The sequence below is a fragment of the Mycobacterium sp. MAC_080597_8934 genome (assembly GCF_000523975.1).
GTDB classification, from domain to species: domain Bacteria; phylum Actinomycetota; class Actinomycetes; order Mycobacteriales; family Mycobacteriaceae; genus Mycobacterium; species Mycobacterium avium.
Window position 1 is genome coordinate 57,672 of sequence record NZ_JAOS01000042.1, and the last position, 57,199, is coordinate 114,870.

Here is a 57,199-nt window from a genome sequence, read left to right on the forward strand (position 1 = left end):
GCGCCGGGTAGGCACGGCCGTAGTGCGTTGGCCGGCACCGGTTTTGGCGGTCAGCGCCGCGGTGGTGCTGGTCGGCATGATCGCCCTGCCGAGCTTTCACACCAGCTACAACGACCGGCACTACCTGCCGCTGTCGGCCCCGTCCAATCAGGGACAGGAGGCCGCGAATCGACATTTCTCCGAGGCGCGGATGAACCCGGACCTGTTGATGATCGAATCCGACCACGACATGCGCAACCCGGCCGACATGCTGGTGCTGGACCGGGTGGCCAAGAACGAGATGCGCACGCTGGGCATCGCCATGGTGCAGGACATCACCCGCCCCCTGGGAATCCCGATCCAGCACAGCTCGATTCCGTTCCAGAACAGCGTGCAAAGTCAGACGACGATGCAGAACATGGGCTTCCTCAAGGAGCGCATGAACGACATCCTCAAGATGGCCGACGACCTGCAGACCCAGATCGACACCACGCAGCGCCAATACGAGGTGTCGATGGATTTGGCCAACGCCGCCGACGACAGCGCGAAAACCACGGCGGTGACGTCACAGATCACCGACAGCCTGCGCGACCACATCGCCGACTTCGACGACACCTTCCGGCCGATCCGCACCTACTTCTACTGGGAGAAGCACTGCTACGACATTCCGGTGTGCATCGGGCTGCGGTCGCTGTTCGACACATTCGACGGGTTCGACCAATTGGCCGAGCAGTTCCACTATTTGACGACCGACATCGCGCACACCGCGAAGGCCTCGCGCGACCTGACCGCGCTGTTCCCCACCCTGATCACCACGCTGAAGACGACGCGCGGCATCACCCTGACGCTGTATCAGACGTTCAAGGCGATGATCGACCAGATGGAGGCGATGAGCAACACCGCCGTCGTGATGGGTCAGAGCTTCGACGCGTCGAAGAACGACGACTTCTTCTACCTGCCGCCCGAGGCGTTCGACAACCCCGACTTCCAGACGGGCCTGCGGATGTTCCTGTCGCCCGACGGTAAGTCGGCGCGGTTCTTCATCACCCATCAGGGCGATCCGATGTCGCCGGAGGGGATCAAGCGGGTCGACGCCGAACGCACCGCCGCGCAGGAGGGGCTGAAACAGTCCTCGCTGTCGGATGCCCGGGTGTATCTCGGCGGTACCGCCGCGACGTTCAAGGACATGGCCGACGGCGAGAAGTACGACCTGATGATCGCCGTGGTGTCGGCGCTGACGCTGATCTTCATGATCATGCTGCTGCTGACCCGAAGCGTGGTGGCCGCGCTGGTGATCGTCGGCACCGCGGCCAGCTCGATCGCGGCGTCTTTCGGTCTGTCCGTGCTGATTTGGCAGGACCTGTTCGGCATCCGGATCCACTGGATCGTGGCGGCGCTGTCGGTGATCATCCTGCTGGCCGTCGGATCGGACTACAACCTGCTGCTGGTCTCCCGGTTCCGCGAGGAGATACACGGCGGGCTCAAGACCGGCATCATCCGGTCGATGGCCGGCACCGGCGGGGTGGTGACGGCCGCCGGCCTGGTGTTCGCCTTCACCATGGCGGCCATGCTGGGCAGCGAGCTGCGGGTGCTCGGCCAATTCGGGTCCACGGTGTGCATCGGTCTGCTGCTGGACACGCTGATCGTGCGCACGCTGTTGATGCCGTCGATCGCCACCCTGTTGGGCCGCTGGTTCTGGTGGCCGATGGTGGTGCACCCGCGGGTGACAACGCGCGGCGGCCGGTGCCGGCGGCGTCGTAGCGCGCGGGCCTAGGACCCCGGCTGCTGCACGACGACCGCGACGGCGCCCGCCCGACGTGCAGCGCCAGCACCGGGCCCAGCTCGGTGATGATCGCCGGGTCGCACGCCGGCAACCGCTCGCCCAGCGCGGCGGCCACCTCGGCGGCACCGCCCGGGTTGTCGACGTGGTGCACCGCCAGCGCGGCGGCGCCGTCGCCGACCACCTGACAGACCCGATCGATCATCGCCTCGGTCGCGTGACCGGCGGTGCGGACACGTTGGGCCAGAACGAGTTTCCCGTCGTCGATGCGCAGCAGCGGCTTGAGCGCCAGCGCGGTGCCCAGCCAGGCCGCCGGGCCGCCGATGCGCCCGCTGCGGCGCAGGTTGTCCAGCCGGTGCACCACGATGAAGCCGTGCCCGCGGGACACGGCGGCGCGGGCGGCGTCGGCGACGGCGTCCAGCTGCGCGCCGGCGGCCGCCGCCCGCGCGGCGGCCAACGCGACGAAGCCGGTGCCCATCGCGGCCGACTTGGAGTCGACGACGCGCAGGTTGGGGTCCAGGTCGGCCGCGGTACGTTCGGCGGCCCGGCAGGTTCCGGACAGCGCCGACGAGATGTGCACCGCCACCACGCCGTCGCCGCCGCTGTCGGCCAGCGCCTGCTGGTAGGCGTCGGCGAGTTCGGCCGGGGTGGCCGCCGCGGTCGTCGCCGCGCGCTGGTGAATGTCGGCGGGCACCTCGTCCACACCGTCGCGCAGATCGGTGCCGTCGAGCAGGATGTGCAGCGGGACGACGCGTATCCCCCACTGCCCGAGCAGGTCGGCCGGCAGACGCGCCGACGAGTCGGTGACCACCACGACAGCCACGAGCGCCGCTACCGTTTCTCGGTGGGCGGCACGGTGTTCGGCAGGGCCTCGGCCAGCGCCTTGAGCATCAACTCCGCCACCGCCTGGTGGGCCTCGAAGTTCCAGTGAATGCCGTCGGGGTTTCCCCGCCCGCTCATGATGTGCTCTGCCACAGCAGCTTTCAGATCCACCAGCGGGATGTCGTGGCTTTGCGCCCATTCGGTGATCGCGGCCGCGGTGGCGGCGCGGCCGTGGTGGGCCCTGCCGTAGGTGTCGGCGATGTGCACCGAGGGCAGCGACGCCACGATCGGGATGCCGGGACGGTTGAAATCGATTGCGCCGCGGGTCTGTTCGAGGTAGTCGACGCTCAGGTGCGGAGGCAGGGCGGAGCGGGCCACCGGGGAGAGCCTGGGCTGCAGCCACCCGTAGCCGTCGCGGACCCAGCGCCGCAGCCGCGGCGGACGCACGTAGCGGATCAGCTCGCGCAGCGCGGTGGGCAGCACCGACGGCAGCGAGTCCATGCCGCCGGTGGCGAAGATGACCGCACCCGCCCGGGGCAGCGCCGCCCACGCCCGCGGGTCCTGGGTCGCCGCCCACCACACGTCGCGGCACGTCCAGCCGATGCGGCCGATCAGTTCCACATCCCAATCGAGTTGGGCGGCAACGATGTTCGGCCAGATCCGGGGATCGTCGGCGGGCAGCCCCCCGGTGGGCCCGTAGTAGGCCAGCGAGTCGGCGAAGATCAGCAGGGTGGGCCGCGGCCGCTGTTCAGAGGACATCGTTGGCAACCTGCGCCGAGGCGTTCCACACGTCCAAACGCCAACGGATGTCGTCGAATTCGTCGGCGGCATCATCGGAATGGCCGGACAGCTGCACCCAGCTGGCGTTGCCCATGCCGCCCAGCATCGGCCAGTTGGGCACCGGAAGCTTCAGCAGCGCCGCCGACAGGGCGGCGATCAGACCGCCGTGGGCCACCAGCACCACCGGCCGATCCGGGCCGTCGGGATCGCCCCATTCCGGTTCGCCGGCCACCAGTTCGGCCACCACCGGCACGCTGCGGGCGGCGACGTCGACCCGGCTTTCCCCGCCGTGCGGCGCCCAGGTGGCGTCTTCGCGCCAGGCCAGGCGGGCGCCGGGGGCTTGGGTGTCCACCTGGGTGTGGGTCAGGCCCTGCCAGTCGCCGAGGTGGGTTTCCCGCAGCCGCCGATCCACCCGGATGGGCAGGCCGGTCCGCTCCCCCAGCCGGACCGCCGTGTCGTAGGCGCGGTGCAGGTCCGACGACACGATCAGCAGGGGCTGCGCCTTGCCGAGCACCTCGGCGGCCGCGACCGCCTGCGCCCGCCCGAGTTCACTGAGCTCGGAATCCAATTGGCCCTGCATGCGGCTGCCGGCGTTGAACTCGGTTTGCCCGTGCCGCAACATGATCAGCCGACGAATCTTCATGGCGTGCCCGCGTCGCCGGGGTCGTGCCGATCCTGGTCCAGGTTCACCGGCACCACCGGGCAGTCACTCCACAGCCGGTCCAGGGCGTAGAAGTCGCGGTCGTCCTGGTGCTGGATGTGGACGACGATGTCGCGATAGTCCAGCAGCGTCCAGCGTCCCTCCCGAGCGCCCTCGCGGCGGGCGGGCTTGTAGCCGGCCTTGCGCATCTTCTCCTCGACCTCGTCGACGATCGCGTTGACCTGTCGCTCGTTGGACGCCGAGGCGATCACGAAGCAGTCGGTGATGGCCAGCTGGGCCGAGACGTCGATGACGACGACGTCGTCGGCGAGCTTGGCGGCGGCGGCGCCGGCGGCCACCGTGGCCATGTCGATGGCTTCCTGCGTGGCGCTCATGGGTGATCCCCTGTGCTCAGCCTGGTTTCGGTGACGGCCACCGCGGGCCCCGGCTCGGAGCGGTAGAGCCGGCGCTTGGACACGTACTGCACCACGCCGTCGGGCATCAGGTACCACAGCGGGCGGCGCTGCGCGGCGCGCTGACGGCAATCGGTGGACGAGATGGCCAGCGCGGGGATCTCGACCAGGGTCAGCGCGTCGTCGGGCAGCTCACCCAGCACACCGGTGATGTGTTCGCGGCGCAGCTCGTAGCCGGGGCGGCTGACCCCGACGAAGTGGGCGAGCTCGAACAGCGTCTCCCAGCCCTGCCAGGACAGGATCGAGGCCAGCGCGTCGGCGCCGGTAATGAAGAACAGTTCGGAGTCCGGGTTGAGCGCGTGCAGGTCGCGCAGGGTGTCCCGGGTGTAGGTGGGGCCGGCGCGGTCGATGTCGACCCGGCTCACCGAGAACCGGGGATTGGACGCGGTCGCGATCACCGTCATCAGATAGCGGTCCTCGGCCGCCGAGACGTGCCGATCCTTCTGCCAGGGCTGCCCGCTGGGCACGAATACCACTTGGTCGAGGCCGAACAGGTCGGCGACCTCGCTGGCGGCAACCAGGTGGCCGTAATGGATGGGATCGAACGTCCCACCCATCACTCCCAACCTGCGAAGCTGCTTTTGCACGATGTGCCAGCTTACTTGAGCCGGTGACCTGGCCCGATTTTCCAGCCCGCCGCCCTGGGCTGCCGAGCGTCACGCTGGCGTGACCGGCGCCGCCGAGCGTCACGCCAGCGTGACGCCGGGCGGGAACGGCGCCTCACACCGGCAGCAGCTGGTCGATCACCGCGGCGAGCTGCTTGGCGGACCGGCATTCGTGCATCGGGATGACCTCTTGGTAGCGCGGCACGGCCGAGTCGCCGCTGCCCCACAGATGCTTGGGCTCGGGATTGAGCCAGTGCGCGTGCCGGCTGGCGGTCACCATGTGGCTCAGCAGCTCGACCTCCGGGTTGCGGTAGTTGGTGCGGCCATCGCCGAGTACGAGCAGCGAGGTGCGCGGGGACAGCACGTTGGGGAACTTCTGCTCGAACGACGCGAACGCGTTGCCGTAGTCGGAATGGCCGTCGCGGCTGTAGACGCCGGCCTCCCGGGTGATGCGCTGGATGGCCACGGCCAGGTCGGCCTCCGGGCCGAACATGTGGGTGACCTCGTCGGTGGTGTCGATGAACGCGAACACCCGCACCCGGGAGAACTGTTGGCGCAGGGCGTGCACCAGCAGCAGGGTGAAGTGGCTGAACCCGGCGACCGAGCCGGACACATCGCACAGCACCACCAGCTCCGGGCGGGCCGGGCGGGGCTTGGCCAGCACCACGTCGATCGGCACCCCGCCGGTGGACATCGACTTGCGCAGCGTCTTGCGCAGGTCGATCGTTCCTGCGCGGCTGCGCCGGCGGCGGGCCGCCAGCCGGGTGGCCAGGGTGCGGGCCAGCGGGGCGACGACCCGTTGCATCTGGCGCAGCTGCTCACCGGAGGCGCGCAGGAACTCGACGTTCTCGGAAAGCTGTGGGATGCCGTACATCTGGACGTGATCGCGGCCCAGCTGCTCGGCGGTGCGCCGCTTGGTTTCCGCGTCGACCAGCTTGCGCAGCTGGGTGATCCGCTGCGCGGCAAGGGCTTTGGCGATCTCCTCCTGGGTGGGGGTGGGTTCGTCGCCGTACGGGGCGAGCAGCCCGGCCAACAGCTTGCCCTCGAGTTCGTCCAGCGCCATCGCCTTGAGCGCCTGGTACGACGAGAACGACGGGCCGCGGCTGGAGCTGTATTTGCCGTAGGCCTCCACGATCCGGGCGATCATCGCGACCAGGCGCTCGTCCATGTCGGCCAGATCCGGGTTCTCGGTCAGCAGGTCGAGCAGCATCTGGCGCATCGCCTCGACGTCGTCGGGCGGCAACGCGTCCTCGCCGGAGCCCGGCCCGGCGTCCTCGTCGGTGACCACCGCGCGGGCGCCCAGCGCCGCCGGGAACCACAGGTCGAACATGGCGTCATAGGTTTCGCGGTGATCCGGCCGGCGCAGGACCGCGCACGCCAGGCCCTCGCGCAGCACCTCGCGGTTGCCCAGGCCGAGCGTGGCCATCACCCGGCCGGCGTCCACCGTCTCCGACGGGCCGACCGAAATCCCCGCTCCGCGAAGGGCTTCCACGAACCCGACCAGGTGGCCGGGCAGCCCGTGCGGGGCGAGCGGCCGGGATGGTCGGATGCGGCGGGTGGCCATGGCGGTGTTCCTAATTCAGCCGCAGCTCGCCGGTTGCGCGCTGCTGGTCGGATTGATGCTTGAGGACCACGCCCAGCGTGGCGGCGACGACGGCGTCGTCGATGGTGTCCAATCCCAGCGCCAGCAGCGTGCGTCCCCAGTCGATGGTCTCGGCGATGGACGGCACCTTCTTGAGCTGCATGCCGCGCAGCACCCCGATGATCCGGACGAGCTCGTCGGCCAGATGCGCGGGCAGCTCGGGGACCCGGGACAGCAGGATGCGGCGTTCCAGGTCGGGACTGGGAAAGTCGATGTGCAGGAACAGGCAGCGCCGCTTGAGCGCCTCCGAGAGTTCGCGGGTGGCATTCGAGGTCAGCACCACGAACGGGGGCCGCTCGGCGGTCAACGTGCCCAATTCCGGGACGGTGACGGCGAAATCGGAGAGCACCTCGAGCAGCAGGCCCTCGATCTCGATGTCGGCCTTGTCGGTCTCGTCGATGAGCAGCACGGTGGGCTCGGTGCGGCGGATGGCGGTCAGCAACGGGCGCTGCAGCAGGAATTCCTCGCTGAACACGTCGGTCTTGGTTTGGTCCCAGTCCCCGGAGCCGGCCTGAATACGAAGTATCTGCTTGGCGTGGTTCCACTCGTAGAGCGCGCGCGCCTCGTCCACCCCCTCGTAGCACTGCAGGCGCACCAGACCCGAGCCGGTGGCCTGGGCCACCGCGCGGGCCAACTCGGTCTTGCCCACCCCGGCCGGGCCCTCGACCAACAACGGCTTGCCGAGCCTGTCGGCCAGGAACACCGCCGTCGCGGTGGCGGTATCGGGCAGGTAGCCGGTCTCGGCCAACCGCCGCGAGACGTCGTCGATGTCGGCGAACAGCGGCCTGGGCCTGGCGGGCACACTCACAATCGGTTCTCCTCAAGCACGTTCGGATGCGGGTCAGGCCGGACGGGTCTGTCCGTCTCCCCACGCAATCCATTTGGTCGACGTCAATTCGGGCAGCCCCATGGGACCGCGGGCGTGCAATTTCTGGGTGGAGATGCCGATCTCGGCGCCGAACCCGAACTGCTCGCCGTCGGTGAACGCGGTGGACGCGTTCACCATCACCGCGGCGGCATCGACACCGTCGGTAAACCGTTGCGCCGCAGCCATATTCGTCGTGACGATGGCCTCGGTGTGCCCGGTGCCGTACTCGTTGATGTGGGCGATCGCGGCGTCGACGCCGTCGACCACCGCCACCGCGATGTCCATCGACAGGTACTCGCGCCGCAGGTCGTCCTCGGTGGCGTCGCGGGCGAAGCCGCCGTGCACGGTCACCCCGGCGTCCTGAAGCGCGGTCACCAGCCGGGGCAACGCCTCCTCGGCGATGGCGGCGTCCACCAGCAGCGTCTCGGCCGCATTGCAGACGCTGGGCCGGCGCGTCTTGGAATTCAGCAGCACGCGCTCCGCCACCTCCAGGTCGGCGCCTTCGTGCACGTACACGTGGCAGTTGCCCACCCCGGTCTCGATGGTGGGCACCTGGGCGTCGCGCACCACCGCGTTGATCAGGTTCGCCCCGCCGCGCGGAATCACCACGTCCACCAAGCCGCGGGCCTGGATCAGGTGCGTCACCGTGACGCGGTCGTCGGCCGACAGCAGCTGCACCGCGTCGGCGGGCAGGTCCTCGCTGACCAGCGAGGCCCGCAACACCTGGACCAGCGCCTGGTTGGACCGCGTCGCCGAGGAGCTGCCCCGCAACAGCACCGCGTTGCCGGACTTGAGCGCCAAACCGAACGCGTCCACGGTGACGTTGGGCCGGCCCTCGTAGATCATTCCGACCACACCGAGCGGAACCCGCTGCTGGCGCAGCTGCAGCCCGTTCGGCAACGTGTAGCCGCGCAGCACCTCCCCGACCGGGTCGGGCAGCCCGGCCACCTGGCGCAGCCCGGCGGCGATGCCCTCGACCCGCTTGGTGTCCAACGCCAATCGGTCCAGCATGGCGCTGGGCGTGCCGGCAGCCCGGGCCGTCTCGAGGTCCTCGGCGTTGGCCGACAGGATCAATTCGGCGTGGCCGGCGATCGCGTCCGCGGCCGAGCGCAGCGCCTGGTCCTTGGCGACGGTGGGCAACAGCGCCAGCACCCGGGAAGCCACCCGGGCGCGCCGCGCCGCGTCGTGCACCTCGCGGCGCAGGTCGACCGCGCGGGGTGCGGCCCGGCCCTGCGGGCGCGAGGTGCCGCCACCGCTGCGGAATGGTGCTTGCAGACCCATTGAACCAGGGTATCGGGCCGCAAACGCCCGGGTGAGGCGGCCCGCTGCCGGGCCCGGCCGGCCCCTAGCCGACCCGCTCGCCGCGCCGGGCGCCGCGCACCTTGCTGCGGCGCTCCTCGAGGATGCGGCCGAAGTTCTGCAGCAGCGCCGGGGCCCGCGTCACCAGATGCTCGATGTGTTCCCGGTCGATCTCCAGGGCGGTGACCTCCTCCAGCGCGTACGCGCTGGCCAGGTTGGGTTGCCGGGTCAGCGCGGTCAGCCCCAGGAACTCGCCTTCGGCCAGGGTGCTGACCGGAACGACGGTCCCGTCCTCGGCCGTCGCGGTCAGCTGCACCCGGCCCGACACCAGAAACGTCATCGCCGACGGCACCTGACCGGCGTCCTCCACGATCTCGTCGGCGCCGTACCGCACGATCCTGGCCGCCGACCGCAGCGACCGCTGCTCCTCGGCGCTGAGCCGCAAGGCCGCCGCGACGACCGTGTCCAACGCGTGCTCCACGCGTTGCACCGTGGAGAAATCGTCGTCGGCGCCGTCGAGGTGCAGCTCCTCGCGCCGGGCGGCGTACCAGGCCCAGCGCAGGAAGGTGGCCTTCGCGGCGCCGGCGTCGGCGGGTGAGTCCAGCCAGATGACGGTGCGGTACCCGGCGGCGCCGACGGGCACCGTGCGGGCGACCGTGCCGGGTTTGACTTGCGGCAACGCGCGGGCGACCCGGGACAGCGTCGCGCACACCCGGTCGGGCGCGTCCGCGGTGGAGAACGTGGTGTCGATCGCCACCTTGTGCGGTCCGGGCGGCCGGCTGAGGTTGATGAACGACGTGGTCGCCAGCATCGAGTTCGGCATGATGCGGATCCCGGCGCCGGTGTCGATGTGCACCGAACGCCAGTTCACCTCGACGACGCGCCCGCTGGTGGTTCCGGTGTCCAGCCAGTCGTCGATCCGGAACGGCTGCTCGAACAACATGAACAAGCCCGAGACGATTTGGCCGATGGAGTTCTGCAGCATCAGGCCGATGACGACCGAGGTGATGCCCAGCGCGGTGAACAGCCCGCCGATCCGCACTCCCCAGATGTAGGACGACATCACCGCCAGCCCGACGCAGATCAGGGCCAGCCGGGCGACGTCGATGAAGATGGTGGGAAGCCTTTTGCGCCAACTCTTTTCGGGTGCACGCTCGAACACGGTCGCGTTGAGCCCGGACAGCAGCAGCACCAACACCAGCAGGCCGAAGGCCGTGGTGAGGATCCGCACCGGGATGTGGCCGGCCGGAATCCCGGACGCCTGAACCAAAAACAGCAGCAGCGCACCCAGCGGCAGCAGGTAGTTGCGCAGCAGGCCCACCTGCCGGGCCAGCGGGCTCTGCCTGCGCAGCAGGGCGTCGTGGATCTCGGTGATCGCGATCATCCCGATCGGCAATCCGATCGCGATTCCGATCGCCCAGTAGAACCACGACGAGCCGAAGGCGTTCATCAGCGCTCCAGCAACCGGTAGATGGCCTGGTCAGTCCCGCCGACCGAGATGGTGCCCGCCGGGGCGAACTGCCGAACGTCGCGCATCGCCTCGTACACCTGCGAGCTGACGTAGATCCCGGGTTGCGGTGAGCCGCTGTGCATTTGGTAGGCCAGGCTGACCGCACCGCCCCACATGTCGTAGACCAGGCCGGAGCGGCCCACCAGACCGCTGACGACGTTGCCGGTGTTGACGCCGATCCGCAGGCCCAGCTGGTGGCCGGTCTGGCTGTTGAACCGGTCGATGATGCGGCCGATCTCCAGCGCGAAGTCGACGGCGCGGTGAATGCTGTCCAGTCGCGGTGTGACCACCCCGCAGCTGGCCAGATAGCCGTTGTGGAAGGTGCGAATGCGTTCCACGCCAAGGGTTTCCGCCGCCGAGTCGAACTGGCGGAAGAGTTCGTCGACGGTGCCGACCAGCTGGGCCTCCGGCATCTCGGTGAACAGCTCGTCCAGGCCCACGATGTCGGCGTAGATGATGGCGACGTCCTGGTGCTTCTGGGCGATGGTCTCCTCGCCCTCCCGATAGCGTTGCAGCACCGACTCGGGCATCAGCGCCAGCAGCAGGCGGTCGTTCTCCCGGCGCTGCTCGTTGAGCAGCTCTTCCTTGATCGCGAGGTTTCGGCTCATCTCGTTGAAAGCCGCTGTCAGATCACCGATCTCGTCGCGGGCCCGGACGGGAATGTTGATGTCGTAGTCGCCGGAGCTGATCTTGCGGGTGCCCTCCTCGAGTCGCCGGACCGGGCGCACCGCCGCCTGGGCGACGAACATCGACGCTACGCAGATCACGAAAATCATTGCGGTGACCGCGATCACCAGGTTCTTGCTGAACCGGCCCAGCCGCGCGAACGCATCGGAGTTGTCCCGCGTGGCCAGGATCGACCAGTGCAGGTCGGAGTTGGGGATGTTCAGCGGGGCGTAGGCCTCCAACTCCCGGTTGCCCATGTAGTCGGTGGCGGTGACCACGCCCGTCTCGCCGCGCTGGGCCGCGCGCAGGCCCGCGGTCGCGACGGGCTGCACCAGCGTGGTGCCGCCCAGGTGGATCGCGCGGTCCACGACGTCCGGCGGGGTGCCCGCGTCGATGGCGTCGCGCCGGTATTGTTGCGGATCCTCGACGAAAACCCGCGAGTCGGAACGCATCAGATCGTCCGGGCCGGCCAGGTAGGTCTCGGTGGCCGGGCCCATCCCGGCGGCTTCCCAGTGACCGCCGGCGGTCATGATCTTGTTGATCTTGGCGGCCGGCACCGGCAGGGCCATCACGCCCTCGATCCTCCCGTTCATCCCGACCGGGGACACCACCCATGCGGTCGGGGCGTCGAGTTGCGGCTGGTAGGGCTGGAAGTCGGTGATCCACACGAAGTCGACGTCGTTGGAGGCCAAGGCTTTCTGGTAGGCCTCGCGCAGCTTCGATTCGCGGTACGGGCCGGTGAGGATGTTGGTCCCGAGATCGGGGCCCTTCATGACGCTGTAGACGACGTTGCCCTGCGTGTCGAGCAGCAGCGCGTCGCGGTAGTCGAAGCGGGTGGCGATGTCGCGGACGTAGAAATCGAAGCGGGCGTTGGCCGCCGACCATGCGCTGCCGTCCCCGGCGTCCTGCACCGGCAGCGAGTCGGGGGTGGGCCGGGGCGCGGCGGTGTAGTACGCCTGAACGTATTTCTGTGCATTGGAATTCGGCAGCACCGCATTGATGTCGATGCTGTCACCGGTGGCGTGTTTGATCGGTTTGAGCATCTGGTTGTCGTAGTAGTTGACCAGCTGCTGCTGTTGGGCCGGCGTGATGGTCGCATTGGCCAGTTGGGCGAAGCCGGTGGTGAGCGCCGCGGTCGCCTCGTTGATGGTGAAACCACCGCTCCAGACGATCAGTGAGTTCGTCACCTCCCGAAACAGCGCCTGCACCGCGCGCTTCTGCCCCTCGCGCAGCTCGATCAACCGCTCGGACTCGACCTGGCGCAACGCGTTGCGCCCCGACACCGCGCCGATGAGCCCGATCACCGCGACCCCCAGGATGCTCGACAGCAGCATGGTGATCAGGATTTTGGACTGGATGCCGAACCGGAACCGGCTGCGCAGCGGGGTTCGCCGGGTGCGCTTTGCGGGTTGCGGCGCCGGGGCAGGCGCGATGTCCGATTCGGCGTCGGTGAGTTCGCTCGTGGTCAATCGTCTGCCCTTTTCTCGCGGGAGAAGCGCGCCTAACGCAGCAGACTAGCGTGCCGACACGCGGATATTGACCGTTTGCCGTGACGCGGATCCGCGGCAAAAGGCCCGCGCCCCTGGCCTAGTTTGGCCGCCGGGGCGGCGACTAACCTCGGCGCCCATGACAGACGTCTGTGTGGTGGGCAGTGTGAACCTCGATCTGTCGCTGGCCGTCGACGCGCTGCCGCGGCCCGGCGAGACGGTGCTGGCGTCGTCGTTGCGGCAGGCCCCCGGCGGCAAGGGGGGCAACCAGGCGGTGGCGGCGGCGCGGGCGGGCGCGCGGGTGCAGTTCGTCGGCGCGGTCGGCGACGACGCGGCCGCCGGGCAGTTGCGGGCGCACCTGCAGGCCAACGGGGTCGGGCTGGACGGGGCCGTCGAGATCCCCGGGCCCAGCGGCACCGCGATCGTGGTCGTCGACGCCAACGCCGAGAACACCATCGTGGTCGCCCCGGGCGCCAATGGGCGGTTCACGCTGAACGACGAGCGTGCCCGCGCGGTGCTCGCCGGCTGCGACGTGATGCTCACCCAGCTCGAGATTCCGGTCGCCACCGCGGTCGCGGCGGCGCGGCACGCCCGGTCCGGCGGAGCGGTGGTCGTGGTGAACGCGTCGCCGGCAGGCCGGGACCCCGACTCGTTGAGCGAGCTGGCCGCCGCCGCCGACGTGGTGATCACCAACGAGGAGGAGGCCAGCGAATGGCCTTGGCGGCCAAGGCACTTGGTGGTCACCCTGGGATCGCACGGTGCCCGTTACGTCGGCGCCGACGGCGAGTACTCGGTGCCCTCCCCCGACGTCGATGCGGTGGACACCACCGGGGCCGGCGACGTGTTCGCCGGGGTGCTGGCGGCGAACTGGCCACTCGAGCCCGGTTCGCCGGATCAGCGGCGGCTGGCGTTGCGACGGGCCTGCGCCGCGGGTGCGCTGGCCACCCTGGTGCCCGGGGCCGGGGATTGCGCGCCGCGGGCCGAGGAAATCGAAAGGGCCTTGCGTGGTAAGTCTTAGCCGCGCGGGCCGCCGACGTCGTGGGCGATCCGCAGGCCGTCGCCGGTCTCCATGTCGTCGGCGGACTGGCTGAGCAGCACCCGACTTCGGCTCGGCGACAACAGCGCCGAGACGTGGTGGTGCGGACGGTCGCCGACGTAGACGAGCCGGTTGACCCTCAGCAGGGCGGCACCGATCGGCACGTCGAGCAGTTGCGCGTTGCGCGGACCGGCGATTTCGGCCGTGATCTCGTGCCGCACCCGATCCACGGCGACCCCGTTCGCCGACAGCAGCTCATACAGCGGCGCGCGCCGCAGCGCGCGCTCGGTCAGCACCGGGGCCAACTCCGGCGGCAGCCAGGCGTCGGTCACCATCAGCGGCTCGCGGGTGCGGCGCTGCCGGCGCACCCGCACGATGTGTAACAACTCGCCGGAGCGCCCCAGGGCCTCGGCGACCGCCCGGGGCGCGGACCGCACCCCCAGCTCGACGACTTCGGCCTCGGTTTCGAACTGGGTCTGCCGCAGTCCCTGCAGGTATGAGCGCCCTGTCGGCACATCGGTCGGATCATGCTGGCGTACAAAGGAACCCACGCCCTGCCGGCGCTCGATGTAGCCCTGCGCGGCCAGGTCCGCCAGCGCCCGTCGCACCGTGATGCGAGAGACCCCGAATTGATCGCACAGCGTCTGCTCGGTGGGCAACGCCTCACCCGGGGCGATGACGCCGCGGTCGATTTCGTCGTGCAACACCAGAAACAGCTGGCGGTGCAACGGCACACCGGCGGCCGCCGTCACCGGGCCGGCCTTGTCGCTGCGCTGCTGCACGATGCCCAATGCTTCCACACCATCTCGCTTGCAGGATTCGATTCGTTGTTATAAACATATAACAAATCGCCACACGGTCCGAGGGGAGCCATGACCGCCCTGCAGCAGGAGACAGTCACCGATCCGGCCGGGCCCACCGGGCTGCTCGCCACCTGGGTCGCCGAGCTGACCCTCGACGACGTCCCGCCGCCCGTCGTCGACCGCGCCAAGCACCTGCTGCTGGACGGCATCGGCTGCGCCCTGGTGGGTGCGCAGCTGCCGTGGTCGCGCATCGCCACCGACGCCGTCCTCACCCTGGAGGGAAGCGGCGACAGCATCGTCATCGGAACCGGCCGGCGGACCAGCGCACCCGCGGCCGCGGTCCTCAACGGCACGTTCATCCAGGGCTTCGAGCTCGACGACTTTCATCCGTTGGCCCCGCTGCACAGTTGCTCGCTGCTGATCCCGGCGCTGCTGTCCACGGCGGCGACGCGGTCGGCGACGACGACCGGCCGCGAGCTGCTGCTGGCCGCGATAGCCGGGTTCGAAGTCGGTCCCCGCGTCGGCCACGCCCTGCACGGCACCCAAATGCTGGACCGCGGATGGCATTCCGGTCCGGTCTTCGGCACGCACGCGGCGGCGATGGCGTCCGGCAAGCTGCGCGCGCTGCCGCCGGCGCAACTGGAAGACGCCCTGGGGCTGGCCGGCACCCAGTCGGCCGGTCTGATGGCCGCGCAGTACGAGGCGATGAGTAAGCGGATGCACCACGGCCTGGCGGCACGCAACGGCTTTTACGCGGCCGGCCTGGCGGCCGCCGGCTACACCGGCATCAAGCGGGTGTTCGAACGCGAATACGGGGGTTTCCTCAGTGTATTCGGTGAAGGCCACGATCCCGACGCCGCCGCACTGACCGCCGACCTGGGCCAGCGCTGGGAGACCTCGCTCATCATGGTCAAGTCCTACGCCGCGATGGGCGGGCTGCACGGGGCCATCGACGCGGCCCGGAGGTTGCGGAATTCTGTTGCCCCGCAAAACATCTCCTCGGTCGACATCACCGTCGGGGAGACCGTGTACAAGCACGGCTGGTGGCTACCGGAGCGGCCGCTGACCCCGATCGGCGCTCAGATGAACATCGGGTACGCCACCGCGGCCGCACTGCTCGACGGCAACGTGCTGCCCGAGCAATTCACCGCGGCCCGCCTCGATGCCGACGACATCTGGGCGCTGATCTCGGCCACCCGAGTGCATCTCGACGAATCACTGGCCGACGCCGACATCACCGAGAAGTTCCGCACCGACCTCGCTGTCACCACCCGCGAGGGAACCGTGCACCGCGCCCGGGTGGCGCTGCCGCACGGTGCGCCCAACGATCCGGTCACCAACGACGAAGTAGTGGCGAAGTTCCACGCGCTGGCCGACCGGGTGACCAGCCGCGGCCGCGCCGCGGCGATCGAACGCGCAGTGATCCGACTCGACGACCTGATCGACGTCGAGAACCTGATGGACCTGCTGGCCGACCCCGTCGCTGGGGCACTGGACTGACAAGGAACGAAGATGGCCACCACACCCGCCCGCAGGCGGCTCAGGCAATTGCTGGACAACGGCGAACTCATCGTCGCCCCAGGCGTTTTCGACGGGCTATCGGCGCACCTGGCCCGCCGGACCGGCCACGTTGCGGCGTACCTGACCGGCGCCGGCGTGGCGGCATCGGGGTTCGGGCTGCCCGACATCGGCCTGGTCACCGCGACCGAGATGGCGGATCGGGTGGCGATGATCGCGGCCGCATTGGGGGATGTCCCGCTGATCGCCGACGCCGACACCGGTTACGGCGGCCCCATGAACGTGGTGCGCACGGTTCGCGCCTACGACGCGGCCGGGGTGGCCGCCATCCAACTGGAGGACCAGGTGTTTCCCAAACGCTGCGGTCACCTGCCCGACAAGCAGGTCGTCGACGCCGCGGTGTTCGAACAGACGCTGGCCGCCGCGCTGGACGTCCGATCCGACGACGACCTGCTGGTGGTGGCCCGCACCGACGCGCGCGGCCCGCTCGGGCTGGACGCGGCGATCGAGCGCGCCAACCGGTACGCGCGCGCGGGGGCCGACATCGTCTTCGTGGAGGCGCCGCACGACGCCGGCGAAATCGAGCGCATCGCAACAGAAGTCGACGCACCCCTGCTGATCAACCTGGTGCTCGGCGGCCTGACGCCGCTGCAGTCGGCGGCGCGGCTGCACGAGCTGGGTTACGCCATCGCCATCCACCCCGGCGACCTGCTGATGCACACGACGTTCGCGATGCTGCACAGCCTGTGCGGCCTCAACGGCACCGACCCGGCCGCCCATCTGCCGGCGTCTCCGGGCGATTTCTTCGACCTGGTGGGCATGGCGCACTGGCGGGCCCTCGACGAGAAGTACGCACACACCGGGGGCCGCACATGGGCATGACCGTCATCGAGAAGATCTTGGCCCGCAAGGCCGGGCTGGACTCCGTGTCATCGGGCGACACCGTCGTCGTAGACGTCGACATGACCGTCCTGATCGACCTGCAATTCGCCACCATGTGGATATCCCCCACCCGGATTCACGACCCCGACAGGCTCGCGGTGATCATGGACCACGCGGTGCCCGCGCCCACCATCAAGGACGCCGACGGCGGCCGGCAGGCCCGCAGGTTCGTGGCCGACTTCGGCATCGAGCGCTTCTACGACGTCGGCCGGCACGGCATCTGCCACCAGGTGATCGCCGAGAACGGGCTGGCCCGTCCGGGAGAAGTGCTGGCCTGCACCGACTCTCATACCTGCGCGGCCGGCGCCTACAACAACGCCGCCCGTGGTCTGGGGCCCGCCGAAATCTACTCGATCATGTGCACCGGCACCACCTGGTTCCAGGTCGCGCCGACCATCCGCTACGAATTCCACGGCGCCAAGCCGGAGGTGGTGAGCGGAAAGGACATCTTCCTGCACATCGCCGACGAGTACGGTGACGCCCCCAACCGGAACCTCGAGTTCGGCGGGCCGGGCTTGGCCGGCATCCCGATGCACGACCGGCGGACCATCGCCACCCAGGGCGCGGAGGTGTCCGCCGATTTCAGCACCTTCGAGCCCGACGACGTGCTGACGTCGTTCCTGGCCGAACGCGGTGTCGTCGAATACGAGGCCGTCACACCGGATTCCGACGCGGCATACCACGACGTCCGACGCGTCGACCTGGCGACGCTGGAACCCTACGTGGCACGGCCGGGCACCGTGAGCCGCAACGGTTCACCGGTGTCGCGGTTGGGCAGGCAGAAGATCGACCAGGCCTTCATCGGCTCCTGCGCCAACGGGCAGCTGGAGGACCTGCGCATCGCCGCCGAGGTGCTGCGCGGCAAGACCGTCGCGCCGGGCGTGCGGCTGCTGATCACCCCCGCCTCGCAGGCCGTGTATCGAGAGGCCTTGCGGCGCGGCTACCTTCAGGACCTCGCCGACGCCGGCGCCGTCGTCACCAATTCCACCTGCGGGGCCTGCTTCGGCTACCACATGGGCCTGCTGGGGGCCGGCGAGGTGTGCATCACCGCGAGCACCCGCAACTTCACCGGCCGGATGGGCAGCACCGAAGCCGAAATCTTCATGGCCTCGCCGGCCACCGTCGCGGCGTCCGCGGTCGCCGGCTACATCACCGACCCGAGGAGTGTGACCGCATGACCCTGCGCTCGCTAATGTTCCGCGGCAAGGTCTGGGTGTTCGGCGACAACCTGAACACCGACGCCATGTACCCGGCGTTCGCGATGAAGATGCAGCCCGCCGAAGCCGCCAAACACGTGTTCTACCAGGTGCGGCCGGGCTGGACCGACGAGGTGTCGCCGGGCGATATCGTGCTGGCCGGCAAGAACTTCGGGCTGGGTTCGTCGCGACCTGTGGCGGCGTTGTTCGTCGAACTCGGCGTCGCGGGGCTGGTCGCCGAGGAATTCAACTCGCTGTTCTTCCGCAACGCCGTCAACTCAGGGCTGCCGGCCATCACCGTCCCCGACGCCACCGCGGTGTTCCGCGACGGCGACACCGGCACCTTCGACCTCGCCGAGGGCAGCTGGCGCAACGACACCACCGGCGCCTCGGGCACCGTCCCGAAACTTCCCGACCTGATCCTCGACATCATCGACAGCGGCGGTGTGCTGCCCCGGCTTGCCCGGCAGGGATACCTGCCCGGCGAGCTGGCCGACCTGCTGCGCTCGCCCACGGTGGCGATGCGCGGCGCGGGCAGCGGCGCATGAGCGCTCGACGCCGCCGTTGCCGACACCGCGCGCCACCCCGCTGACCTGCGGTTGGCAGTGTTTGGCAGCGTAGCGCGTCGATCTGGCAGTGGTGGGCGAGCAGCCTCGGTGGCGACCTGTCAGCCATCGGAAAGGAAAATCATGTCCGCCACCACGATTGACCGCACCACCGGCCGGGACGGTTTGCTCCGCCTGGCCATGCGCGCCGACGCCGCCATCAGCGGGCTGGCCGGCCTGGCCGGTATCCCGCTGGTCGGCTGGCTCGCCGAGGTGTCCGGCACCACCACGGCCTTCGAGTACGGCATGTCCGCGTTCTTGATCGGTTACGGCGTGCTGGTGTTCGGGCTGGCCGCGCTGCCCTCGGTGCGCCGCGCCGGCATGGCCGTCATCATCGGCAACCTGCTTTACACCGCGGCCGCCGTGGTGCTGGTGCTCGCCGACGTGTTCCCGTTGACGTCGACGGGTGTGGTGTTGAACCTGGCGGCCGGCGTCTACACGCTGGTGTTCGCCGAGCTGCAATACCAGGGCTGGCGGCGTGCCAGGGCGTGAGGTTCGGGGCCCGCTCGGCGAACCCGGGCGGGCCCACCGCCGCCGTTGCTAGTCCTCGGGGATTTCGCGTTCGATCTCGTCGAGCCAGATGCGCGCCGACATGTCCGACGGGGCGCGCCAGTCGCCGCGCGGCGAGAGCGCACCGCCGTGCGACACCTTGGGGCCGTTGGGCAGCGCCGAGCGCTTGAACTGGCTGAACGAATAGAACCGCTGCACGAAGACCTGCAGCCAGTGCCGGATTTCCTTGAGCGAGTAGGACGGTCGCTTGTCCTCGGGGAAGCCGGGCGGCCAGTTGCCCTGCTCGGGATCGCTCCACGCATGCCAGGCCAGGAACGCGATCTTGGACGGCCTGAACCCGTAGCGCAGCACATGGAACAGCGAAAAGTCCTGCAGCGCAAACGGACCCACCTTGGCCTCGCTGCTCTGCAGTTCCTCCTCCTCGCCGCTGGGCACCAGCTCCGGGGTGATCTCGGTGTCGAGCACCGACTGCAGCACCGCGCCGACCTCCGGCGCGAACTCCTCCGACGAGATGACCCAGCGGATCAGGTGCTGGATCAGCGTCTTGGGCACCCCGGCGTTGACGTTGTAGTGCGACATCTGGTCGCCGACACCGTAGGTCGACCAGCCCAGCCCCAGTTCGGAGAGATCGCCGGTGCCCAGCACGATGCCGCCGCGCTGGTTGGCCAGCCGGAACAGATAATCGGTGCGCAAGCCGGCCTGCACGTTTTCGAAGGTGACGTCATACACCTTTTCGCCGCGCGCGAAGGGATGGTCCATCTCCTTGAGCATCAGCTGGGCGGTCTCGCGGATGTCGATCTCGGAGAACGTCACCCCCAGTGCGCGGCACAGCTCGATCGCGTTGCGTTTGGTGCGGTCCCCAGTGGCGAAGCCGGGCAACGTGAACGCCAGAATGTCGCTGCGCGGCCGTTGTTCGCGGTCCATGGCCCGGGCGGCGACGATCAACGCGTGTGTCGAGTCCAGCCCGCCGGAAATCCCGATGACGAGCTTGGGGTAGTCCAGGGCGCGCAGCCGCTGTTCCAGCCCGGCGACCTGAATGTTGTAGGCCTCGAAGCAATCCTGTTGCAGCCGTTCGCGATCCGCGGGCACGAAGGGAAAGCGCTCGATCTCACGCCGCAAGCCGATGTCGCCGGCCGGCGGGTCGAGCCGGAACTCGATGCGCCGGAACGACTCCGACGCGATCCGGTGATGGCGCCGGTTGTCGTCGAAGGTGCCCATCCGAAGTCGTTCCGAGCGAAGCAATTCGGTGTCGATGTCGGCGATGCTGCGCCGCTCCCCCTTCGGGAACCGCTCCGACATCGCCAGCAGCACACCGTTTTCCCACACCATGGTCTGACCGTCCCAGGCCAGATCGGTGGTGGATTCCCCTTCGCCGGCAGCGGAATACACGTAGGCGGCCAAGCACCGCGAGGACGCGGAACGCGCCAGCAGGCAACGGTCCTCGGCACGTCCGATCGTGATGGGGCTGCCGGACAGGTTGGCCAGCACCGTCGCGCCGGCCAGCGCGGCCTGCGCGCTGGGCGGAATCGGCACGAACATGTCCTCGCAGATCTCCACGTGCAGCACGAAACCGGGCAGGTCGGAGGCGGCAAAGAGCAGATCCGGGCCGAACGGCGCCTCGAGGCCGGCGACGCGGACGGTGCCGCGCTCGTCGTCGCCCGGCGCGATCTGACGGCGCTCGTAGAACTCCCGATAGGTGGGCAGGTAGGACTTCGGCACCACACCGAGCAGCGCGCCGCGATGGATCACCAGCGCGGCGTTGTAGATCCGGTGCCGGTGCCGCACCGGGGCCCCGACCACCAAGACCGGCAACAGATCGGCCGAGGCCGCCACGATCGCGGCGATGGCCTGCTCCACGTCGTCGAGCAACAGGTCCTGCAGCACGATGTCTTCGATGGAATACCCGGACAGCGTCAGTTCCGGGAAGACGGCCAGCGCCGCGCTGTCGTCGTGGCAGGCGCGGGCCAGCCGCAGCACCGACTCGGCGTTCGCGGCGGGGTCACCGATGACGGTGCGATGCGTGCACGCGGCGACGCGGGCGAAGCCCTGGCTGTAAGCGTTGTAAAAGTCCATCGCCCTTCCATTGTCGCCCCACGCGTGTCAACTGCTGGCCGCCGGGTATCCCGGACGGCATGAGCGACACTGCTGTGTTGGTGGTCGACATGATGAATTCGTATCAGCATCCCGACGCTGAAAATCTAATACCCAACGTCGAGAAGATCATCGAGCCGTTGACCGGTCTGGTGCGCCGGGCCCGCGAATCCGCCGGCGTCGACCTGGTGTACGTCAACGACAACTACGGCGATTTCACCGCCCAGTTCTCCGATCTGGTCCGCTCGGCGCTCGACGGCGCCCGGCCGGACCTGGTGAAGCCGATCGCCCCGGTCTCGGGCGAAGCCGCCAGCCTGACCAAGGTCCGTCACAGCGCGTTCTATTCGACCGCGCTGGCTTACCTGCTGAGCCGGTTGGGCACCAAGCGGCTGATCATCACCGGGCAGGTCACCGAGCAGTGCATCCTCTACACGGCCCTGGACGCCTACGTGCGGCACTTCCCCGTCGTCATCCCGACGGACGCGGTCGCACACATCGACCCCGAGCTGGGCGCGGCGGCCTGCAAGATGATGGAGCAGAACATGTCCGCCGAGCTGACGACGGCGGCGGACTGCCTCGGCTGACTCGTACCCTGAACAACGTGACGGTCGGCCGCGCGGAATCCCCGGAACTGGTGGCAGTGCTGGCCGGTCGGCGGATCGCGGCGCTGACCGGTGCGGGCATCTCCACCGACTCGGGCATTCCGGACTACCGCGGGCCCGAGTCGCCGCCCAGCAATCCGATGACGATCCGCCAGTTCACCGGCGATCCGGCGTTCCGGCAGCGGTACTGGGCGCGCAACCACGTCGGCTGGCGGCACATGGACGACACGCTGCCCAACGCCGGCCACCGGGCGCTGGCCGCGCTCGAGGACGCAGCGGTGGTCACCGGCGTGATCACCCAGAACGTCGACCTGCTGCATACCAAGGCGGGCAGCCGAAACGTCATCGACCTGCACGGCAGCTACGCGCGGGTGATCTGCCTGGGCTGCGGTGACACCACGAGCCGCGCCGCGTTGGCCGAGCGGCTGGAAGCGCTCAACCCGGGCTTCATCGAGCGCACCGAGGCGATCGGCGGGCTGGCGGTGGCCCCCGACGCCGACGCGGTCGTCGCCGACACCGCGTCGTTCCGTTATCTGGACTGCGCGCGCTGCGCCGGCATGCTCAAGCCCGACATCGTCTATTTCGGCGAGAGCGTGCCCAAAGATGTTGTGGCAGCTGCCTATCGGCTCATCGACGAGGCCGATGCGCTGCTGGTCGCGGGGTCGTCGCTGACCGTGTTCTCCGGCTACCGGTTCGTGCGTCATGCCGCCGCCCGGGGCATCCCGATCGCGATCGTCAACCGCGGCGACACCCGGGGCGACCACTTGGCCACCGTCAAGGTCGACGGCGGGTGTTCGGAGTTGCTGGCCCTGCTCGCCGACGAGTTATCGCCGCTGCCAACGCATTAGCGCCACACGCGTCAGAAGGTGCACGGCATGGCGCGGATGGCGTGCACGAAATTGCCCGCCAAATAGGTGGGCTCGCCGGCCTGGATGCCGGGCAGCTGCCGGAACAACTCGGCGAAGATGGCCCGCAGCTGCGCCCGGGCCACGTGCGCGCCGAGGCAGAAGTGCAGCCCGCCGCCGCCGAAGCCGACGTGCGGGTTGGGGTCACGGCCCAGGTTCAGCCGTTCGGGATGGTCGAACGCCTCGGTGTCCCAGTTGCCGGACGGATAGAACATGACCACCTTCTCCCCCGCCAGGATGGTCTGACCGCCGAGTTCGACATCGGTTGCCGCGGTGCGGCGGAAGGTCATCACCGGGCTCGCCCAGCGGATGAACTCCTCGACCGCGGTGCCGATGCGGTGGTCGAAATCCTCGAGCAGCCAAGCCTTTTCGTCAGGGAATACGGTGAGCGCCCTGAGGGTGTGGCTGATGGTCTGCCGGGTGGTGTCGTTCCCGGCCACCGACAGCAGCACGAAGAACGCCGCCACCTCCGCGTCCTCCAGGCGGTCGCCGTCGACCTCGGCGGTGACCAGGCTGCTGATCAGGTCGTCGCCGGGCCGCTCGCGGCGCTGGGTGGCCAGGTCGCCGACGACCTGGTGCAGATACATCTGGTTTTCCAGCAGGACTTCCAGCGCCGGGCGCCCGTTGAGGAACTCCGGGTCGGCCCACGAGACCAGGGCGTCGGTGGCATGCGCCATGCGTTCCCGCTCGGATTCGGGAATGCCCATCATGTCCGAAAGCGTGCGGATGGGTAGCTCCTTGGCGCAGTGGTCGACGAAGTCACAGCCGCTGCCGGCGGCGCGCAGTTCCTCGACGATCGCCTTGGCGTTGGCCTTGATCGAGTCCTCGATGCGGCGCACCTGGCGGGGACTGAGCGCGGCGTGCGCGAGCTTGCGCAACTTGGTGTGCCGCGGCGGGTCCATCGCCAGGAACGACTGCGACGCCTCGAGCAGCTCCGCGGGAATGCTCTCGAACATCACCCCGTGCCCGGACAGGAAGACGTCGTTGTTGCGGCTGACCGTCACGATGTCGGCGCGCCGGGTGACCGCCCAGAAGCCGGGATCGGTGGGATCGGGCAGCAACGAGTCTTCGACCGGCGGATGCCAGCTCACCGGCCGCTCGGCGCGCAGCGCCGCGAACGAGCGTTCCCGCTCCGCGGCGGTGCCGGACCAGAACGCCCGCGACGACAGATCGATCTCGTCGTAGGCGCGGCCCGATCGATCGGTCCCGGACTCGCCCGTCAGCACGGCCATGATGCCGTTCCTCTCCGCTATGACACCGGTCACAGCACATCGGCGACGATATTCCTAGACAGTGTGTCTAGTCAATATGTCGAATAGTCGGCTAGGCTGGCCGTATGCCGTCGGTGACCCGCACGCCGCCGGGCCGCCGCAGCCCGGGCCGCGAGCAGCGCCGCGAGCAGCTGGAGCGCCGGCTGTTGGACGCCACCGAACGGCTGATGCGTGACGGAGCCAGCTTCACCGAGCTCAGCGTGGATCGGCTCGCCGGTGCGGCCGGCATCTCGCGGGCCAGCTTCTACATCTACTTCGAGGACAAGGGCCATCTGCTGCGCCGGCTGGCCAGCCGGGTGTTCGGCGAGCTCACCGACGGCGCGCGGCGCTGGTGGAGTGTGGCCGGGCGGCACGACCCCGACGACGTGCGGGCGGCGATGACCCGCATCATCGCCACCTATCGCCGGCATCAGGCGGTGCTGGTGGCGCTCAACGAGATGTCCGGCTACGACCCGCTGACGGCGCAGACCTACCGCGAGATACTGACCGGCATCTCCGGCCAGCTCACCCGGGTCATCGAAGACGGTCAGGCCGACGGGTCGATCCGCCCGCGGCTGGCCGCGGCCACCACCGCGAGCGCGTTGACCTGGATGGTCGAGCGGGCCTGCCAGCAGAACCTACCGGCCCAGCCGTCCGCCTACGACGCGGAGCTGGCCGACACGCTGGCCGAAATCGTTTGGGGCGCACTGTATCTCAAGCCCGCCTCGGGGAGCTGACCGCACGGCGCCGCTCACACCGCCACCAGGTCGTCGGCGTGCACCGCGGGCCTGCGCAGCTCGCCGGGCAGCTCACTGGTCGAGCGCCCCATCATGGTCGCCAGTTCGGTGGCGTCGTAGGCCACCACGCCGCGGGCCACCGGCACCGCGTCCGGCCCGCGCAGTTCCACGACGTCGCCGGCGTAGAACCGGCCGGACACCGCGGTGATGCCCGCGGGCAGCAGCGAGCGGCGCTGGTGCACCACGGCGCGCACCGCGCCCTCGTCCAGGGTCAGCGCGCCGGCCGCCTCGGCGGCGTAGCGCACCCAGAACCGCCGGGCCGACATCCGCACCGGCCGGGCGGCGAACACCGTGCCGACCGAAGCGTCGGTGAGCGCGCTGGCGGCGTCGGCCGCGGCGGCCAGCAGCACGGGCACCCCGGCGTCGGCGGCCAGCAGCGCCGAGGACATCTTCGACGTCATGCCGCCGGTGCCCAGGTCGCTGCCCGGGCCGGCGACCACGCCGGCCAGATCCTCCGCGCCCGTCACCTCCGGAATGAACTTGGCTCCCTTGGTCTTTCGCGGGTCCGAGTCGTAAAGGCCGTCGATGTCGGACAGCAAGACCAGCGCCTCGGCGCCGACCAGGTGGGCCACCAGCGCCGAGAGCCGGTCGTTGTCGCCGAACCGGATCTCGTTGGTGGCCACGGTGTCGTTCTCGTTGACGATCGCCACCGCATGCAGGGCGCGCAGCCGATCCAGGGTGCGCTGGGCGTTGGTGTGCTGGGCGCGCATCGAGATGTCGTGCGCGCTCAGCAGCACCTGCCCGACGGTGCGGCCGTAGCGGGCGAACGCCGCGCTCCAGGAATTCACCAGTGCCACCTGACCGACGCTGGCCGCGGCCTGCTTGGTCGCCAGATCCCTGGGGCGACGGGACAATCCGAGCGGCTCGATGCCCGCGGCGATGGCACCCGACGAGACGATGACGACGTCGGTGCCGGCCTTCATCCGCGCCTCGATGGCGTCGGCGAGCCCGGCCAGCCGGCCGGCGTCGAACACCCCGGCCGGCGTGGTCAACGCGTTGGTGCCCACCTTGACCACCAGGCTGCGCGCCGTGCGGATGGCGTCGCGGTGGGCGGTCACGTGTTCTCACCGCGTTCTGTGGTTCCGCGCGCTGCATCGTCGCCGGTGCGGCGCTGCCTGCGGGCGGCCTTGCGCTCGGCGGCGCCGACCCGCTCGGTGCGCTCCAGCCGCGCGTCGGTACCGCGGCCGGACAGCACAACCTGTTGTCCGGCAGGCGTTTGCGGCTCCCAGTCGAACGTCATGTCCCCGATGGTGACCGCGCAGCCGGGTCGCGCGCCCAGCCGCAGCAACTCCTCTTCGACGCCGAGGCGGGCCAGCCGGTCGGCGAGATACCCCACCGCCTCGTCGTTGTCGAAGTTGGTCTGGCGCACCCAGCGTTCGGGCCGCGCACCGCTGACCACGAACGCGCCCGGCTGCCGCGGATCGGGTTCCACCCGAAAACCGCTGTCGTCGACGGGTACCGGGCGGATCACCGGGCGCCGCGGCACGATCTCCGGCTGGGCGGACTGGTACTCGGAGATCATCTGCCACAGCCCGAAGATCAAGGGCTGCAACCCTTCTCGAGCCACCGTCGACACCAGGAACACCGGCCAGCCGCGCTCGGCGATCTCGTCACGGACGAACTCTGCCAGCTCGCGCGCCTCGGGCACGTCGATCTTGTTGAGCACCACCGCTCGGGGCCGCTCGGTGAGATCACCCAGCGTCACGTCGCCTTGCAGGGTGGGCGTGTAGGCGGCGAGTTCGGCCTCCAGCGCGTCGATGTCGGAGATCGGGTCACGGCCCGGATCGGCGGTGGCGCAGTCGATGACGTGCACCAGCACCGCGCAGCGCTCGATGTGCCGCAGGAAGTCCAGGCCCAGGCCGCGGCCCGCTGATGCGCCCGGGATCAGGCCGGGCACGTCGGCGACGGTGAAGGTGTGCTCGCCGGCAGACACCACGCCCAGGTTGGGCACCAGCGTGGTGAACGGGTAGTCGGCGATCTTGGGCTTGGCCGCCGAGATCGCGGACACCAACGACGATTTGCCGGCCGAGGGGAAGCCGATCAAGCCGACGTCCGCGACGGTCTTGAGTTCCAGTGTCAGCTCACGGGTTTCGCCCGGCTCGCCCAGCAGCGCAAACCCGGGAGCCTTGCGGGCCCGCGACGCCAGCGCGGCGTTGCCCAGGCCGCCGCGTCCGCCCGCGGCGGCCTCGAAGCGGGTGCCCGCGCCCACCAGATCGGCCAGCAGCCGGCCGTTCTCGTCGAGCACGACGGTGCCGTCGGGCACCTTGACTTCCAGGTCGGCGCCGGCGGCGCCGTCGCGGTTGTTGCCCATGCCCTGTTTGCCGGACGGCGCGCTGATGTGCGGATGGAAGTGGAAGTCCAGCAGGGTGTGCACCTGGGGGTCGACGACGAAGACGATGCTGCCGCCGCGGCCGCCGTTGCCCCCGTCCGGGCCGCCCAGCGGCTTGAACTTCTCGCGATGGACCGAGGCGCAGCCGTTGCCCCCGGATCCGGCGCGCGCATGGATGACGACGCGGTCGACGAACCGAGGCATCGTGGATCCTCTCAGCCGTCTCGTTCGCCGAGCGTGCAGCTACCGCGAGAATTGCCTCGAATTATCGCGGTGAGTGCACGCTCGCGGCGCTCAGTCGGCGGCTTGCCCGGCCGCCACGATGTTGACGGTCTTGCGGCCGCGCTTGATGCCGAATTCGACGGCGCCGGCCTGCTTGGCGAACAACGTGTCGTCGCCGCCGCGGCCGACGCCGGTGCCCGGGTGGAACTTGGTGCCGCGCTGGCGGACGATGATCTCGCCGGCCTTGACGATCTGGCCGCCGAACCGCTTCACCCCGAGCCGCTGCGCGGCGGAATCCCGGCCGTTGCGCGAGCTGGAAGCGCCCTTCTTGTGTGCCATGTCTGTCGCCTCCCGAGCTACTTGATACCGGTGACCTTGAGGACCGTCAGCTGCTGACGGTGTCCCTGACGCTTGTGGTAGCCGGTCTTGTTCCTGAACTTGTGAATGCGGATCTTGGGGCCCTTGGTGTGCTCGAGCACCTCGCCGGTGACCGCGACCTTGGCCAGCGCGGCGGCGTCGCTGGTCACCTTGGCGCCGTCGACCACCAGGGCGACCGGCAGCGACACGTTCGAACCCGGCTCGGAGTCGAGCTTCTCGACTTTGACCACGTCCCCGACGGCGACCTTGTACTGCTTGCCGCCCGTCTTGACGATTGCGTAGGTCGCCATCGTTGCTCCTGCTCCTTCTTGTAGCCGCCGCTCGGCGCGTCGCGCGCGAACCAGCCGCGGTGCACGTGGTGGGTCTGGGTTGCGGGCCTGCGCCGTTTCCCGGGGAAGTCCCGCTGCCGCCGGCCAAAGTAGCCACCCGGCCCGACGACAACTGTCCAAGGGTACGTGACCAGCGGCTACAGGGTCAAACCGGGCACCCCCGGCGCGGCGCTCAGTCCGCGTGGATCGGCGGTCCGGCCGGCCGGCCGGCCGCGCGCCGACGCCGTGGCCGGCCGAGGGCCGAAACGCCCGGGCGCTCGGCCGCCGAGTCCCGCGCGTCTTCGGAATCGTCGGAATCCTCCGAGTCGTCGGAGTCGTCGGAGTCGTCGGAGCCCTCGGTGTCCAGGTCGTCGTCGTCCAGCTCGAGGTCCTCGTCGTCGTCGCCCAGGTCTTCCTCGTCGTCGATGTCCTCGTCATCGAGGTCCTCATCGTCGGAGTCGTCGGAGTCCTCGTCGTCGTCCTCGGTGTCCTCGAGGTCCCCGGTGTCCTCGGCCGCTTCGAGCTCCTCGGCGCGCGCCGCCTTCTTCCGCTCGAGCTCGTCACCGGCCTCCTCTTCGGCGGATTCGTCCTCGTCGGAAGCCGCCTGCGTGGACGAGCCGGCGGCCATCGCCTTGAACATCGGATGCTCGCCGGGCGAGTGGACCGGCACCTTGGCCACCACCGGCTCCTCGGCCTTGCTCTTCTTGCGCCGGCCGCGGCGCCCCCCGGACTCGGACTTCCGCCCGTTCGACGGGGCCGAGTCCACCGGGTCGGCGTGCAGCAGGATGCCACGGCCGCCGCAGTTCGGGCAGGACGTCGAGAAGGCCTCCACCAACCCGGTGCCCAACCGCTTGCGGGTCAGCTGCACCAACCCGAGCGACGTCACCTCCGACACCTGATGACGGGTGCGGTCGCGGGCCAGCGCCTCGGTCAGCCGGCGCAGCACCAGGTCGCGGTTGGACTCCAGCACCATGTCGATGAAGTCGATGACCACGATGCCGCCGATGTCGCGCAGCCGCAGCTGGCGCACGATCTCCTCGGCCGCCTCGAGGTTGTTCTTGGTCACCGTCTGCTCCAGGTTGCCCCCCGAGCCGGTGAACTTGCCGGTGTTGACGTCGATCACCGTCATGGCCTCGGTCCGGTCGATCACCAGCGTGCCGCCCGACGGCAGCCACACCTTGCGGTCCATCGCCTTGGCGAGTTGTTCGTCGATGCGGTGCACCGCGAACACGTCCGGCCCCGGCGTGCCGTCCGGGCCGGTGGCCGGCTCGTACTTGGTGACCTTCGAAACCAGGTCCGGCGCAACGGAATTCACGTATTCGTTGATGGTGTTCCAGGCGTCGTCGCCGGAGACGATCAGGCCGGCGAAGTCCTCGTTGAACAGGTCGCGGATGACCTTGACCAACACGTCGGGCTCTTCGTAGAGCGCCACCGCCGCGCCGGCCGCCTTCTCCTTGATCTCGATCGCCTTGGCCTCGATCTGCTTCCAGCGCTCCTGCAGCCGGGTGACGTCGCCGCGGATGTCGTCCTCTTTGACACCCTCGGACGCGGTCCGGATGATCACCCCGGCGTCCGACGGCACCACCTCGCGCAGGATCTCCTTGAGCCGCTGGCGTTCGGTGTCGGGCAGCTTGCGGCTGATGCCCGTCGACGACGCCCCCGGCACGTAAACCAGGTAGCGGCCCGCCAACGACACCTGCGTGGTGAGCCGGGCGCCCTTGTGCCCGACCGGATCCTTGCTGACCTGGACCACGACGTAGTCGCCGGGTTTGAGCGCCTGCTCGATCTTGCGGTCGGATCCGCCCAAGCCGGCGGCCTCCCAGTTGACCTCGCCGGCGTAGAGCACGCCGTTGCGGCCGCGGCCGATGTCGACGAAGGCCGCCTCCATCGAGGGCAGCACGTTCTGCACGATGCCCAGGTACATGTTGCCCACCAGGGACGCCGAAGCGGCCGAGGTGACGAAGTGCTCGACCACGATGCCGTCCTCGAGCACCGCGATCTGGGTGTACCGCGAGCCCTGATGCGGCGGCTCGGTGCGGATCCGGTCGCGCACCACCATGACCCGTTCGACGGCCTCGCGACGCGCCAGGAATTCGGCCTCGGTCAGCACTGGGGGGCGGCGCCGGCCGGCGTCGCGGCCGTCCCGGCGTCGTTGCCGCTTGGCCTCCAACCGGGTCGAGCCGTCGATGCCCTTGATCTCGCTGCTCGAGCTGCCGTTGCCGTCGTCCCCGCCGCTTTTGCCGTTGCGGGGAGGCCGCTCGTGCACGACGGTGTTGGGCGGATCGTCGGGCGAGGGTCCGTCCTCGTTGTCGTCGCCGGACCCGGATTTGCGGCGCCGGCGCCGGCGGCGGCGGCGATTACCGCCGTCGGCCGAGCCGTCGTCACCGGTGTCGGAGTCGTCGGCGTCCTCGGCGTCCTGGCCGTCGGAGTCGTCGTCGCCGTCCGACTGGCCGCCCTTCTTGCCCCGGTTTTGCGGCTCGTCGTCGTCGCCGTCGCCCGGCCCGTCGGATCCGCCCTGCTCGCCGCGGCCTCGCCCGCGTCCGCGACGGCCGCGGCGGCGGCGCCGGCTGGACGGCCGGTCGGCCTGCTCGTCGTCGTCGCCGTCCGAGTCGTCGGAGTCGGCGGTCTCGTCGGCATCGCCGTCGTCGTCGCTGCTTTCCAGCGGCTGCGGCGCGACGAACAGCGGCATGTAATGCGGCCGCTCGGTAGCGTCGGGGGTTTCCAGCAGCAGCCGGGATTCGGGTTCGCCGGTGATCCCGGCGTCCGGTCCGCCGCTCGCCGCGTCCTCGGCAGCCGGCTCCGGTTCTGCCGACGGCTGGGCGGCGAGCAGGTCACGCACCCGGACCGCGTCCTCGCGGTCCACCGTGGAGTGCGCGCTGCGCACGCGGCCGTCCAGCTCGCTGAGCGCGTCCAGCACCCGCTTGCTGGTGGTTCCCAGCGTTCGGGCCAGCGAATGAACTCTCAAACGGTCGGGCAGGTCCCCGGACCGGGTCGATTCTTCTGATGGGTCTGCAGTCGGTGCACCGTCTACCACGTATTCTCCTCAAGCCCCCGGGCGCGTCGTTGCGACGCGGCCACGCGAGGGCTTCGCTATGGGCCCGGGTCACTTCTCCCGGGCTTGTGATGGTCTCGCCCCGAGCGGCTCGGTAGAACCCACTCGGCGCCGTGCTGAATGACGGCCTGACATGCAGCGAACCAAGGCGACGGGGCTATGGTCGCGCTTGTCCAAGTCTTCATTCGGGTGTCTGACGCCGGTCCGGCGACGTTCACCCGAGATCAGTATCCCACATCACGGCACCGGTCCACCCGCACCTGAGGCCGCCGGCTCGGGCGGAACCGCCCGCCCCCGGCAGGCGGCGGCATCGCCGCAGCTCTAGGCGTCGGGAAACCAGAGCCCGATTTCCCGTTTCGCCGACTCGACCGAATCGGACCCGTGCACCAGGTTGAACTGCGTCTCCAACCCGAAATCGCCCCGGATGGTGCCGGGAATCGCCTTCTCCACCGGATCGGTGCCCCCGGCGAGCTGCCGGAACGCCGCGATCGCCCGCGGTCCCTCGACGATGGCCGCCACCACCGGACCGGAGGTGATGAACTCCAGCAACGACGCGAAGAACGGCTTGCCCTCGTGCTCCGCGTAATGCTGGGCGGCCAGATCTTGGCTGACGTGCCGCAGCTCCAGCGCGACGAGGGTGAGGCCCTTCCGCTCGATCCGGCCGATGATCTCCCCCACCAGCTGCCGCTGGACGCCGTCCGGCTTGATCAGTACCAATGTCCGTTCGGTCACGGCGGACAGCGTACATAACCAGCTGGCCAGGCGCCGGGCGTCATCCCTGCCGGCGGCGGACCTCGGCGCGGAAGTAGGCGATCAGCGCCCACAGCCCGGTGAACAGCACACCGATGAACCCCACCCCCGGGTACACGGCGAAGCCGGCCAGCAGGATCGCCTGCGCGCCCAGGTTGACCCAGATCGCCCACGGTCTGCGCTGCACCCCGGCCAGCAGCACCAGCAGAACGGCCAGCCCGATCAGATAGCCCAGCGACACCCGCGTCAGCCCGCCGCCGACCGCGCCCACCACCGGGATCGCCAGCAGCACGACGATGGCCTCCAGGATCAGGGTGGCGGCCATCACCGCGCCGAAGCTGCGCCACGGGTCGGCCGCGCCGCGCTGCTGCGGGCCTTCGGGTGGGTCGGGCCGGGTCATTGCGGATCACGACCGAACAGGGTTCGCGCCGCGCCGGCGGTGACCACCGAGCCGGTGATGACGATCCCGGTCCCGGCGAAGTCCTCGGCCTGCCCGTCCACCAACCCGTCCCGGACGGCGTCGTCGACCAGCGCGGTCGCGACGTCGATGGCGTCGCTGAGGTTCTCGGCGGTGCTCACCCGATCGGGGCCGAACTGCTCGCGCGCCGCCAGGGCCAGCGACTCGACGTCGAGCGCCCGCGGGGACCCGTTGTGGGTGACCACCACGGAGTGGAACACCGGCTGCAGCGCGGCCAGGATGCCGTCGACGTCCTTGTCGGCGAGGACGCTGAGCACGCCGACCAGGAAGCGGAAGTCGAATTCGTCGGCCAGCGTGCGCGCCAGGGCCGCCGCGCCGGCGGGATTGTGCGCGGCGTCGATGAAAACCGTTGGGGCGCTGCGCATTCGCTCAAGCCGGCCGGGGCTTGTGACGGCGGCGAAACCGGCACGAACGGCGTCGACGTCGAGCTGGCGCTGGGCGCCGGCGCCGAAGAACGCCTCGACCGCCGCCAGGGCCAGCGCGGCGTTGTGCGCTTGGTGCTCGCCGTGCAGCGGCAGGTAGACGTCGGAATACACCCCGCCCAGCCCCTGCAGCTGCAGCAGCTGCCCGCCGATTGCGACCTGCCGGCCCAGCACCGCGAACTCCGAGCCCGCGCGGGCCACCGCGGCGTCGGCCTGCACGCACTGCGCCAACAGCACCTCCATCACCTCCGGCGGCTGCTGGGCGATGACCGCGACGGTGTCGGGTGCCCCCGCGGGCGCCCGGGTGATGATGCCGGCCTTCTCCCCGGCGATCCCGGCGAGATCGTGGCCCAGGTAGTCGACGTGGTCGATGGAGATCGGGGTGATGACCGCGACCGGGGCGTTGACCACGTTGGTGGCGTCCCAGCGTCCCCCCATGCCCACCTCGACCACGGCGACGTCGACCGGGGCGTCGGCGAACGCGGCGAACGCCATCGCGGTGAGCACCTCGAACTTGCTCATCGCGGGTCCCCCGGCGGCTTGCGATTGCTGATCGACCATCTGCACGAACGGCTCGATTTCGCGGTAGGTGTCGACATACCGGGCCGGGCTGATCGGCTTGGCGTCGATCGAGATGCGCTCCACCGCGGATTGCAGGTGCGGGCTGGTGGTGCGCCCGGTGCGCCGGTGCAGCGCGGTGACCAGCGCGTCGATCATCCGGGCCACCGAGGTCTTGCCGTTGGTGCCCGCGACGTGGATGGACGGGTAGGCGCGCTGCGGCGAGCCCAACAGGTCCAGCAGTGCGCTGATCCGGGTCAGGCTGGGCTCGATTTTGGTCTCCGGCCAGCGCTGGTCCAGCAGGTGTTCGACCTGCAGCAGCGCGGCGATCTCGTCCGGGGTGGGGACCGGGTCGGGAACGTCGTGCTCCGGCGCCCAGTCGGGCGGCTCGGTCATTGCAGCACTGCCAGCCGCGCGTTGATCCGCTCGCTTTCCTCCTGCGCCAGCCGCTGTCGGTCCCGGATCTTGTCGACGACGTGCGGGGGCGCCTTGGCCAGGAAGTCCTCGTTGGCCAGTTTGGCGGTGGTCGACGCCAGCTCCTTGTGGGCGGCGGCCAGATCCTTTTCCAGCCGGCGCCGCTCGGCGGCGACGTCGATGCTGCCCGAGGTGTCGAGCTCGACGACCACGGTGCCGCCGCGCAGCCGCACCTCCACCGACGCCGACGGGCGGAAGTCGGGCCCCGCGTCGGTGAGCCAGGCCAGCGAGGTCACCGCGCTCACCTGGGTGTCCAGGTCGGATTCCGTGACACCGGCCAGTCGGGCCGGCACCTTCTGCCGGTCCGCCAGCCCCTGGTCGCTGCGGAACCGGCGGACCTCGGTCACCAGCTTCTGCATGTCGGTGATCCGTTGCGTGGCAACCTGATCCAGGCCGACGCCGGACGACCGCGGCCAGTCGGCGATCACCAGGGACTCGTTGCCGGTCAGGGCCTGCCACAGCGCCTCGGTGATGAACGGGATCACCGGGTGCAGCAGCCGCAGCAGCGTGTCCAGTGTTGTTGCCAGCACCGCCGTGGTATGCGTAATCCCTTCGGCCAGTTGCGTTTTGGCCAATTCGACGTACCAGTCGCAGAATTCGTCCCAGGCGAAGTGGTAGAGCGATTCACAGGCCCGGCTGAACTCGTAGTTGTCGAACGCCGAATCGACTTCCGCGCGAACCTCTTCCAGCCGCCCAAGGATCCATCGGTCGGCGTCGGTCAGCTCGTCGAGCGGCGGCAGCTGCGCCAGCTGCGCGCCGTTGAGCAGCGCATAGCGGGTGGCGTTGAACAGCTTGGTGCAGAAGTTGCGCGACGCCCGGACGTGATCCTCCCCGATCGCCAGATCGCCGCCGGGGCTGGCGCCGCGGGCCAGGGTGAACCGCAGGGCGTCGGCGCCGAACATGTCCACCCAGTCGAGCGGGTCGATGACGTTGCCCTTGGACTTGCTCATCTTGCGACCGGACTCGTCGCGGATCAGCCCGTGCAGGAAGACGTCGGTGAACGGCACCTGCGGGCCGCGCCGGCCGTCCAGGGTGATGGCGTCGTCGTCGCCGACGAAGGTGCCGAACATCATCATTCTGGCCACCCAGAAGAAGAGGATGTCGTAGCCGGTGACCAGAACGCTTGTGGGATAGAACTTTTCCAGCTCCGGCGTCTTCTGCGGCCAGCCCAGGGTGGAGAACGGCCACAGCGCCGAGGAGAACCAGGTGTCCAGCACGTCGGGGTCCTGCTCCCAGCCCTCGGGCGGCGTTTCGTCGGGGCCGACGCAGCGTTGTTCGCCGTTGGGCCCGTACCAGATCGGGATGCGGTGGCCCCACCACAGCTGCCGCGAGATGCACCAGTCGTGCATGTCGTCCACCCAGGCGAACCAGCGCGGTTCCATGCTGGTCGGGTGAATCACCGTGTCGCCGTTGCGGACCGCGTCACCGGCGGCCTTGGCCAGCGATTCCACTCGGACCCACCATTGCAGCGACAGCCGCGGCTCGATCGGCTCGCCGCTGCGCTCGGAATGCCCGACGCTGTGCAGGTAGGGTCGCTTCTCCTCGACGATGCGGCCCTGCGCGGCCAGCGCCTCGCGCACCGCGACCCGGGCCGCGAACCGGTCCATGCCGTCGAATTGTGTTCCGGTGTCGGCGATTCGACCCCTGGTGTCCATGATCGAGATCATCGGCAACTGGTGGCGCAGCCCGATCTCGAAGTCGTTGGGGTCGTGCGCGGGCGTGACTTTGACTGCGCCGGTGCCGAATTCGGGGTCGACGTGCTCGTCGGCGACGATCAGCAGCTGCCGGTCCACGAACGGGTGCGGCAGGCTGCTGCCGACCAGGTGCCGGTAGCGCTCGTCGTCGGGATGCACCGCGATGGCGGTGTCGCCCAGCATCGTCTCGACCCGGGTGGTGGCCACCACGATGTGAGGGCCCGAGTCGTCGAGCGAGCCGTAGCGGAACGACACCAGCTCGCCCTCGACCTCCTCGTAGTTGACCTCGATGTCGGAGAGGGCCGTCTGCAGCACCGGCGACCAGTTGACCAGCCGCTCGGCGCGGTAGATCAGCCCGGCGTCGTAGAGCCTTTTGAAGATGGTGCGCACGGCCCGGGACAGGCCCTCGTCCATGGTGAACCGGTCGCGGCTCCAGTCCACCCCGTCGCCGAGCCGGCGCATCTGGCCGCCGATGGCGCCGCCGGACTCGCGCTTCCAGTCCCACACCTTCTCGATGAACAGCTCGCGACCGAAGTCCTCTTTGGTCTTGCCGTCGACGGCGAGCTGCTTTTCCACCACGCTCTGGGTCGCGATGCCGGCGTGATCCATGCCGGGCTGCCAGAGCACCTCGTAGCCCTGCATCCGCTTGCGCCGGGTCAGGGCGTCCATCATGGTGTGCTCCAGCGCGTGGCCCATGTGCAGGCTGCCGGTGACGTTGGGCGGCGGCAACACGATCGAGTAGCCGGGTTTGTCGCTGGCCGGGTTCGCGGTGAAGTACCCGGCGTCCACCCACTGGCGGTAGATCGCGTATTCGGCCGCGGCCGGGTCCCACGACTTGGGCAGGTCGGTGGCGGGGCTGCGGCTGGCGGTCACCCGTCAATTCTAGGGAGCGACGTTTACCTTCATGTAAGTGCCCGAACCGTGAGCCGGGTCACCCGGCGAGCCGGTCGACCTGCAAGGACACGCCCGCGCCGGGGAATCGGTCCAGCAGCGCGTCGCCCATTGCGGCCGCGGGGGTGAGAACCCCGTACAGCTGCGGGAGCTTGTCGCGGTCGAAGGCCAGCGCCAGCCCGCTCTCCCCCAACAGCACCGAGGTCGCCTTGTAGCCGGGGTCCCCGCGCTGTTCCATCCGGGCCACGTAGCGGGCGCCGCTGGTGGTCGTGGTGTAGGTCTCGATCCGGTAGTAGCCGCGCTCGCGGGCCGCCGGGCTGGGGCCGGTTCCCGGCTTGGGCACGATGCGCTCCACCAGCCGGCGGGGCAGGAAGCGGAAATAGCGGCTGCCCAACCCGAACGTCGCGGCGGCCGTTCCGCCCACCACCGCGGAGGCCACCGGCGCCAGCGGCGACGAGCCCAGGCTCATGCTTTCGCTGTAACGCAACGACCGACCGTAGGCCCAGTCGAGCAATGCGTTGCTGCGCCGCACGATCCGGGTGTTGTAGGGCGCCATGACGAAGCCCGCGGTCCATACCCCGGCCAGTTCCGGCGCGATCTGGCGACCCCGTCGCCACGGCAGATCGGGCTGCGGCCCGACGTCGGGTTCGGCGCCGCGGTCGCTGCTCAATGTGTAGGGGTCGGCGAGCTGGCGCCGGGCCTCGGGATCGCGGGATGCGGTGTCGAGCACTTCGAGCATCGAGGCGACGGTGCCGCCGGACACCCCGCCGGAGAAGGAACGCACCACCAGGTCGGTGTCGACGAGCTCGCCGGCGCCGTCATCGCGCGCCGCCCGGTACAGGGCGTACACGCTGAGGTCCGACGGCACCGAATCGAATCCGCAGGCGTGCACGATGCGGGCGCCGGTATCCGCGGCCTGCTTGTGATAGGAGTCGATGCTGTCCCGGACGAACATCGCCTCTCCGGTCAGGTCGGCGTAGTCGGTGCCGGCGGCCGCGCACGCGGCCACCAGCGGCAGCCCGTAGCGGGTGTACGGGCCGACCGTGGTGATGACGACCTGGGTGCGGGCCGCCATCTTGTTGAGGGTGGCGGGCGAGCTGGCGTCGGCCTGCAGGACCGACCAGGACTGCGCGGCGTCGCCGAGCGAGTCGCGGACGGCACGCAGCTTCTCGGTGGACCTGCCGGCCAGCGCAATCCGCTTGTCCGGTGCCGCCCCGGCCAGGTACTCGGCGGTGAGCTTGCCGACGAAGCCGGTAGCCCCATACAACACAATGTCGAATTCGCGCGGTGTTGCGGTCACCGGCCCGACGCTACCCCTGGAGCCAAGAAGTGCCGGGCACTAGGCCCGGCACTTCTTGGATGGCTGGGATCAGCCGCGGCGGCCGCACACCGGCCACGCGCCGATGCCCTGCGAGTGCAGCACGTTCTCGGCGACCCGGATCTGCTCCTCGCGGCTGGCGCCGGCCGGGGAGCCGCTGCCGCCGTTGGCGTGCCAGGTGCTCGAGGTGAACTGCAGGCCACCGGCGTAGCCGTTACCGGTGTTGATCCCCCAGTTGCCGCCCGACTCGCACTGCGCGATGGCGTCCCAGTTCACGCTGTACGCCTTGGGAGCGGGAGGCGGCGGGACGTCCGGGCCCGGGGCCGGCGGCGCATCCGGGCCGCGGCGGCGGGCGTCCGGAGCCGGGGAGGCGGAGCGTCCGGGGCCGGCGGGGCGTCCGGAGCCGGGGCGGCGGAGCGTCCGGGCCGGGGCGGTGGCGCGTCCGGGCGGGGCCGGCGGCCGGCATGTTCGGGTCGAAGCCCACCTGCTCCGCGTCTGCGTGAGCAGTAGCGGACGGGATGGTCACGAGCGTGCCCGTGACCGCGGCGAGAATGAGCGTCTTGCGGACGTTCCTCAATATCCTTCCTTTCGCGGTGCGCGCGCGCCAAAGCAAGCCCACGAAGGTGGGCTGAGGCTGTTGGTTGAATGCCTGCTTCGGGACGTGCCGTCTGGGTCGGGCACGACAGCGGCGGGCCAGGTCTGCCGGCGGGCTTCACCCACCGGTCACGGGCGGGCTGTCGCCGTCCGTGCCGCCGCTCACACGCGGGTCCGTGGATTCAATTTTCGATTACTCTTCCGTAACCCGTTGTGGGCTAACACGGACCGTAGAAGACGCCGCTGCATTCGTCATCTTCGGAAACTGGATATCTCGTTTCGGTAACGAGCCGATCACGCCGCGATAGCGCGGGCATTTTCGCAGGTCGTGCGCGCATTTTCGGCGGGAGCTCGCGGATTGCCCGGGCAAACAAATGGTGAGCCGAATCACGCGTATTTTGTGAGCTGGCGCACCATCGTTTGCCGGGTGAACAGCCCGATCCGGTGGTGCTTCAACGCATTCGACCCCCACCGATGGGGGTTCGGGAGGATAACGCAGCGGGCGCCACAACAGCGCGCGCCACGCCGAGTAGCAGCACATCGTGCGCCCGTACGTCGAGTAGCGCTGTGCTGCATGGTTTTTCGGAAAGCAAATTGTCCACTGGGTACACCGATGCCGCGGTCCGTCGGCATCGTATTACCAACGCCCGCAATAGCTTTCACCAAATAAGCAGTGCTGCAATGCCTTTCGCAGGCCCCACGCGATGCCCACCGTGCACACCCGGGTCGCGGGAATTCACCGATTCGAATTTGCCACGCCCCGACAGCGTCATGGGTGGGCGGGCCACTTGCAAAACCGTGGGACGCCCGCACCGATTCCGACACGTGCATTCAAATCGCCGCTGCCCCAACAGATCACGATGGGAAGCTGGTATGGACGGGCCAGACCGATTCGAAAGGGAACAATAACGCCGCATTCGCTTGCGCTACCGCATTGATGGCGGCCGCGAATTCGGCGGCAGAGGGGAATTCGCTGAATTCGCCGGCCGATTGTCAGGCCCGCGCCTGCGCCAGGGCGCGCAGGTCGGCCTCGGTGTTGACGTTGGCCAGGAACCGCGATTCCGGCAGCACGATCTGCTGGGCGTCGGAGGCGTCGATCAGGGCTCGCATCGATCGGGCGCCGCCGGCGACCAGCCGGTCGATCCGCTCGGCCAGATCGGTGCGGTACAGCGAGGCAAGGTAGTGACTGCGGCCGTCCCACGGCAGCACCACCTCGGCCTTGGTTTCGGTGGCCAAATGCACCAGGTCGTCGATCAATTCGGGGGACAGCAGCGGCATGTCGACGGCGCAGACGAACGCGTACCGGGCGCCCGCCTCGGCGGCGGCGCGCAGGCCCCGGCCGGTCGCCGGGAGCGGCCCCTGGCCGCGTATCTCGTCGCGGATGATGCGCGCCGTCACCTCGGGCAACGGTTGCCCCGGGGCGGCCATCACGAAGATCGGGTCGCAGCGCTGGGTCTGCACCCCGACGACGTACTCGAGGAGCGTCGCGGCCCCGCGGGGCCCCGGCAGGGTGGCCTTGTCGCGGCCCATCCGCCGCGATTCACCGCCGGCAAGCACGATCCCTGCCAGTTGCATCGAGTCGGCCACGTCAGTCGACGGTCCAGGTGTCGCGGCCGCGCAGCAGCGACTGCAGCGCCGCGGAGTCGAACGCCTTGGCCGACTGGGCGGCCTGGACCTGGGCGCGCGCGGCGTCGTCGTAGGTGGGCCGGCTGATGTCGCGGAAGATGCCCAGCACGGTGTGCTCGAGGTTCTGGTCCGACAGCCGCGACAACGCGAAGGCGTATGCCGAGTTGTCGGTGTGCGCGTCGTGCACCACGATCTCGTCGACCGACACGTCGGCGGTCTTGGCGACCTCCAGGCCGAAGCCGGACTTCACCACGCAGTATTCGCCGTTGGCGCCGAACACAATTGGTTCGCCGTGCCGGACGCTGATGACCCGCTCCTCGGCGCCCTCCTTGCGCAGCACGTCGAACGAGCCGTCGTTGAAGATCGGGCAGTCCTGCAGGATCTCGACGACGGCGGCGCCCCGGTGCCCGGCCGCCGCCTGCAGCACCTCGGTCAGACCGGCCCGGTCGGAGTCCAGTGCGCGGCCGACGAAGGTCGCCTCGGCGCCCAGGGCCAACGACACCGGATTGAACGGGTGGTCCAGCGATCCCATCGGGGTCGACTTGGTGATCTTGCCGACCTCCGACGTGGGCGAGTACTGCCCCTTGGTCAGCCCGTAGATCCGGTTGTTGAACAACAGGATCGTGATGTTGACGTTGCGGCGCAGCGCGTGGATCAGGTGGTTGCCGCCGATCGACAATGCGTCGCCGTCACCGGTGACCACCCAGACCGAGAGGTCCTCGCGGGCCAGCGCCAACCCGGTGGCGATGGCCGGCGCGCGGCCGTGGATGGAGTGGAAGCCGTAGGTTTCCAGGTAGTACGGGAAGCGGCTCGAGCAGCCGATGCCGCTGATGAACACGATGTTCTCGCGGCGCAGCCCCAGGTCCGGCAGGAAGTTGCGGATGGTGTTGAGGATGACGTAGTCCCCGCAGCCCGGGCACCAGCGGACCTCCTGGTCACTGGTGAAGTCCTTGGCCTTCTGCGGCTGGTCCGTTGTGGGAACCCCGTCGTTCTTGGTCAACTTCGCGGTCAGACCGAGGTCCTTACCCGCCAAGTTGCCGACCACGTCAGTCACGAGCGCCGCTCCTCCTCATCGCTTCGCTCTGCATCGTCGCGGCGCAGGTCACGAGCGCCGCTCCTCCTCATCGCTTCGCTCTGCATCGAACCGGCCGTCACCAGTGCCCTCATGCGCTGGCTCCAACCGTTGCCGCCGCCATCCTGGCGACCATCGTCTTGTCGTTCTCGACCTCGGCCAGCGTCCCGCCCAGCGCGGCGCGAATGACGCGACCGATCTCGTCGGCAAGGAACGCCACACCCTGTACCTTGCTGACCGATTGCACGTCGACCAGGTACTTGCCGCGCAGCAGCAGGGCCAGCTGCCCCAGGTTCATCTCCGGGCACACCACCTGCGGGTACCGCCGCAACACCTCGCCCAGGTTGGCCGGGAACGGGTTGAGGTAGCGCAGGTGGGCGTGCGCCACCTTGATGCCCTTGCGCCGCGCGCGCCGGCAGGCCTCACCGATCGGGCCGTAGGAGCTGCCCCACCCGATCAGCAGCAGCTCGGCGTCGCCGGTGGGGTCGTCGACCTCGAGATCGGGCACCGAGATGCCGTCGATCTTGGCCTGGCGCAACCGCACCATCAGGTCGTGGTTGACCGGCTCGTAGGAGATGTTGCCCGAGCCGTTCGCGGCTTCCAGCCCGCCGATGCGGTGCTCGAGGCCCGGCGTGCCCGGGACGGCGAATTGCCGGGCCAGCGTCTCGGGGTCGCGGGCGTAGGGCTGGAACGGTTCGTCCGGCTTGGCGAAGGCGTGCGTGATGCGCGGCAGCGTGCTGACGTCCGGAATGCGCCACGGCTCTGAGCCGTTGGCGATCGCGCCGTCGGACAACACGATCACCGGGGTGTGGTACGACACCGCGATGCGCGCCGCCTCCAGCGCGGTTTCGAAGCAGTCCGACGGCGAGCGCGGCGCCAGCACCGCGACCGGCGACTCGCCGTTGCGGCCGAACAACGCCTGCAGCAGGTCGGCCTGCTCGGTCTTGGTGGGCAGCCCGGTCGACGGCCCGCCGCGCTGCACGTCGACGACGAGCAGGGGCAGTTCGGTCATCACGGCCAGCCCGAGCGCTTCGGACTTCAGCGAGATGCCCGGCCCGGACGTGGTGGTGACGCCCAGCGCGCCGCCGTAGGAGGCGCCGATCGCGGCGCAGATCCCGCCGATCTCGTCCTCGGCCTGGAAGGTGATGACGTTGAAGTTCTTGTGCTTGGACAGCTCGTGCAGGATGTCGGAGGCCGGCGTGATCGGGTAGCTACCCAGCACGACCGGAATGTCGGCCAGCTGACCGGCCGCGACGATGCCGTAGGCCAGCGCGGTGTTGCCGGAGATCTGCCGGTATTCACCGGCCGGCAGCGTCGCGCGGGAAACCTCGTACGTGGTGCCGAACGCCTCGGTCGTCTCGCCGTAGTTCCAGCCGGCCTTGAGCGCCAGCACGTTGGTCTCGGCGACCTCGGGCTTGCGGGCGAACTTCTCCCGGATGAACTTCTCGCTGGTTTCGATCGGCCGACCGTACATCCACGACAGTAGGCCCAGCGCGAACATGTTCTTGGCCCGCTGGCCGTCCTTCTTCGACGCGCCGATGGATTCGACGGCACCGAGCGTCAGGGTGGTCATCGCGACGGAATGCACCACGTAGTCGGACAACTCGTCGGTCTCCAGCGGGTTGGTGACGTAACCCACCTTGGTCAGGTTGCGCTTGGTGAACTCGTCGGAGTTCGCGATCACCATGCCGCCGCGGGGTAGGTCGCCGATATTGGCCTTCAGCGCAGCGGGATTCATCGCGACGAGGACGTCGGGCCGGTCGCCGGCGGTCAGGATGTCGTAGTCGGCGATCTGAATCTGGAACGACGAGACACCGGGCAGAGTGCCTGCGGGCGCGCGGATCTCGGCGGGGTAGTTCGGCTGGGTCGCCAGGTCGTTGCCGAAAAGCGCTGCCTCGGAGGTGAACCGGTCGCCGGTGAGCTGCATGCCGTCACCGGAGTCACCGGCGAAGCGGATGACGACCTGTTCCAGGCGCTGACGGCTAGATCCGTTGGGGGAAGCCCCATTCTGTGAGTCTGATCCGGCTCCGCTGCCGTTCGGATCCACGTCGTTGCCCTCCATTTGTTCACCGGACAGACAGTTCGCGCAGCTTCAGATTACGCGCCGGCGAAGTGAGTCTCCGGCCATCACGGTTTTATGTCACTGGCGGTACCAATTATGGCACTCATTTCGCGCGTACATGGTCACCTGATACCCGCCACACGCGGGCGTTAACTCACCAAAAGCCCAAGTCAGGGTGGTGGCGCCGACGCGGACCGCACCAAACTGTGTTATTGGTCACGTCGTGAGCGTTAACCGCCGCGCTTAGCCGCAGCAGGGGCGCGGCGTCGCGTCAGGCGCTCTTGTCGCGACGCTCGGTGCGCGACGGCTTGCGCGGCACGATCGTCGGCAACACGTTGTCCTGCACGGTCTCCTTGGTCACCACGACCTTGGCGACGTCGTCGCGGCTCGGGATGTCGTACATCACCGGCAGCAGCACTTCTTCCATGATCGCGCGCAGGCCGCGGGCCCCGGTGCCGCGGTGGATGGCCTGGTCGGCGATCGCCTCCAGCGCGTCGTCGGTGAACTCCAGCTCCACGCCGTCCATCTCGAACAGCCGGGTGTACTGCTTGACCAGAGCGTTCTTCGGCTCGGACAGGATCTTGACCAGCGACTCGCGGTCCAGGTTGGTGACCGAGGCGACCACGGGCAACCGGCCGATGAACTCGGGGATCAGACCGAACTTGATCAGGTCCTCGGGCATGACCTCGGCGAAGTGATCGGTGGTGTCGATCTCGGCCTTGGAGCGCACCTCGGCGCCGAAACCCAGGCCCCGCTTGCCGACGCGCTCGTAGATGATCTTCTCCAGCCCGGCGAAGGCGCCCGCCACGATGAACAACACGTTGGTGGTGTCGATCTGGATGAACTCCTGGTGGGGGTGCTTGCGGCCGCCCTGCGGCGGCACCGATGCCTGGGTACCCTCCAGGATTTTCAGCAGGGCCTGCTGCACGCCCTCCCCCGACACGTCGCGGGTGATCGACGGGTTCTCGCTCTTGCGCGCGATCTTGTCCACCTCGTCGATGTAGATGATGCCGGTCTCGGCGCGCTTGACGTCGTAGTCGGCGGCCTGGATCAGCTTCAGCAGGATGTTCTCCACGTCCTCACCGACGTATCCGGCCTCGGTGAGCGCGGTGGCGTCGGCGATGGCGAACGGCACGTTGAGCATCTTGGCCAGCGTCTGGGCCAGGTAGGTCTTGCCGCATCCGGTCGGCCCCAGCATCAAGATGTTGGACTTGGTCAGCTCGACCGGTTCGTGGCGCGAGTCGCGGCCCTTCTCGCCGGCCTGGATGCGCTTGTAGTGGTTGTAGACCGCCACGGCCAGCGTCCGCTTGGCGGTGTCCTGCCCGATGACGTATCCCTCGAGGAACTCCCGGATCTCGATCGGCTTCGGCAGCTCGTCGAGCTTGACGTCGTCGGCGTCGGCGAGCTCCTCTTCGATGATCTCGTTGCAGAGGTCGATGCACTCATCGCAGATGTACACGCCGGGGCCAGCAATGAGTTTCTTGACCTGTTTCTGGCTCTTTCCGCAGAACGAGCACTTCAGCAGGTCACCGCCGTCTCCGATGCGCGCCATGGTGCTGAGGGCCTACTTCCTGTTCGCCGTTGGTCTTGCCTGTCCCGCATGTATTCACCGACGCTACCCGCTTGATCGGGCCCGCCGCGACCATAAACGCCGAATCGCGCTCATGGTATTTGCGGGGGTTCGTGCCTCTTTCCGTATGGATGAAACATATAGCCACACGGTGGCCGTGACTCGCGATAGACGCGCTTTGCGTGTCTTTGGCGTGTCGCGGTCGTGATGCGACCGAGCCTGGCGGCCGGCTCGAGGCGTGGGCGAACCCCCACGAAATCACCCTACAGTGGCCAGGTGGGTTCAGCCCGGGGCTTCACCTGGCCCAGCGATCCCGTGCTGCTCGACGGCGGCCTGGCCACCGAGCTGGAAGCGCGCGGTCACGACCTCTCCGACCCGTTGTGGTCGGCGCGGCTGCTGGCCGACGCCCCGCAGGAGATCGTCGCGGTGCACGCCGCCTACTTCCGCGCCGGGGCGATGATCGCGACGACGGCCAGCTACCAGGCGTCCTTCGAGGGCTTCGCGGCCCGCGGAATCAGCCGTTCCGACACCGCCGGATTGCTTCGGCGCAGTGTCGAACTCGCCAAGGCCGCGCGGGATGAGGCAGGTGTTGCGGGCCACGTGGCCGCGTCGGTGGGCCCGTACGGCGCCGCACTTGCGGACGGCTCCGAATACCGCGGCCGCTACGGGCTCAGCGTGAGGCAGCTGGAGGACTGGCACCGGCCGCGGCTGGAGGTGTTGGCCGACGCCGACGCGGACGTCTTGGCAGTGGAAACCATCCCCGACGTCGACGAGGCCGAGGCGCTGGTGAATCTGGTGCGCTCGCTCGGTGTGCCGGCGTGGCTGAGCTACACCATTGACGGCGCCCACACCCGGGCGGGTCAGCCGCTAGCCGACGCTTTCGCGGTGGCGGCAGGGGTGCCCGAGATTGTCGCTGTCGGCGTCAATTGCTGCGCGCCGGATGACGTGTTGCCCACGATCGAGATCGCCGCGGCGATCGGCAAACCCGTGATCGTCTACCCGAACAGCGGAGAGCACTGGGATGCCTTGCGGCACAACTGGACCGGGCCGTCGCGGTTTTCGGCGCCGCTGGCCGCGCGGTGGCTGGCGGCGGGAGCACGTATCGTCGGCGGATGCTGCCGGGTGCGGCCCACCGACATCGCGGCCGTTCGCCGAGCGTGCAGTGACGGCGAAAATTCCGCCAAAAAATCGCCCTGAGTGCACGTTCGGCGCAGCGAGTTAGGCCGTCTGCGCCGACAGCTTGCGGTACTCCAGCACGGTGTCGATGATCCCGTAGTCCTTGGCCTCTTCGGCGGTCAGGATCTTGTCCCGGTCGGTGTCCTTGCGGATGGTCGCGGCGTCCTTGCCGGTGTGACGGGCCAGGGTGGTCTCCATCAGCGTGCGCATCCGCTCGATCTCGGCGGCCTGGATCTCCAGGTCGGAGAACTGCCCCTGGATCACGCCCTGCAGCGACGGCTGGTGGATCAGCACCCGCGCGTTGGGCAGCGCCATCCGCTTGCCCGGGGTGCCGGCGGCCAGCAGCACCGCCGCCGCCGAGGCGGCCTGACCGAGGCACACCGTCTGAATGTCGGCGCGCACGTACTGCATGGTGTCGTAAATGGCCATCAGCGAGGTGAATCCGCCGCCGGGCGAATTGATGTACATGGTGATGTCGCGGTCCGGGTCCAGCGACTCCAGCACCAGCAGCTGCGCCATGATGTCGTTCGCCGACGCGTCGTCCACCTGGACGCCGAGGAAGATGATGCGCTCCTCGAACAGCTTGTTGTACGGGTTGGATTCCTTGATCCCGAAGCTGGAGTGCTCGATGAACGACGGCAGGATGTAGCGCGCCTGGGGCTGGATCTGAGGGTTCACTGTGCTTCTCCGTTGGTGATGGTGGCGGCGCGGGTGATGATGTGGTCGACGAACCCGTACTCGAGGGCCTCCTGGGCGGTGAACCAGCGGTCGCGGTCGGAGTCGGCCTCGATGCGTTCGATCGACTGTCCGGTGAATTCGGCGTTGAGCCGGAACATCTCCTTTTTGATGACGTGGAACTGCTCGGCCTGGATGGCGATGTCGGCCGCGCTGCCGGTGACCCCGCCGAGCGGCTGGTGCATCAGGATGCGGGCGTGCGGCAGCGCGTAGCGCTTGCCCTTGGTGCCCGCCGCCAACAAGAACTCGCCCATCGAGGCGGCCATGCCCATCGCGTAGGTGGCGATGTCGCAGGGCGCCAGCACCATGGTGTCGTAGATGGCCATGCCGGCGCTGATCGAACCGCCCGGGGAGTTGATGTAGAGCGAGATGTCCTTGGTGGGGTCTTCGGCGGCGAGCAGCAGGATCTGCGCGCACAGCCGGTTGGCGACGTCGTCGTTGACCTCCGAACCCAGGAAGATGATGCGCTCGGACAGCAAGCGCTCATAGACCGAGTCCGTGAGGTTGAGACCCTGCGAGGGCGAACGCATGTCAGACACGACTGGGTTACCTGCTTTCTCGAGTTCTTCTCTGCACCGACACTAACCAACCGGGCCCGCCGTTTCGCGGCCACGCACCCCGGAAACGGGGCGCGTTCGCTCACAGCGTCATCGGCAAGGTCATTCGCCGGCGTCGGCCGTGGTGGATTCGTCGGCCTGATCGGCGTCCTCATCGGCGGCGCCGTCGCCCGACGGGCGCTTGCCGAAGAACTCACTGGTGTCGATGGTGTTGCCGGCGGTGTCGGTGACCGTCGCCGCCCGGATCACCTCGGCGATGGCCAGCGCCCGTCGCACATCGGCGAACATGGCCGGCAGCTGGTTGTTCTCCTGAAGGTAGGCCAGCAACTGCTGCGGCTCGATGCCGTACTGCCGCGAGGTCGCCACCAGCCGCTCGGTCAGGTCTTCCTGGCCGACCTGGACCTGCAGCTTGTCGGCCAGTGCGTCGAGCAGCAACTGCTTCTTGACGTCCGTCTCGGCGGCGGTGCGCGTCTCGTTCTCGAACTCCTCGCGGGACTTCCCTTGCTGGGCAAGCACTTCCTCGAGTTTGGACTCGTCGTGGTTGAGGCTGTGCAGCGCACCGTGCAGGGCGCTGTCCACCTGGGCCTTGACGATTGCTTCCGGCAACGGGATGTCGACCTGCTCGAGCAGGGTGTCGATCGCGGCGTCGCGGATGCGTTCGGCCTGCTGCGCCCGCTTGACCCGGCCGACCTGCTCGCGCAGGTTGGCCCGCAGCTCGTCGATGGTGTCGAATTCACTGGCCAGTTGGGCGAACTCGTCGTCGGGCTCGGGCAGCTCGCGCTCCTTGACCGACTTGACCGTGACCGTCACCTGGGCGTCCTGGCCGGCGTGCTCGCCCGACACCAGCTTGGTGGTGAACTCCCGGGATTCGTCGACGGACATCCCGATCAGGGCCTCGTCCAGCCCCTCGATGAGCCGGCCGGAGCCGACCTCGTGCGACAGCCCCTGGGCGGTGGCGCCGGGCACCTCCTGCCCGTCGATGGTGGCCGACAGGTCGATCGAGACGAAGTCCCCCTCGGCCACCGGGCGCTCCACCCCGGTCAGGGTGCCGAAGCGGGCGCGCAGCGACTGGAGTTCGGCGTCGACGTCCTCGTCGGTGACCTCGATCGGGTCCACCGAGATCTTCAGGGCGCCCGGGTCCGGCAGGTTCAGCTCGGGACGGACGTCGACCTCGGCGGTGAAGGCCAGCTCCTGCCCGTACTCCTTCTTGGTGACCTCGATCTCGGGCTGGCCCAGCGGGTGCACTTCCGACTCGGCGACGGCCTGTCCGTACCGGGCGGGCAGCGCCTCGGTGACGACCTGGTCGAGCATCGCCTCCCGGCCGAAGCGGGCCTCCAGCAACTTCGCCGGCGCCTTGCCGGGCCGGAAGCCGGGCAGCCGCACCTGCTTGGCCAGTTCCTTGTAGGCCCGCTGGAAGTCGGGCTCGAGTTCGGCGAAGGGGACCTCCACGTTGATGCGCACCCGGGTAGGGCTCAACTGCTCGACGGTGCTCTTCACGGGTGTGCTCCTCGGTACTCGTTGCTGGCGGTCGGTGGGCCGTGCGCGGGGCACGGGGCCGGTCGTGCTGGTCGGGGTGACAGGATTTGAACCTGCGGCCTTCCGCTCCCAAAGCGGATGCGCTACCAAGCTGCGCTACACCCCGCGCTGACCTCGATGATCCTAAGGCCCCTCGAAGCCAGGTCCGCCACAGGCTTCGCAGCGACCGCGCGGACCTCACGGGGTGGTCACAAAGCCGCGTCGATTAGATTTGATCTTCGTCGCCAGCTACAGTCACGCTCGACTAGACACATGCGGGCGTAGCTCAATGGTAGAGCCCTAGTCTTCCAAACTAGCTACGCGGGTTCGATTCCCGTCGCCCGCTCGGGCTAACTATCTTCTCGATAGAGAGGCGCCATGAGCGACCTGAAGACGGACGCGCCGATTCATGGCTCATGTGCGCCGGACTTCGTCGGGGTACGCGACGCCTTCGAGCGCAATTTCACCCACGGCGGTGAGGTCGGCGCGGCCGTCGCCGTCTGGGTGGACGGGTCGCTGGTCGTCAATCTGTGGGGCGGCTGGGCCGACGCCGCGCGCACCCGCCCCTGGCAGCAGAACACCCTGACCACGGTGCTGTCCGGCACCAAGGGCCTGTCCGCCACCTGTGTGCACCAACTGGCCGACCGCGGGCAGCTGGACCTGCAGGCGCCGGTGGCCCGCTACTGGCCCGAGTTCGCCCAGGCGGGCAAACAAGACATCACCCTGGCGATGGTGATGAGCCACCGATCCGGGGTGATCGGGCCGCGCACCCGGATGCGCTGGGAACAGGTCGCCGACTGGGACTACGTCTGCGAACAGCTGGCCGCCGCCGAGCCGTGGTGGGAGCCGGGCACCGCCCAGGGTTACCACATGACCACCTTCGGTTTCATCATGGGCGAGGTGTTCCGCCGGGTCACCGGCCGAACCATCGGCCACTACCTGCGCACCGAGATCGCCGGACCGTTCGGCGCCGACGTCCACATCGGGTTGCCGCTGGCCGAACAACACCGCTGCGCCGAGCGGGTCAACAAGCCGCACGCCCGCGACCTGCTGGCCGACGCCAACGCCCCCACCGACCCGAGGAGCCTTGCCGAGCACCCCAAGGCCGGGCTGTCCATCTCGATGGGTTTCGCCCCCGACGACGAGCTGGGCTCGCACGATCTGAACCTGTGGCGTGAACTGGAGTTCCCGGGCACCAACGGGCAGGTGTCGGCGCTCGGCTTGGCGACCTTCTACAACGCGCTGGCCCAGGAGAAGTTGCTCAGCCGCGAGCACATGGACCGGGTGCGGGTGTGCCAGGGCGGGCTGGACACCGACCTGGTGCTGGGACCCCGGGTCGCCGACCACGGCTGGGGCCTGGGGTACATGCTCAACCAGCGGTGCGTCAACGGACCCAACCCGCGGATCTTCGGCCACGGCGGGCTGGGCGGCTCGTTCGGATTCGTCGACCTGGAACACCGGATCGGCTACGCGTACGTGATGAATCGCTTCGACGCCACCAAGGCCAACGCCGATCCGCGCAGCCTGGCGCTGTCCAACGAGGTCTACTCCGTGCTGGGCGTCCGCTAACTGCGACGCGAACGCGCCCCGCCGGGATCGGCGGGGCGCGTTCGGGTTACGTGGACGTGCGCGGCGTCAGGGGTGCCAGCCGTGCGGCGGCGGCGGTCCGCCCGGACCAGGGTGGCCCACCCCGGGGTGGCGGGCCGGCGGACCCGGAGGCGGCGGGGCGGGCCGCCACGCCAGTCATGGCAGTTGTTCCAGTCCCAGTTGTTTCCCCAGCCCGGATCCCAGAATTCGCCGGGGCACCATTGCGGGAAGGGCCCGGGATGGGCCTGGGCTTGCGTTGCGATGCCCAAGCCGGCCAGGCCCAGCCCACCGATCGCGAGGGCCGTTGCGGCCATACGTGGAAGAGTTTTCACGAAGAACACTCATACCCGCATAGATGCTTTGGCTAAACAATGGCCCCGGCGTTTCGTGCTGTGAGCTTCCTGCCAACCGGGGCGATCGAGCGGGCGGGCTCACTTCTGACAAGTGGGGCACCAGAACACGTTTCGGCCCTCCAGCACCGCAGTCCGGACGGGCTCGCCGCACACCCGGCAGGCCTCGCCGGCCCGCCGGTACACGTAGGTGCGCGGCCGGTCGGGGCGATAGGACGGGGCGCCGCGGTCGTGTTCGGGCCGCACCACGATGATCTTGCCGCGCCGCAGGCCCACCTTCATCAGCGCCACCAGATCGGTCCAGGCCGCATCGAACTCGGCCTCGCCCACGTCGCGGCCCGCCCGGTACGGGTCGATGCCGTGCCGGAACAACAACTCGCTGCGGTACACGTTGCCCACCCCGGCCATCACGGTCTGGTCCATCAGCAGCGCGCCAATAGGTCTGCGCGACTTGGCAATTCGCTGCCAGGCCCAGGACGGGTCGGCGTCGTCGCGCAACGGGTCGGGGCCCAGCCTGGCCAGCACGTCGCTGACCTGCCCCTCGTCGATGACCTCGCAGACCGTCGGGCCGCGCAGGTCGGTGCCGTGGCTGGCGCCGACCATGCGCATCCGCACCTGCCCGACCGGGTCGGGCAACGGCCCGTCGCCGGGACGTTCCCATTCGCTGAAGGAGCCGTACAGTCCCAGGTGCACGTGCACGATCGGGCCGCCCGCGTAGTGGTGAAACAGGTGTTTGCCCCAGGCGCTGGTGCGCCGCAACACCCGGCCGTCGACCACCGCGGCCGCCTCGGCGAAGCGGCCCTGCGGGCTGGTCACCGCCACCGGCGCGCCGGCGTAACGGCGTTGATGTAGCCGGGCCAGCCGGTGCAGGGTATGGCCTTCGGGCACGCGCGGACCCTGCCGACCTCAGCCCACGGCGCCGGGTACCGGCGGGGCTTGGTGGGTGCGTTCGTATTCGGCCAGTATGTCGATACGCCGTTGGTGGCGTGGGGCTTTCGACCACGGCGTGGTCACGAAGGCGTCGACGATGGCCAGCGCCTCGGCCACGGTGTGCATGCGACCGCCGATGCCGATCAGCTGGGCGTTGTTGTGCTCGCGCGCCAGCTGCGCCGTTTCCACGCTCCAGGCCAACGCGCAGCGGGCGCCGGGAACCTTGTTGGCGGCGATCTGCTCGCCGTTGCCCGACCCCCCGAGCACGATGCCGAGGCTGTCCGGGTCGGCCACGGTGCGCGTCGCGGCGGCGATGCAGAACGCCGGGTAGTCGTCGTCGGCGTCGTAGCTGAAGGCGCCGCAGTCGATCGGCTGGTGGCCGGACTGCTCGAGGTGGGCGATGATCTGCTGCTTGAGCTCGAATCCGGCGTGGTCAGAGCCGAGGTAGACGCGCATGCCCGCAATCCTTACACAGCCGCGGGCCGCCGGGCCCGCGGCTGTGTGCGGCAGGCTAGTCGAATTCGGGCTTCTCGTCGCGGGTTCGCTTGAGTTCGAAAAAGTGCGGGTAGGACGCGAACGTCACCGAGGCGTCCCACAGCTTGCCCGCTTCCTCGCCGCGCGGGATCCGGGACAGCACCGGCCCGAAGAACGCCACGTTGTTGACGTGGATGGTGGGGGTGCCGACGTCGTCGCCGACCGGGTCCATGCCGGCGTGGTGGCTCTTGCGCAGCGCGTCGTCGTAGGCGTCGGTGTCGGCGGCCTCGGCCAGCTCGGCCGGCAGGCCCACCTCGGCCAGCGACTGCTTGATCACGTCGGTGAGGTCCTTGTTGCCCTCGTTGTGGATGCGGGTGCCCATCGCCGTGTACAGCGGCGCAAGCACCTCGGCGCCGTGCGCCTGTTCGGCGGCGATGGCCACCCGCACCGGGCCGAACGCCTTGGCCAACCGCTCCCGGTATTCGTCGGGCAGGCCCTCGCGGTTCTCGTTGAGCACCGCCAGGCTCATCACGTGGAAGTTCACCTCGATGTCGCGGACCTTTTCCACCTCGAGGATCCAGCGTGAGGTGATCCATGCCCACGGGCACAGCGGGTCGAACCAGAAATCGGCTTTGTTCTTCGCGGGGGCCTGCTGCGCCATGGCGGATCCTCTCGTGTGGGAGTTGCTCGTGGAGTTGAAAGACTGATCTGCACAACCGTAGGCGTCTGCATCCTGTTCCCGGTTTGCCCGCCCCGTAAGTTGGACACGTGGCACTTCCCAATCTCACCCGCGAACAAGCCGTCGAGCGCGCCGCGCTGGTCACCGTAGCCGGCTACCGGATCGACCTCGACCTCACCGACGGGAACGGCGCTCCCGGCGAACGGACCTTCCGCTCGATCACCACGGTGGTGTTCGACGCGCTGGCCGGCGCCGACACCGTCATCGACATCGCCGCCGACACCGTGCGCAGCGCCACCCTCAACGGTCGCGACATCGACGTCTCCGGCTACGACGAATCCACCGGGATCCCGTTGCAGGGGCTGGCCGACCGCAATGTCGTCGTGGTCGACGCGGACTGCCGCTACTCCAACACCGGCGAGGGTCTGCATCGCTTCGTCGACCCGGTCGACGACGAGGTCTACCTGTACTCGCAATTCGAAACCGCCGATGCCAAGCGGATGTTCGCCTGCTTCGACCAGCCCGACCTCAAGGCGACCTTCGACGTGCGGGTGACCGCGCCCCGGCATTGGAAGGTGATCTCCAACAGCGCGGCGGTGTCGGTGAACGACGCGGCGCAACACCGGGTGCACACGTTTGCCACCACGCCGCGGATGAGCACCTATCTGGTCGCCCTGATCGCCGGCCCGTACGCCGAGTGGAAGGACAGCTACGTCGACGAGCACGGGGAGATCCCGCTGGGCATCTACTGCCGGGCCTCGCTGGCGCAGTACATGGACGCCGAACGGCTCTTCACCCAGACCAAGCAGGGATTCGGCTTCTACCACAAGAACTTCGGGATGCCCTACGCGTTCGGCAAATACGATCAGCTGTTCGTGCCCGAATTCAACGCCGGCGCAATGGAAAACGCGGGCGCGGTGACCCTCCTCGAGGATTACGTGTTCCGCAGCAAGGTCACCCGGGCCTCCTACGAGCGGCGCGCCGAGACGGTGCTGCACGAGATGGCGCACATGTGGTTCGGGGACCTGGTCACCATGGCCTGGTGGGACGATCTGTGGCTGAACGAGTCGTTCGCCACCTTCGCGTCGGTGCTGTGCCAAAGCGAGGCAACGGAATTCACCGAGGCGTGGACGACGTTCGCGACGGTGGAGAAGTCGTGGGCCTACCGCCAGGATCAACTGCCGTCGACGCATCCGATCGCCGCCGACATCCCGGACCTGGCCGCGGTCGAGGTGAACTTCGACGGGATCACCTACGCCAAGGGCGCTTCGGTGCTCAAACAACTCGTCGCCTACGTCGGGCTGGAGCACTTTTTGGCCGGGCTGCGCGATTACTTCCGCGCCCACGCGTTCGGCAACGCCACCTTCGACCATCTGGTCGCCGCGCTGGAGAAGGCATCCGGCCGCGACCTGTCCGACTGGGGTCGGCAGTGGCTGAAGACCACCGGGCTGAACACGCTGCGGCCGGATTTCGACGTCGACGACCGCGGCCGGTTCACCCGGTTCGCGGTGACCCAGAGTGGTGCCGCCCCGGGCGCCGGGGAGACCCGGGTGCACCGGCTGGTGATCGGCATCTACGACGACGACGGGTCGGGGAAGCTGGTGCGAGTGCACCGGGCGGAACTCGACGTCGAGGGTCCTGTCACGGAAGTGCCTGCGCTGGTTGGTGTTTCGCGAGGCAAACTGGTTCTGGTCAACGACGACGACCTGACCTACTGCTCCGTGCGGCTGGACGCCGAGTCGCTGGGCACCGCGCTGGATCGCATCGCCGACATCGCCGAGCCGTTGCCGCGCTCGCTGGTCTGGTCGGCGGCCTGGGAGATGACCCGCGAGGCCGAACTGCGGGCCCGCGACTTCGTGGCCCTGGTGGCGGGCGGCGTGCAGGGCGAAACCGAGGTCGGCGTGGCGCAGCGGCTGCTGCTGCAGGCGCAGACGGCGCTGAGCTCCTACGCCGAGCCGGAATGGGCGCGCGACCACGGTTGGCCGCAGTTCGCCGACCGGCTGCTGGAGTTGGCGCGGGCCGCCGAGACCGGGTCGGATCACCAGCTGGCCTTCGTCAACGCGCTGTGCTCGTCGCTGTTGTCGACGCGCCATGTGGTGACGCTGGCGGATCTGCTCGACCATGACCCGGCCGAGTTGGGGCTGGCCGGCCTGGAGATCGACACCGACCTGCGGTGGCGGATCGTCACCGCCCTGGCCGCCGCCGGCGAGATCGACGCCGACGGGCCCGCGACGCCGTTCATCGATGCCGAGGTGCAGCGTGACCCGACGGCCGCCGGCAAGCGGCACGCCGCGCAGGCCGCGGCGGCGCGGCCGCAGCTGCCGGTCAAGGAGCAGGCGTGGACGACGGTGGTCGAGGACGACACCCTGGCCAACATCACGGCCCGCTCGATGATCGCGGGCATCGCCCAGCCCGGGCAGCACGAGCTGCTCAAGCCGTTCACCCCGCGCTACTTCGAGGCGATCCCGGGCGTGTGGGCGCGGCGATCCAGCGAAGTGGCCCAGACGGTGGTGGTCGGCCTGTATCCGGCCTGGGACATCAGCGACGAGGGCATCGCGGCGGCGGACAGGTTCTTGTCGGACCCCCAGGTGCCGGCGGCGCTGCGGCGGCTGGTGCTCGAGGGCCAGGCCGGGGTGAAGCGTGCGCTGCGGGCGCGTCGCTTCGACGCGACAGCTGACTAGGCCGGCGAGATCCCTGCGCTCAGCACGCGGATCGCGCTGACCAGGCCGTCCACCAGATCGCCCCGCTGGAACGCCGAGGAGGCCGCGGCGACACCCAGCGGCGCGGCCGATTCGGCGCCGCGACCCCGGACCGCGGAACCGTAGACCACCTCGATGACCTTCTGATCGGGTGAGACGGCCAGCAGCACCGCGTTGTCCGGGGTGGGCACGTCGGCCAGGATCTCGCGGGCCCGCGCGGCGGTGTCGGTGCCCAGGTCGCCCAGATAGATCGCGAACCGCGTCTTGGACGCCCGCGACCCGAACTTCAGCGCGTCGTCGATGGCCACCAGGTCCTTGATCGGGAACGGGTAGTGCACGGACAGCTCACCGGGCTCGGTCACCCCGGAGATCCGGCCGCTGGTGGTGATCACCCAGCCGTTGGGCAGCTCGGCGGGTTCCCTCGTCGCTACCTCACCACGTGCCACTGGCGCCACCTCCGACTGTGAATTCCGACGTGCCGTGTCCACCGTGACCGGCGTGGCCGACGTCCTCATCGACGGCCGCCCACAGGATCGGCGGGTGGGTCCACTTCTCGCCCAGCTTGTAGGTCGCCGGGTGCGGTCCCTTGTGGGACCAGATCAGCACCGACAAGACGATCACCAGCAACAGCGGTATTCCGACGATGAACAGGTGCATCTGCATAGGACTCACGACGCAAACCGTATCCCACGCACCGGGCTGCACTCGTCCGGACACCGGAATGTGGCTCAGGCCGCACCTTCACCGAGGTATCGGGCCCAGGCCGGGTCCAGCTCCTTGACCGTCGACAGCAGCCGCCAGTGTTGGCCGGTGGGCGGCAGCGGCGGCCGGCGCAGCGTCCAGCCGAGCTCGTTGAGCAGTTTGTCGCCCTTGCGGTGGTTGCACGTCGAGCAGCAGGCGACGCAGTTCTCCCAGGAGTGGTCACCCCCGCGGCTGCGCGGCACCACGTGGTCGACGGTGTCGGCCTTGGCCCCGCAGTAGGCGCAGCAGAACCGGTCGCGGTGCATCAGCGCGGCGCGGGTCATCGGGACCCGCGCCCGGTAGGGCACCCGGACGTAGCTGCGCAGCTGGATCACCGACGGCATCACGATCGAGCTGGTCGCCGAGTGGATGACCGGGCCCGCTGGATCGTGATGCACCACGTCGGCCTTTCCGCAGATCACCATGACGATGGCGCGCCGCATCGGCAGCGCGGTCAGCGGCTCGTAGGTGGAATTCAGCAGCAGCACCCGCCGGCGACTCCAGATGGACGTGCTGTCCGGGCGGGTGGGCGGATGGGTTTCAACACTGTGCAGCGAGGACGCGGTCGGGGGCCCGGTCAACCCTGCCGCGGCCACCTGGCTGCGGTGGCGGCGGCGCTTCTTGCCCTGCGCCATAGATCCTCCGCGAACAGTCCACCATGATTCGCCGCCAATCGCACGCCTATTGCAGGTGAACGCCGTGTCGATCCGGTGAACAGCCGGAGTGGGCTCGGGCCGCTCCGGTGCGTGACGGCGCGGATGCACCACAATGGACGGCGATGGATCAGGTGAGCTTTTACGACGCGGTCGGCGGTGCCGAGACGTTTCAGGCGATCGTGTCGCGGTTTTACGCCCAGGTGCCCGAGGACGAGATCCTGCGCGAGCTCTATCCGCTCGATGACCTCGAGGGCGCCGAGGAACGGCTGCGGATGTTCCTCGAGCAGTATTGGGGCGGCCCGCGCACCTACTCCGACCGGCGCGGGCATCCGCGGCTGCGGATGCGTCACGTGCCGTTCCGGATCACTCCCCTGGCCCGCGACGCCTGGCTGCGCTGCATGCACACGGCGGTGGCGTCGATCGACTCGAAGACACTGGACGACGAGCACCGTCGCGAGCTGCTCGACTATCTGGAGATGGCCGCGCACTCGCTGGT

General features: G+C 69.2%; 50 protein-coding genes, 2 tRNA genes and 2 pseudogenes (2 of these 54 only partly in view). 15 read left to right on the plus strand and 39 right to left on the minus strand.

Going from position 1 to position 57,199, the window contains the following annotated elements:
- Nucleotides 1-1,740: pseudogene (locus NF20_RS20320) on the plus strand (RND family transporter); it begins 1,166 nt to the left of the window's first position.
- 9 nt (nt 1,741-1,749) lie between these two features.
- On the opposite strand, the pseudogene NF20_RS26700 reads toward NF20_RS20320, so the two are convergent.
- The 10 genes and pseudogenes from NF20_RS26700 to NF20_RS20370 form a co-directional block, all read right to left on the minus strand.
- Nucleotides 1,750-2,582, minus strand: a pseudogene (locus tag NF20_RS26700) (DegV family protein).
- Between the two features lie 8 nt (nt 2,583-2,590).
- Nucleotides 2,591-3,340: a diglucosylglycerate octanoyltransferase gene (octT, locus tag NF20_RS20330; RefSeq protein ID WP_009976005.1), complete on the minus strand. Its 750-nt coding sequence runs from the start codon at nt 3,338-3,340 to the stop codon at nt 2,591-2,593.
- Entirely contained in the window at nt 3,330-4,004 is a 675-nt protein-coding gene (gene gpgP / locus NF20_RS20335; protein WP_003875886.1) for a glucosyl-3-phosphoglycerate phosphatase, read from the minus strand. The genes octT and gpgP overlap by 11 nt, the downstream gene beginning before the upstream one ends.
- The gene (gene rsfS / locus NF20_RS20340; protein ID WP_019732741.1) at nt 4,001-4,396 is read right to left on the minus strand and encodes a ribosome silencing factor; all 396 of its coding nucleotides are present in this window, start codon (nt 4,394-4,396) and stop codon (nt 4,001-4,003) included. The genes gpgP and rsfS overlap by 4 nt, the downstream gene beginning before the upstream one ends.
- Nucleotides 4,393-5,061 carry a nicotinate-nucleotide adenylyltransferase gene (gene nadD / locus NF20_RS20345; RefSeq protein WP_023865584.1) on the minus strand — a complete coding sequence of 223 codons (669 nt, stop codon included), beginning with the start codon at nt 5,059-5,061 and terminating at the stop codon, nt 4,393-4,395. Before nadD ends, rsfS begins: the two co-directional genes overlap by 4 nt.
- 133 nt (nt 5,062-5,194) lie before the next feature.
- Nucleotides 5,195-6,643 (minus strand): vWA domain-containing protein, encoded by a 1,449-nt coding sequence (locus tag NF20_RS20350; protein ID WP_019732743.1) that lies wholly within the window; start codon nt 6,641-6,643, stop codon nt 5,195-5,197.
- A 10-nt stretch (nt 6,644-6,653) separates the two neighbouring features.
- The gene (locus NF20_RS20355) at nt 6,654-7,529 is read right to left on the minus strand and encodes an AAA family ATPase (protein WP_003875882.1); all 876 of its coding nucleotides are present in this window, start codon (nt 7,527-7,529) and stop codon (nt 6,654-6,656) included.
- A 33-nt stretch (nt 7,530-7,562) separates the two neighbouring features.
- Nucleotides 7,563-8,870 carry a glutamate-5-semialdehyde dehydrogenase gene (locus tag NF20_RS20360; protein ID WP_162291314.1) on the minus strand — a complete coding sequence of 436 codons (1,308 nt, stop codon included), beginning with the start codon at nt 8,868-8,870 and terminating at the stop codon, nt 7,563-7,565.
- Nucleotides 8,871-8,934: 64 nt separating this feature from the next.
- Nucleotides 8,935-10,338 carry a mechanosensitive ion channel domain-containing protein gene (locus tag NF20_RS20365; protein ID WP_033711363.1) on the minus strand — a complete coding sequence of 468 codons (1,404 nt, stop codon included), beginning with the start codon at nt 10,336-10,338 and terminating at the stop codon, nt 8,935-8,937.
- Nucleotides 10,338-12,533, minus strand: a complete 2,196-nt coding sequence (locus tag NF20_RS20370) for an adenylate/guanylate cyclase domain-containing protein (RefSeq protein ID WP_009975992.1) — start codon at nt 12,531-12,533, stop codon at nt 10,338-10,340. The genes NF20_RS20365 and NF20_RS20370 overlap by 1 nt, the downstream gene beginning before the upstream one ends.
- A 157-nt stretch (nt 12,534-12,690) precedes the next feature.
- Between NF20_RS20370 and NF20_RS20375 the strand changes: the two genes are divergently transcribed.
- Nucleotides 12,691-13,569 carry a ribokinase gene (locus NF20_RS20375; RefSeq protein WP_003875877.1) on the plus strand — a complete coding sequence of 293 codons (879 nt, stop codon included), beginning with the start codon at nt 12,691-12,693 and terminating at the stop codon, nt 13,567-13,569.
- Here NF20_RS20375 and NF20_RS20380 read toward each other — a convergent pair.
- Complete coding sequence (locus tag NF20_RS20380) at nt 13,566-14,378, minus strand: GntR family transcriptional regulator (RefSeq protein WP_023898232.1); 813 nt, start codon at nt 14,376-14,378, stop codon at nt 13,566-13,568. The two genes, NF20_RS20375 and NF20_RS20380, sit on opposite strands and share 4 nt — an antisense overlap.
- Nucleotides 14,379-14,459: 81 nt before the next feature.
- Between NF20_RS20380 and NF20_RS20385 the strand changes: the two genes are divergently transcribed.
- From NF20_RS20385 to NF20_RS20405, 5 genes are all read left to right on the plus strand, one after another.
- Nucleotides 14,460-15,890, plus strand: coding sequence for an MmgE/PrpD family protein (locus NF20_RS20385; protein ID WP_023898230.1), 1,431 nt, complete (start codon nt 14,460-14,462; stop codon nt 15,888-15,890).
- 12 nt (nt 15,891-15,902) lie between these two features.
- Complete coding sequence (locus NF20_RS20390; RefSeq protein ID WP_033711364.1) at nt 15,903-16,790, plus strand: isocitrate lyase/PEP mutase family protein; 888 nt, start codon at nt 15,903-15,905, stop codon at nt 16,788-16,790.
- On the plus strand, nt 16,781-18,028 hold the full coding sequence (locus NF20_RS20395) for a 3-isopropylmalate dehydratase large subunit (RefSeq protein WP_009975985.1): 1,248 nt from the start codon (nt 16,781-16,783) through the stop codon (nt 18,026-18,028). Before NF20_RS20390 ends, NF20_RS20395 begins: the two co-directional genes overlap by 10 nt.
- On the plus strand, nt 18,025-18,594 hold the full coding sequence (locus tag NF20_RS20400) for a 3-isopropylmalate dehydratase small subunit (protein ID WP_003875872.1): 570 nt from the start codon (nt 18,025-18,027) through the stop codon (nt 18,592-18,594). The genes NF20_RS20395 and NF20_RS20400 overlap by 4 nt, the downstream gene beginning before the upstream one ends.
- A gap of 141 nt (nt 18,595-18,735) precedes the next feature.
- A complete protein-coding gene (locus NF20_RS20405; RefSeq protein ID WP_033711365.1) occupies nt 18,736-19,143 on the plus strand; it encodes a hypothetical protein in 408 nt (135 codons plus the stop codon).
- 48 nt (nt 19,144-19,191) lie between these two features.
- Here NF20_RS20405 and NF20_RS20410 read toward each other — a convergent pair whose 3' ends face one another.
- The gene (locus tag NF20_RS20410) at nt 19,192-21,234 is read right to left on the minus strand and encodes an NAD(+) synthase (RefSeq protein WP_003875870.1); all 2,043 of its coding nucleotides are present in this window, start codon (nt 21,232-21,234) and stop codon (nt 19,192-19,194) included.
- A gap of 59 nt (nt 21,235-21,293) precedes the next feature.
- Here NF20_RS20410 and NF20_RS20415 point away from each other — a divergent pair, with 59 nt between their 5' ends.
- Together NF20_RS20415 and NF20_RS20420 are read left to right on the plus strand one after the other, a co-directional pair.
- Complete coding sequence (locus NF20_RS20415) at nt 21,294-21,836, plus strand: cysteine hydrolase family protein (protein WP_009975981.1); 543 nt, start codon at nt 21,294-21,296, stop codon at nt 21,834-21,836.
- A 17-nt stretch (nt 21,837-21,853) separates the two neighbouring features.
- A complete protein-coding gene (locus NF20_RS20420; protein ID WP_023898217.1) occupies nt 21,854-22,702 on the plus strand; it encodes an SIR2 family NAD-dependent protein deacylase in 849 nt (282 codons plus the stop codon).
- An 11-nt stretch (nt 22,703-22,713) separates the two neighbouring features.
- Here NF20_RS20420 and NF20_RS20425 read toward each other — a convergent pair whose 3' ends face one another.
- A complete protein-coding gene (locus NF20_RS20425) occupies nt 22,714-23,991 on the minus strand; it encodes a cytochrome P450 (RefSeq protein ID WP_033711373.1) in 1,278 nt (425 codons plus the stop codon).
- A 104-nt stretch (nt 23,992-24,095) separates the two neighbouring features.
- Here NF20_RS20425 and NF20_RS20430 point away from each other — a divergent pair, with 104 nt between their 5' ends.
- Nucleotides 24,096-24,746: a TetR/AcrR family transcriptional regulator gene (locus NF20_RS20430; protein WP_011724311.1), complete on the plus strand. Its 651-nt coding sequence runs from the start codon at nt 24,096-24,098 to the stop codon at nt 24,744-24,746.
- A 14-nt stretch (nt 24,747-24,760) separates the two neighbouring features.
- Here NF20_RS20430 and proB read toward each other — a convergent pair whose 3' ends face one another.
- The 15 genes from proB to clpX form a co-directional block, all read right to left on the minus strand.
- Complete coding sequence (gene proB / locus NF20_RS20435; protein WP_011724310.1) at nt 24,761-25,864, minus strand: glutamate 5-kinase; 1,104 nt, start codon at nt 25,862-25,864, stop codon at nt 24,761-24,763.
- A complete protein-coding gene (gene obgE / locus NF20_RS20440; protein ID WP_033711366.1) occupies nt 25,861-27,339 on the minus strand; it encodes a GTPase ObgE in 1,479 nt (492 codons plus the stop codon). Before obgE ends, proB begins: the two co-directional genes overlap by 4 nt.
- Before the next feature lie 90 nt (nt 27,340-27,429).
- Entirely contained in the window at nt 27,430-27,696 is a 267-nt protein-coding gene (gene rpmA / locus NF20_RS20445; RefSeq protein ID WP_003875863.1) for a 50S ribosomal protein L27, read from the minus strand.
- Nucleotides 27,697-27,713: 17 nt separating this feature from the next.
- Nucleotides 27,714-28,025: a 50S ribosomal protein L21 gene (gene rplU / locus NF20_RS20450; RefSeq protein WP_003875862.1), complete on the minus strand. Its 312-nt coding sequence runs from the start codon at nt 28,023-28,025 to the stop codon at nt 27,714-27,716.
- 211 nt (nt 28,026-28,236) lie between these two features.
- Nucleotides 28,237-31,077 (minus strand): Rne/Rng family ribonuclease, encoded by a 2,841-nt coding sequence (locus tag NF20_RS20455; RefSeq protein WP_033711367.1) that lies wholly within the window; start codon nt 31,075-31,077, stop codon nt 28,237-28,239.
- A gap of 339 nt (nt 31,078-31,416) precedes the next feature.
- Nucleotides 31,417-31,827: a nucleoside-diphosphate kinase gene (gene ndk, locus NF20_RS20460; protein ID WP_003875860.1), complete on the minus strand. Its 411-nt coding sequence runs from the start codon at nt 31,825-31,827 to the stop codon at nt 31,417-31,419.
- Between the two features lie 40 nt (nt 31,828-31,867).
- On the minus strand, nt 31,868-32,245 hold the full coding sequence (locus NF20_RS20465) for a DUF4233 domain-containing protein (protein ID WP_003875859.1): 378 nt from the start codon (nt 32,243-32,245) through the stop codon (nt 31,868-31,870).
- The gene (folC, locus tag NF20_RS20470; protein ID WP_003875858.1) at nt 32,242-33,699 is read right to left on the minus strand and encodes a bifunctional tetrahydrofolate synthase/dihydrofolate synthase; all 1,458 of its coding nucleotides are present in this window, start codon (nt 33,697-33,699) and stop codon (nt 32,242-32,244) included. The genes NF20_RS20465 and folC overlap by 4 nt, the downstream gene beginning before the upstream one ends.
- The gene (locus NF20_RS20475) at nt 33,696-36,344 is read right to left on the minus strand and encodes a valine--tRNA ligase (RefSeq protein ID WP_023898180.1); all 2,649 of its coding nucleotides are present in this window, start codon (nt 36,342-36,344) and stop codon (nt 33,696-33,698) included. The genes folC and NF20_RS20475 overlap by 4 nt, the downstream gene beginning before the upstream one ends.
- A 58-nt stretch (nt 36,345-36,402) precedes the next feature.
- Nucleotides 36,403-37,662 carry a saccharopine dehydrogenase family protein gene (locus NF20_RS20480; protein ID WP_023898178.1) on the minus strand — a complete coding sequence of 420 codons (1,260 nt, stop codon included), beginning with the start codon at nt 37,660-37,662 and terminating at the stop codon, nt 36,403-36,405.
- Nucleotides 37,663-37,731: 69 nt separating this feature from the next.
- On the minus strand, nt 37,732-37,956 hold the full coding sequence (locus tag NF20_RS28765) for a transglycosylase family protein (RefSeq protein WP_019683608.1): 225 nt from the start codon (nt 37,954-37,956) through the stop codon (nt 37,732-37,734).
- 1,311 nt (nt 37,957-39,267) lie between these two features.
- Complete coding sequence (mobA, locus tag NF20_RS20490) at nt 39,268-39,849, minus strand: molybdenum cofactor guanylyltransferase (protein WP_050485441.1); 582 nt, start codon at nt 39,847-39,849, stop codon at nt 39,268-39,270.
- A 13-nt stretch (nt 39,850-39,862) separates the two neighbouring features.
- Nucleotides 39,863-40,954: a 2-oxoacid:ferredoxin oxidoreductase subunit beta gene (locus NF20_RS20495; RefSeq protein WP_019732231.1), complete on the minus strand. Its 1,092-nt coding sequence runs from the start codon at nt 40,952-40,954 to the stop codon at nt 39,863-39,865.
- Between the two features lie 109 nt (nt 40,955-41,063).
- Complete coding sequence (locus NF20_RS20500) at nt 41,064-43,019, minus strand: 2-oxoacid:acceptor oxidoreductase subunit alpha (RefSeq protein ID WP_003875852.1); 1,956 nt, start codon at nt 43,017-43,019, stop codon at nt 41,064-41,066.
- Nucleotides 43,020-43,305: 286 nt separating this feature from the next.
- Nucleotides 43,306-44,586 (minus strand): ATP-dependent Clp protease ATP-binding subunit ClpX, encoded by a 1,281-nt coding sequence (gene clpX, locus NF20_RS20505; protein WP_003875851.1) that lies wholly within the window; start codon nt 44,584-44,586, stop codon nt 43,306-43,308.
- Between the two features lie 294 nt (nt 44,587-44,880).
- Here clpX and mmuM point away from each other — a divergent pair, with 294 nt between their 5' ends.
- Nucleotides 44,881-45,801 (plus strand): homocysteine S-methyltransferase, encoded by a 921-nt coding sequence (gene mmuM / locus NF20_RS20510; protein ID WP_170945453.1) that lies wholly within the window; start codon nt 44,881-44,883, stop codon nt 45,799-45,801.
- 21 nt (nt 45,802-45,822) lie between these two features.
- Here mmuM and clpP2 read toward each other — a convergent pair whose 3' ends face one another.
- From clpP2 to NF20_RS20530, 4 genes are all read right to left on the minus strand, one after another.
- A complete protein-coding gene (gene clpP2 / locus NF20_RS20515) occupies nt 45,823-46,458 on the minus strand; it encodes an ATP-dependent CLP protease proteolytic subunit ClpP2 (protein ID WP_003875849.1) in 636 nt (211 codons plus the stop codon).
- Nucleotides 46,455-47,045, minus strand: a complete 591-nt coding sequence (locus tag NF20_RS20520; protein WP_009975941.1) for an ATP-dependent Clp protease proteolytic subunit — start codon at nt 47,043-47,045, stop codon at nt 46,455-46,457. The genes clpP2 and NF20_RS20520 overlap by 4 nt, the downstream gene beginning before the upstream one ends.
- 129 nt (nt 47,046-47,174) lie before the next feature.
- Nucleotides 47,175-48,569 (minus strand): trigger factor, encoded by a 1,395-nt coding sequence (tig, locus tag NF20_RS20525; protein ID WP_003875847.1) that lies wholly within the window; start codon nt 48,567-48,569, stop codon nt 47,175-47,177.
- A 68-nt stretch (nt 48,570-48,637) separates the two neighbouring features.
- Nucleotides 48,638-48,714 (minus strand) — tRNA-Pro (locus tag NF20_RS20530).
- A gap of 148 nt (nt 48,715-48,862) precedes the next feature.
- Between NF20_RS20530 and NF20_RS20535 the strand changes: the two genes are divergently transcribed.
- Nucleotides 48,863-48,933: transfer RNA gene (locus tag NF20_RS20535), tRNA-Gly, on the plus strand.
- A 32-nt stretch (nt 48,934-48,965) separates the two neighbouring features.
- Nucleotides 48,966-50,156, plus strand: coding sequence for a serine hydrolase domain-containing protein (locus NF20_RS20540; protein WP_003875846.1), 1,191 nt, complete (start codon nt 48,966-48,968; stop codon nt 50,154-50,156).
- Here the strand turns inward: NF20_RS20540 and NF20_RS26710 are convergent.
- From NF20_RS26710 to NF20_RS20555, 4 genes are all read right to left on the minus strand, one after another.
- Entirely contained in the window at nt 50,153-50,488 is a 336-nt protein-coding gene (locus NF20_RS26710) for a hypothetical protein (protein ID WP_155947474.1), read from the minus strand. The genes NF20_RS20540 and NF20_RS26710 overlap by 4 nt on opposite strands.
- 117 nt (nt 50,489-50,605) lie before the next feature.
- Nucleotides 50,606-51,412: an Fpg/Nei family DNA glycosylase gene (locus NF20_RS20545; RefSeq protein WP_009975935.1), complete on the minus strand. Its 807-nt coding sequence runs from the start codon at nt 51,410-51,412 to the stop codon at nt 50,606-50,608.
- A gap of 18 nt (nt 51,413-51,430) precedes the next feature.
- Nucleotides 51,431-51,910 (minus strand): ribose-5-phosphate isomerase, encoded by a 480-nt coding sequence (locus NF20_RS20550; RefSeq protein ID WP_003875844.1) that lies wholly within the window; start codon nt 51,908-51,910, stop codon nt 51,431-51,433.
- A 55-nt stretch (nt 51,911-51,965) separates the two neighbouring features.
- On the minus strand, nt 51,966-52,589 hold the full coding sequence (locus NF20_RS20555) for a DsbA family protein (protein WP_009975933.1): 624 nt from the start codon (nt 52,587-52,589) through the stop codon (nt 51,966-51,968).
- 107 nt (nt 52,590-52,696) lie between these two features.
- Here NF20_RS20555 and pepN point away from each other — a divergent pair, with 107 nt between their 5' ends.
- Nucleotides 52,697-55,288 carry an aminopeptidase N gene (gene pepN / locus NF20_RS20560; protein WP_009975931.1) on the plus strand — a complete coding sequence of 864 codons (2,592 nt, stop codon included), beginning with the start codon at nt 52,697-52,699 and terminating at the stop codon, nt 55,286-55,288.
- Here pepN and NF20_RS20565 read toward each other — a convergent pair.
- The 3 genes from NF20_RS20565 to NF20_RS20575 form a co-directional block, all read right to left on the minus strand.
- Nucleotides 55,285-55,752: a DUF5130 domain-containing protein gene (locus NF20_RS20565; protein WP_003875841.1), complete on the minus strand. Its 468-nt coding sequence runs from the start codon at nt 55,750-55,752 to the stop codon at nt 55,285-55,287. The genes pepN and NF20_RS20565 overlap by 4 nt on opposite strands.
- Nucleotides 55,739-55,969: a hypothetical protein gene (locus NF20_RS20570; protein WP_003877446.1), complete on the minus strand. Its 231-nt coding sequence runs from the start codon at nt 55,967-55,969 to the stop codon at nt 55,739-55,741. Before NF20_RS20570 ends, NF20_RS20565 begins: the two co-directional genes overlap by 14 nt.
- 65 nt (nt 55,970-56,034) lie before the next feature.
- Complete coding sequence (locus tag NF20_RS20575; protein ID WP_003875839.1) at nt 56,035-56,682, minus strand: HNH endonuclease; 648 nt, start codon at nt 56,680-56,682, stop codon at nt 56,035-56,037.
- A 143-nt stretch (nt 56,683-56,825) separates the two neighbouring features.
- On the opposite strand from NF20_RS20575, the gene NF20_RS20580 reads away from it, so the two are divergent.
- Nucleotides 56,826-57,199, plus strand: partial view of a globin gene (locus NF20_RS20580; protein ID WP_009975930.1) — the 5' portion only. The gene runs 16 nt beyond the window's last position; 374 of the gene's 390 nt are visible here — the first part of the coding sequence; it begins with the start codon at nt 56,826-56,828; its stop codon lies beyond the right edge, outside the window.

What these genes read in the sequence shown, in the direction of transcription:
- octT (WP_009976005.1), bottom strand. Translation starts at nt 3,340, where the DNA reads ATGTCCTCTGAACAGCGGCCGCGGCCCACCCTGCTGATCTTCGCCGAC.
- gpgP (WP_003875886.1), bottom strand. Translation starts at nt 4,004, where the DNA reads ATGAAGATTCGTCGGCTGATCATGTTGCGGCACGGGCAAACCGAGTTC.
- rsfS (WP_019732741.1), bottom strand. Translation starts at nt 4,396, where the DNA reads ATGAGCGCCACGCAGGAAGCCATCGACATGGCCACGGTGGCCGCCGGC.
- NF20_RS20350 (WP_019732743.1), bottom strand. Translation starts at nt 6,643, where the DNA reads ATGGCCACCCGCCGCATCCGACCATCCCGGCCGCTCGCCCCGCACGGG.
- NF20_RS20360 (WP_162291314.1), bottom strand. Translation starts at nt 8,870, where the DNA reads ATGGGTCTGCAAGCACCATTCCGCAGCGGTGGCGGCACCTCGCGCCCG.
- NF20_RS20365 (WP_033711363.1), bottom strand. Translation starts at nt 10,338, where the DNA reads ATGAACGCCTTCGGCTCGTCGTGGTTCTACTGGGCGATCGGAATCGCG.
- NF20_RS20375 (WP_003875877.1), top strand. Translation starts at nt 12,691, where the DNA reads ATGACAGACGTCTGTGTGGTGGGCAGTGTGAACCTCGATCTGTCGCTG.
- NF20_RS20385 (WP_023898230.1), top strand. Translation starts at nt 14,460, where the DNA reads ATGACCGCCCTGCAGCAGGAGACAGTCACCGATCCGGCCGGGCCCACC.
- NF20_RS20390 (WP_033711364.1), top strand. Translation starts at nt 15,903, where the DNA reads ATGGCCACCACACCCGCCCGCAGGCGGCTCAGGCAATTGCTGGACAAC.
- NF20_RS20395 (WP_009975985.1), top strand. Translation starts at nt 16,781, where the DNA reads ATGGGCATGACCGTCATCGAGAAGATCTTGGCCCGCAAGGCCGGGCTG.
- NF20_RS20400 (WP_003875872.1), top strand. Translation starts at nt 18,025, where the DNA reads ATGACCCTGCGCTCGCTAATGTTCCGCGGCAAGGTCTGGGTGTTCGGC.
- NF20_RS20405 (WP_033711365.1), top strand. Translation starts at nt 18,736, where the DNA reads ATGTCCGCCACCACGATTGACCGCACCACCGGCCGGGACGGTTTGCTC.
- NF20_RS20410 (WP_003875870.1), bottom strand. Translation starts at nt 21,234, where the DNA reads ATGGACTTTTACAACGCTTACAGCCAGGGCTTCGCCCGCGTCGCCGCG.
- NF20_RS20415 (WP_009975981.1), top strand. Translation starts at nt 21,294, where the DNA reads ATGAGCGACACTGCTGTGTTGGTGGTCGACATGATGAATTCGTATCAG.
- NF20_RS20425 (WP_033711373.1), bottom strand. Translation starts at nt 23,991, where the DNA reads ATGGCCGTGCTGACGGGCGAGTCCGGGACCGATCGATCGGGCCGCGCC.
- NF20_RS20430 (WP_011724311.1), top strand. Translation starts at nt 24,096, where the DNA reads ATGCCGTCGGTGACCCGCACGCCGCCGGGCCGCCGCAGCCCGGGCCGC.
- obgE (WP_033711366.1), bottom strand. Translation starts at nt 27,339, where the DNA reads ATGCCTCGGTTCGTCGACCGCGTCGTCATCCATGCGCGCGCCGGATCC.
- rpmA (WP_003875863.1), bottom strand. Translation starts at nt 27,696, where the DNA reads ATGGCACACAAGAAGGGCGCTTCCAGCTCGCGCAACGGCCGGGATTCC.
- rplU (WP_003875862.1), bottom strand. Translation starts at nt 28,025, where the DNA reads ATGGCGACCTACGCAATCGTCAAGACGGGCGGCAAGCAGTACAAGGTC.
- NF20_RS20465 (WP_003875859.1), bottom strand. Translation starts at nt 32,245, where the DNA reads ATGACCCGGCCCGACCCACCCGAAGGCCCGCAGCAGCGCGGCGCGGCC.
- folC (WP_003875858.1), bottom strand. Translation starts at nt 33,699, where the DNA reads ATGACCGAGCCGCCCGACTGGGCGCCGGAGCACGACGTTCCCGACCCG.
- mobA (WP_050485441.1), bottom strand. Translation starts at nt 39,849, where the DNA reads ATGCAACTGGCAGGGATCGTGCTTGCCGGCGGTGAATCGCGGCGGATG.
- clpX (WP_003875851.1), bottom strand. Translation starts at nt 44,586, where the DNA reads ATGGCGCGCATCGGAGACGGCGGTGACCTGCTGAAGTGCTCGTTCTGC.
- NF20_RS20520 (WP_009975941.1), bottom strand. Translation starts at nt 47,045, where the DNA reads ATGCGTTCGCCCTCGCAGGGTCTCAACCTCACGGACTCGGTCTATGAG.
- NF20_RS20540 (WP_003875846.1), top strand. Translation starts at nt 48,966, where the DNA reads ATGAGCGACCTGAAGACGGACGCGCCGATTCATGGCTCATGTGCGCCG.
- NF20_RS26710 (WP_155947474.1), bottom strand. Translation starts at nt 50,488, where the DNA reads ATGGCCGCAACGGCCCTCGCGATCGGTGGGCTGGGCCTGGCCGGCTTG.
- NF20_RS20550 (WP_003875844.1), bottom strand. Translation starts at nt 51,910, where the DNA reads ATGCGCGTCTACCTCGGCTCTGACCACGCCGGATTCGAGCTCAAGCAG.
- NF20_RS20555 (WP_009975933.1), bottom strand. Translation starts at nt 52,589, where the DNA reads ATGGCGCAGCAGGCCCCCGCGAAGAACAAAGCCGATTTCTGGTTCGAC.
- NF20_RS20570 (WP_003877446.1), bottom strand. Translation starts at nt 55,969, where the DNA reads ATGCAGATGCACCTGTTCATCGTCGGAATACCGCTGTTGCTGGTGATC.
- NF20_RS20575 (WP_003875839.1), bottom strand. Translation starts at nt 56,682, where the DNA reads ATGGCGCAGGGCAAGAAGCGCCGCCGCCACCGCAGCCAGGTGGCCGCG.